Source organism: Clostridium tanneri (assembly GCF_033659955.1).
Lineage (GTDB): Bacteria > Bacillota > Clostridia > Clostridiales > Clostridiaceae > Clostridium_AM > Clostridium_AM tanneri.
The window spans coordinates 403,700-461,370 of sequence record NZ_JARUJP010000001.1 but is presented as its reverse complement, the minus strand read 5'-3'; the positions used below and the strand labels follow the sequence as shown (position 1 = coordinate 461,370).

General features: G+C 32.9%; 62 protein-coding genes and 1 pseudogene (1 of these 63 cut by a window edge). 59 read left to right on the top strand and 4 right to left on the bottom strand.

Annotated features, from left to right (window positions below; all coding sequences use genetic code 11):
- The first annotated feature begins 86 nt into the window (after nt 1-86).
- From P8V03_RS02260 to eutM, 31 genes and pseudogenes are all read left to right on the top strand, one after another.
- Complete coding sequence (locus P8V03_RS02260; RefSeq protein WP_318796608.1) at nt 87-791, top strand: alpha/beta hydrolase; 705 nt, start codon at nt 87-89, stop codon at nt 789-791.
- A gap of 161 nt (nt 792-952) precedes the next feature.
- The gene (locus P8V03_RS02255; RefSeq protein WP_318796607.1) at nt 953-1,513 is read left to right on the top strand and encodes a class I SAM-dependent methyltransferase; all 561 of its coding nucleotides are present in this window, start codon (nt 953-955) and stop codon (nt 1,511-1,513) included.
- Between the two features lie 17 nt (nt 1,514-1,530).
- Nucleotides 1,531-2,058: pseudogene (locus tag P8V03_RS19150) on the top strand (response regulator transcription factor); the annotation flags it as partial.
- Between the two features lie 15 nt (nt 2,059-2,073).
- Nucleotides 2,074-2,991, top strand: a complete 918-nt coding sequence (locus P8V03_RS19145; protein WP_346432496.1) for a HAMP domain-containing sensor histidine kinase — start codon at nt 2,074-2,076, stop codon at nt 2,989-2,991.
- A gap of 260 nt (nt 2,992-3,251) precedes the next feature.
- A complete protein-coding gene (locus P8V03_RS02245) occupies nt 3,252-4,055 on the top strand; it encodes a lipid II flippase Amj family protein (RefSeq protein WP_318796603.1) in 804 nt (267 codons plus the stop codon).
- Between the two features lie 262 nt (nt 4,056-4,317).
- Nucleotides 4,318-4,497, top strand: coding sequence for a hypothetical protein (locus P8V03_RS02240; protein ID WP_261671940.1), 180 nt, complete (start codon nt 4,318-4,320; stop codon nt 4,495-4,497).
- A gap of 161 nt (nt 4,498-4,658) precedes the next feature.
- The gene (locus P8V03_RS02235) at nt 4,659-4,940 is read left to right on the top strand and encodes a hypothetical protein (RefSeq protein ID WP_318796602.1); all 282 of its coding nucleotides are present in this window, start codon (nt 4,659-4,661) and stop codon (nt 4,938-4,940) included.
- A 145-nt stretch (nt 4,941-5,085) separates the two neighbouring features.
- A complete protein-coding gene (locus P8V03_RS02230; RefSeq protein ID WP_318796601.1) occupies nt 5,086-5,409 on the top strand; it encodes a hypothetical protein in 324 nt (107 codons plus the stop codon).
- Between the two features lie 97 nt (nt 5,410-5,506).
- A complete protein-coding gene (locus P8V03_RS02225) occupies nt 5,507-6,010 on the top strand; it encodes a CarD family transcriptional regulator (protein ID WP_318796600.1) in 504 nt (167 codons plus the stop codon).
- 40 nt (nt 6,011-6,050) lie between these two features.
- Entirely contained in the window at nt 6,051-7,097 is a 1,047-nt protein-coding gene (recA, locus tag P8V03_RS02220) for a recombinase RecA (protein ID WP_318796599.1), read from the top strand.
- Between the two features lie 271 nt (nt 7,098-7,368).
- Nucleotides 7,369-8,511 (top strand): 1-propanol dehydrogenase PduQ, encoded by a 1,143-nt coding sequence (locus P8V03_RS02215; protein ID WP_261671936.1) that lies wholly within the window; start codon nt 7,369-7,371, stop codon nt 8,509-8,511.
- 94 nt (nt 8,512-8,605) lie between these two features.
- On the top strand, nt 8,606-9,430 hold the full coding sequence (locus tag P8V03_RS02210) for a MerR family transcriptional regulator (RefSeq protein ID WP_261671935.1): 825 nt from the start codon (nt 8,606-8,608) through the stop codon (nt 9,428-9,430).
- 559 nt (nt 9,431-9,989) lie between these two features.
- Complete coding sequence (locus P8V03_RS02205; RefSeq protein ID WP_261671934.1) at nt 9,990-11,099, top strand: hypothetical protein; 1,110 nt, start codon at nt 9,990-9,992, stop codon at nt 11,097-11,099.
- 131 nt (nt 11,100-11,230) lie between these two features.
- Nucleotides 11,231-12,346 carry a hypothetical protein gene (locus tag P8V03_RS02200; RefSeq protein ID WP_261671933.1) on the top strand — a complete coding sequence of 372 codons (1,116 nt, stop codon included), beginning with the start codon at nt 11,231-11,233 and terminating at the stop codon, nt 12,344-12,346.
- A complete protein-coding gene (locus tag P8V03_RS02195) occupies nt 12,333-12,599 on the top strand; it encodes a hypothetical protein (protein WP_318796598.1) in 267 nt (88 codons plus the stop codon). The genes P8V03_RS02200 and P8V03_RS02195 overlap by 14 nt, the downstream gene beginning before the upstream one ends.
- A gap of 288 nt (nt 12,600-12,887) precedes the next feature.
- A complete protein-coding gene (locus tag P8V03_RS02190; protein WP_261671931.1) occupies nt 12,888-13,184 on the top strand; it encodes a BMC domain-containing protein in 297 nt (98 codons plus the stop codon).
- Nucleotides 13,185-13,208: 24 nt separating this feature from the next.
- The gene (locus P8V03_RS02185; protein ID WP_261671930.1) at nt 13,209-13,517 is read left to right on the top strand and encodes a BMC domain-containing protein; all 309 of its coding nucleotides are present in this window, start codon (nt 13,209-13,211) and stop codon (nt 13,515-13,517) included.
- A 36-nt stretch (nt 13,518-13,553) separates the two neighbouring features.
- Entirely contained in the window at nt 13,554-15,023 is a 1,470-nt protein-coding gene (locus tag P8V03_RS02180) for an aldehyde dehydrogenase family protein (protein ID WP_318796597.1), read from the top strand.
- A 48-nt stretch (nt 15,024-15,071) separates the two neighbouring features.
- Complete coding sequence (gene cutC / locus P8V03_RS02175; RefSeq protein WP_318796596.1) at nt 15,072-17,612, top strand: choline trimethylamine-lyase; 2,541 nt, start codon at nt 15,072-15,074, stop codon at nt 17,610-17,612.
- Between the two features lie 208 nt (nt 17,613-17,820).
- Entirely contained in the window at nt 17,821-18,774 is a 954-nt protein-coding gene (gene cutD / locus P8V03_RS02170) for a choline TMA-lyase-activating enzyme (protein ID WP_261671927.1), read from the top strand.
- Nucleotides 18,775-18,814: 40 nt separating this feature from the next.
- On the top strand, nt 18,815-19,168 hold the full coding sequence (locus P8V03_RS02165; RefSeq protein ID WP_261671926.1) for a BMC domain-containing protein: 354 nt from the start codon (nt 18,815-18,817) through the stop codon (nt 19,166-19,168).
- Entirely contained in the window at nt 19,165-19,611 is a 447-nt protein-coding gene (locus tag P8V03_RS02160) for a EutP/PduV family microcompartment system protein (protein ID WP_318796595.1), read from the top strand. The genes P8V03_RS02165 and P8V03_RS02160 overlap by 4 nt, the downstream gene beginning before the upstream one ends.
- A gap of 6 nt (nt 19,612-19,617) precedes the next feature.
- Complete coding sequence (locus P8V03_RS02155) at nt 19,618-20,319, top strand: cobalamin adenosyltransferase (RefSeq protein ID WP_318796594.1); 702 nt, start codon at nt 19,618-19,620, stop codon at nt 20,317-20,319.
- A complete protein-coding gene (gene eutJ, locus P8V03_RS02150; RefSeq protein ID WP_318796593.1) occupies nt 20,301-21,146 on the top strand; it encodes an ethanolamine utilization protein EutJ in 846 nt (281 codons plus the stop codon). The genes P8V03_RS02155 and eutJ overlap by 19 nt, the downstream gene beginning before the upstream one ends.
- Before the next feature lie 24 nt (nt 21,147-21,170).
- Entirely contained in the window at nt 21,171-21,473 is a 303-nt protein-coding gene (locus tag P8V03_RS02145) for a BMC domain-containing protein (RefSeq protein WP_261671922.1), read from the top strand.
- Nucleotides 21,470-21,733 carry a EutN/CcmL family microcompartment protein gene (locus tag P8V03_RS02140; protein ID WP_318796592.1) on the top strand — a complete coding sequence of 88 codons (264 nt, stop codon included), beginning with the start codon at nt 21,470-21,472 and terminating at the stop codon, nt 21,731-21,733. Before P8V03_RS02145 ends, P8V03_RS02140 begins: the two co-directional genes overlap by 4 nt.
- A gap of 38 nt (nt 21,734-21,771) precedes the next feature.
- Nucleotides 21,772-22,434, top strand: a complete 663-nt coding sequence (locus tag P8V03_RS02135) for a cupin domain-containing protein (RefSeq protein WP_318796591.1) — start codon at nt 21,772-21,774, stop codon at nt 22,432-22,434.
- 20 nt (nt 22,435-22,454) lie between these two features.
- Entirely contained in the window at nt 22,455-23,114 is a 660-nt protein-coding gene (locus P8V03_RS02130; protein ID WP_318796590.1) for a BMC domain-containing protein, read from the top strand.
- A 34-nt stretch (nt 23,115-23,148) separates the two neighbouring features.
- Complete coding sequence (locus P8V03_RS02125) at nt 23,149-24,741, top strand: acetaldehyde dehydrogenase (acetylating) (protein ID WP_318796589.1); 1,593 nt, start codon at nt 23,149-23,151, stop codon at nt 24,739-24,741.
- Nucleotides 24,741-25,388, top strand: coding sequence for a phosphate propanoyltransferase (locus P8V03_RS02120; protein ID WP_318796588.1), 648 nt, complete (start codon nt 24,741-24,743; stop codon nt 25,386-25,388). Before P8V03_RS02125 ends, P8V03_RS02120 begins: the two co-directional genes overlap by 1 nt.
- A 65-nt stretch (nt 25,389-25,453) precedes the next feature.
- The gene (gene eutM / locus P8V03_RS02115; protein WP_261671916.1) at nt 25,454-25,747 is read left to right on the top strand and encodes an ethanolamine utilization microcompartment protein EutM; all 294 of its coding nucleotides are present in this window, start codon (nt 25,454-25,456) and stop codon (nt 25,745-25,747) included.
- Between the two features lie 295 nt (nt 25,748-26,042).
- Here the strand turns inward: eutM and speE are convergent, their stop codons facing one another.
- Nucleotides 26,043-26,870 (bottom strand): polyamine aminopropyltransferase, encoded by an 828-nt coding sequence (gene speE / locus P8V03_RS02110; protein ID WP_261671915.1) that lies wholly within the window; start codon nt 26,868-26,870, stop codon nt 26,043-26,045.
- Between the two features lie 515 nt (nt 26,871-27,385).
- Between speE and spoIIAA the strand changes: the two genes are divergently transcribed.
- The 6 genes from spoIIAA to spoVAE all read left to right on the top strand — a co-directional run bounded on the left by spoIIAA (nt 27,386) and on the right by spoVAE (nt 30,906).
- A complete protein-coding gene (gene spoIIAA, locus P8V03_RS02105) occupies nt 27,386-27,721 on the top strand; it encodes an anti-sigma F factor antagonist (RefSeq protein WP_261671914.1) in 336 nt (111 codons plus the stop codon).
- 14 nt (nt 27,722-27,735) lie between these two features.
- The gene (gene spoIIAB, locus P8V03_RS02100; RefSeq protein ID WP_261671913.1) at nt 27,736-28,167 is read left to right on the top strand and encodes an anti-sigma F factor; all 432 of its coding nucleotides are present in this window, start codon (nt 27,736-27,738) and stop codon (nt 28,165-28,167) included.
- Nucleotides 28,168-28,176: 9 nt separating this feature from the next.
- Entirely contained in the window at nt 28,177-28,932 is a 756-nt protein-coding gene (sigF, locus tag P8V03_RS02095; RefSeq protein ID WP_261671912.1) for an RNA polymerase sporulation sigma factor SigF, read from the top strand.
- Between the two features lie 97 nt (nt 28,933-29,029).
- Entirely contained in the window at nt 29,030-29,485 is a 456-nt protein-coding gene (spoVAC, locus tag P8V03_RS02090) for a stage V sporulation protein AC (RefSeq protein WP_261671911.1), read from the top strand.
- Between the two features lie 36 nt (nt 29,486-29,521).
- Nucleotides 29,522-30,544, top strand: a complete 1,023-nt coding sequence (gene spoVAD / locus P8V03_RS02085) for a stage V sporulation protein AD (RefSeq protein WP_261671910.1) — start codon at nt 29,522-29,524, stop codon at nt 30,542-30,544.
- Nucleotides 30,545-30,546: 2 nt separating this feature from the next.
- The gene (gene spoVAE / locus P8V03_RS02080; RefSeq protein ID WP_261671909.1) at nt 30,547-30,906 is read left to right on the top strand and encodes a stage V sporulation protein AE; all 360 of its coding nucleotides are present in this window, start codon (nt 30,547-30,549) and stop codon (nt 30,904-30,906) included.
- A gap of 100 nt (nt 30,907-31,006) precedes the next feature.
- Here the strand turns inward: spoVAE and P8V03_RS02075 are convergent, their stop codons facing one another.
- Entirely contained in the window at nt 31,007-33,382 is a 2,376-nt protein-coding gene (locus P8V03_RS02075; protein WP_318796587.1) for a transglycosylase domain-containing protein, read from the bottom strand.
- A 263-nt stretch (nt 33,383-33,645) separates the two neighbouring features.
- Entirely contained in the window at nt 33,646-34,173 is a 528-nt protein-coding gene (gene hpt / locus P8V03_RS02070) for a hypoxanthine phosphoribosyltransferase (RefSeq protein ID WP_318796586.1), read from the bottom strand.
- 259 nt (nt 34,174-34,432) lie between these two features.
- Between hpt and hflX the strand changes: the two genes are divergently transcribed.
- The 8 genes from hflX (at nt 34,433) to P8V03_RS02030 (ending at nt 41,904) form a co-directional block, all read left to right on the top strand.
- Entirely contained in the window at nt 34,433-36,214 is a 1,782-nt protein-coding gene (gene hflX, locus P8V03_RS02065; RefSeq protein WP_261671906.1) for a GTPase HflX, read from the top strand.
- Nucleotides 36,215-36,517: 303 nt separating this feature from the next.
- Entirely contained in the window at nt 36,518-36,679 is a 162-nt protein-coding gene (rd, locus tag P8V03_RS02060; protein ID WP_261671905.1) for a rubredoxin, read from the top strand.
- Between the two features lie 167 nt (nt 36,680-36,846).
- Nucleotides 36,847-37,068: a hypothetical protein gene (locus P8V03_RS02055; protein WP_261671904.1), complete on the top strand. Its 222-nt coding sequence runs from the start codon at nt 36,847-36,849 to the stop codon at nt 37,066-37,068.
- Between the two features lie 117 nt (nt 37,069-37,185).
- Complete coding sequence (locus P8V03_RS02050; RefSeq protein WP_261671903.1) at nt 37,186-38,082, top strand: nucleotidyltransferase domain-containing protein; 897 nt, start codon at nt 37,186-37,188, stop codon at nt 38,080-38,082.
- A gap of 103 nt (nt 38,083-38,185) precedes the next feature.
- Nucleotides 38,186-39,592, top strand: a complete 1,407-nt coding sequence (gene pdxR, locus P8V03_RS02045) for a MocR-like pyridoxine biosynthesis transcription factor PdxR (RefSeq protein ID WP_318796585.1) — start codon at nt 38,186-38,188, stop codon at nt 39,590-39,592.
- Between the two features lie 30 nt (nt 39,593-39,622).
- Nucleotides 39,623-40,288 carry a HEAT repeat domain-containing protein gene (locus P8V03_RS02040; protein ID WP_318796584.1) on the top strand — a complete coding sequence of 222 codons (666 nt, stop codon included), beginning with the start codon at nt 39,623-39,625 and terminating at the stop codon, nt 40,286-40,288.
- A 37-nt stretch (nt 40,289-40,325) separates the two neighbouring features.
- Complete coding sequence (locus tag P8V03_RS02035) at nt 40,326-40,973, top strand: YigZ family protein (RefSeq protein ID WP_261671900.1); 648 nt, start codon at nt 40,326-40,328, stop codon at nt 40,971-40,973.
- A 190-nt stretch (nt 40,974-41,163) separates the two neighbouring features.
- Complete coding sequence (locus P8V03_RS02030; protein WP_261671899.1) at nt 41,164-41,904, top strand: YebC/PmpR family DNA-binding transcriptional regulator; 741 nt, start codon at nt 41,164-41,166, stop codon at nt 41,902-41,904.
- Between the two features lie 1,018 nt (nt 41,905-42,922).
- Here the strand turns inward: P8V03_RS02030 and P8V03_RS02025 are convergent.
- Nucleotides 42,923-44,221, bottom strand: coding sequence for a hemolysin family protein (locus P8V03_RS02025; RefSeq protein ID WP_318796583.1), 1,299 nt, complete (start codon nt 44,219-44,221; stop codon nt 42,923-42,925).
- 261 nt (nt 44,222-44,482) lie between these two features.
- On the opposite strand from P8V03_RS02025, the gene P8V03_RS02020 reads away from it, so the two are divergent.
- From P8V03_RS02020 to P8V03_RS01955, 14 genes are all read left to right on the top strand, one after another.
- Entirely contained in the window at nt 44,483-45,082 is a 600-nt protein-coding gene (locus P8V03_RS02020; protein ID WP_261671897.1) for a hypothetical protein, read from the top strand.
- A gap of 88 nt (nt 45,083-45,170) precedes the next feature.
- Nucleotides 45,171-45,767 (top strand): Holliday junction branch migration protein RuvA, encoded by a 597-nt coding sequence (ruvA, locus tag P8V03_RS02015; protein ID WP_261671896.1) that lies wholly within the window; start codon nt 45,171-45,173, stop codon nt 45,765-45,767.
- An 18-nt stretch (nt 45,768-45,785) separates the two neighbouring features.
- Nucleotides 45,786-46,823 (top strand): Holliday junction branch migration DNA helicase RuvB, encoded by a 1,038-nt coding sequence (gene ruvB, locus P8V03_RS02010; protein WP_261671895.1) that lies wholly within the window; start codon nt 45,786-45,788, stop codon nt 46,821-46,823.
- A 33-nt stretch (nt 46,824-46,856) separates the two neighbouring features.
- Nucleotides 46,857-47,882, top strand: coding sequence for a tRNA preQ1(34) S-adenosylmethionine ribosyltransferase-isomerase QueA (queA, locus tag P8V03_RS02005; protein ID WP_261671894.1), 1,026 nt, complete (start codon nt 46,857-46,859; stop codon nt 47,880-47,882).
- A gap of 65 nt (nt 47,883-47,947) precedes the next feature.
- Nucleotides 47,948-49,078 (top strand): tRNA guanosine(34) transglycosylase Tgt, encoded by a 1,131-nt coding sequence (gene tgt, locus P8V03_RS02000; protein WP_318796582.1) that lies wholly within the window; start codon nt 47,948-47,950, stop codon nt 49,076-49,078.
- A gap of 169 nt (nt 49,079-49,247) precedes the next feature.
- Nucleotides 49,248-49,568, top strand: coding sequence for a preprotein translocase subunit YajC (gene yajC / locus P8V03_RS01995; RefSeq protein ID WP_318796581.1), 321 nt, complete (start codon nt 49,248-49,250; stop codon nt 49,566-49,568).
- Nucleotides 49,569-49,627: 59 nt separating this feature from the next.
- Nucleotides 49,628-49,996 (top strand): TIGR04086 family membrane protein, encoded by a 369-nt coding sequence (locus tag P8V03_RS01990; RefSeq protein WP_318796579.1) that lies wholly within the window; start codon nt 49,628-49,630, stop codon nt 49,994-49,996.
- 104 nt (nt 49,997-50,100) lie between these two features.
- A complete protein-coding gene (gene scfA, locus P8V03_RS01985) occupies nt 50,101-50,238 on the top strand; it encodes a six-cysteine ranthipeptide SCIFF (protein ID WP_261671890.1) in 138 nt (45 codons plus the stop codon).
- Nucleotides 50,239-50,364: 126 nt separating this feature from the next.
- Nucleotides 50,365-51,735: a thioether cross-link-forming SCIFF peptide maturase gene (gene scfB, locus P8V03_RS01980; RefSeq protein ID WP_318796577.1), complete on the top strand. Its 1,371-nt coding sequence runs from the start codon at nt 50,365-50,367 to the stop codon at nt 51,733-51,735.
- Between the two features lie 156 nt (nt 51,736-51,891).
- Nucleotides 51,892-53,160, top strand: a complete 1,269-nt coding sequence (secD, locus tag P8V03_RS01975) for a protein translocase subunit SecD (protein ID WP_318796575.1) — start codon at nt 51,892-51,894, stop codon at nt 53,158-53,160.
- Between the two features lies 1 nt (nt 53,161).
- Nucleotides 53,162-54,028: a protein translocase subunit SecF gene (secF, locus tag P8V03_RS01970; protein WP_261671887.1), complete on the top strand. Its 867-nt coding sequence runs from the start codon at nt 53,162-53,164 to the stop codon at nt 54,026-54,028.
- Between the two features lie 162 nt (nt 54,029-54,190).
- Nucleotides 54,191-55,063: a DHH family phosphoesterase gene (locus P8V03_RS01965; RefSeq protein WP_318796574.1), complete on the top strand. Its 873-nt coding sequence runs from the start codon at nt 54,191-54,193 to the stop codon at nt 55,061-55,063.
- Between the two features lie 112 nt (nt 55,064-55,175).
- Entirely contained in the window at nt 55,176-55,694 is a 519-nt protein-coding gene (locus P8V03_RS01960) for an adenine phosphoribosyltransferase (protein WP_261671885.1), read from the top strand.
- Between the two features lie 112 nt (nt 55,695-55,806).
- Nucleotides 55,807-57,671, top strand: partial view of a RelA/SpoT family protein gene (locus P8V03_RS01955; protein ID WP_261671884.1) — the 5' portion only. The gene runs 313 nt beyond the window's last position; the window shows 1,865 of its 2,178 coding nt (coding positions 1-1,865); its start codon is at nt 55,807-55,809; its stop codon lies off the right edge, out of view.

Genomic DNA, 57,671 nt, shown 5'->3' with positions numbered 1-57,671 from the left:
CTGAGAAAGGAGGATTTTATTATGGGAGAGAAGAAAAATAAAGAGCATTTATGGAGGGTGTCACCTCTATAAATTATGGAGGAAATATGATTAAGGATAGATTTAATATTAGTAATATCCCTGCAGTCTTGTGGGGGGAAAAGAGTAAAAAACTTTTTATTGCAGTGCATGGAAATATGTCGAATAAGGAAGATGTTGTGATTCAAATTTTAGCTGAAGAAGCACTTCAAAAAGGTTATCAGGTATTAAGTTTTGATTTGCCAGAGCATGGTGAAAGAAAAAATGATAGTACACCTTGCAAAGTACAATTTTGCGTTAGTGATTTATCTATAATTATGAACTATGCAAAAGAACATTGGAAAGAAGTGAGTTTGTTTGCATGTAGTATGGGGGCTTATTTTAGCCTTTTAGCGTATAAAAATGATATGTTGAGAAAGGCATTATTTTTATCACCAGTAGTTAATATGGAAAGAATTATAGAAAATATGATGATATGGTTTAATGTAACACCAGAGCGTTTGAAAAAGGAAATGACTATAGAAACACCAATTGGTCAAAAGTTATATTGGGATTATTTCTGTTATGTAAAACAACATCCTATTAGTACATGGAATACAGATACAGATGTTATGTATGGAGCAAGGGATGAATTGTGTGAATTTGAAGATATTAATTATTTCGTTAAAAAGTACTGCTGTAGGTTAGAAGTCATGGACGAAGGGGAACATTACTTTCATACAGAAGAACAGTTGAATGTATTCAAGCATTGGTTACAAAAGCACATTGATTAATAAATTTAAATGCTTAGCCCAATAAAGAAGGTTTAGTACCTTCTTTTTTTATACCTAAAATAAATTTAAGAATTCTTAAGTTTTTTCAGCGGAGATTCTTAATATTTGGTATTTATACTAAAACCATTAGATAACTTGAAAAACTAGTGGGAGGTTTTAGTATGAAGCTAATAAAATTCTTAATAGAATATTTTAAATCGCCAAGAACTGTAGGGGCTGTAGCACCTAGTTCAGAAAGGCTTGCAAAGAAAATGGTCAAAGATATAGATTTTCAAAATGCCAATTGTATAATTGAGTATGGACCAGGTACAGGAGTTTTTACAGAGAAGCTTGTAGAAAGAAAAAGGCAAGATACGGTACTAATATTACTAGAATACAATAGAGAATTTTGTAAACAGCTAGAAGATATGTATAATGGGTATGATAATATTATAATAATAAATGATTCTGCTGAAAATGTAGATAAGTATTTAGTAAAATATGATATTAAAAAGGTAGATTATGTTGTCTCAGGTTTGCCTTTTGCTAGTTTGCCTAAGGATGTTTCAAATAAGATTTTAAATAAAACTAGAAGTATACTAAAGAGAAATGGACTATTTATAACATTTCAATATACTCTTATAAAGAAAGAATTTATTGCTGGTTATTTTAAAGAAATAGACATGGATAGGGTTGTAATTAATGTTCCACCAGCTTATGTTTTAAAATGTCATAATTCTTAGTAGAAAGGAGCATGTTTATGACAAGCAAAATTTTAGTAGTTGATGATGATACTGAAATAAGAAAAGTTACAGGTATATATTTAGAAAATGAAGGATATGAGGTAATAAAAGCTGAAAATGGAGAACAGGCCTTAAGTATTATAGCTGAAACTCAGATAGACCTTGTACTTTTAGATATTATGATGCCAGGTATGGACGGTATAGAGACCTGTATGAAAATTAGAGAAAATAATATAATGCCTATTATTTTTCTATCTGCAAAATCAGAAGACTTAGATAAAATTCAAGGCTTAGCCTCTGGTGCTGACGACTACATTACAAAACCCTTTAATGCTATGGAGCTAATGGCAAGAGTTAAATCTCAGCTTAGAAGATATATAAAGTACTCACCTGTTCAAAGTATAGATAAAAATATAATTGAGATTGGAAATTTAACTATAAACACTGACACAAGGCAAGTGTTTATAGGAGATAAAGAAGTCAGGCTTACCCCAAAAGAATTTGATATATTAGAACTTCTTGCAAGAGCTAACTCTATAACTGTACTAGAGTATAATATTATGGCTCTTATTACTTTTGCAACTGGAATTGCAGTTTTTTTGATTGTGTTTTTATTATTAGTAAATAACAAAATAAAATATATTAAGTACATCTCCAAGCAGGTTAATAAAATTGCAAATGAAGAACTAGGTTTGTCCCTGAAAGTTCGAGGAAATGATGAGTTAGCAGAACTTTGCAAAAATATTAATATCATGTCTAAACAATTAAAAGAAAAGTTTGATTATGAGAGAGAACTAGAAAATACTAAGAATGAATTAATAACTAATGTCTCTCACGATTTACGAACACCTTTAACTGCTATTATAGGTTATTTAGATATTTTAACAAATGAGAAATATAAAGCTAAAGAAGAAAAGGAATATTTAAATTCAGCTTATAACCTATCTATAAAATTAAAGAAACTTATCGATGAATTATTCGAATATACAAAGTTATCAAGCAGCGATATATCCTTAGAACTTGTAGAAGCAGATGTAGGTTCTATTCTTACACAAATCTTAGGGGAATATGCTCCTGTGTTTGAAACTAAGGGACTAGGAATTATAACATATATTAGTGATACTAAACTTCCTGTTAAAATAGATATTGAAAAAATCATTAGAGTTTTTGATAATGTTTTAGGTAATGCAGAAAAATATAGCAGTAAGCCTTCAGATATAATAGTTAGAGCATATAGAAATGAGGATAACATTATAATTTCTGTATCTAACAAAGGAAAAGATATTAAAAAAGATAAACTAGATAAGATGTTTGAAAAGTTTTACAGAATGGATAACTCAAGGTCAAGTAAAATTGAAGGCTCAGGGTTAGGATTAGCAATTTCTAAGAAAATAGTAGAACTTCATAATGGACACATTCGGGCAGAATCTAATGAAGATATAGTTACTATAAATATTAGGCTGCCTATTGCTAAGTAAAAATAAAAGCGACTTAGAATAAGAATTAAAACTTTCCAGCCTTTTCTTTGCATCCCATTATCCTTAATTATATGTATTAACCAATAAGCCCAAACACATAGGTGTTCTTTGACAGCTGAGTAATGTAGTGTTAAAATTATGGGTATATTTTATAAAAATGTAATTTAATTCATAACAATATTTGGTCTTGAATTAATTATAATGGTAGAAAAACATTAGATATAACCATAGTTAAACTGTAATTATAAGGTGGTAAAAAAATGACACTCCAGATTTACTTAGTATTTATATTAACTTTTATTATTTATATAATAGGAACGTTGGCTTATTCTGCTAGGATTGTGGGAGTAAAAACTGGGAGAATTGCAGTAGCTTCTGCTGTATTTAATGTTTTTGTATTGATACAAAGAACAGCGAACACTATTCAAGCGCCTTTACTAGGAAAGACAGTTGATAATAGTATAAATACAGGACAAACTAGTAGCTTGCTTTATATTTTTAGGTGGATAATTTTTTCTATTACATTGGCCACAATAGCTGGTTCAATCCTAATGCCAACATTTATAAGAGTATTTAATGAATTAGTTGTATCATTTAGTGTATATAGATCTTTACCTAAATTAATATTTCATGCATTTTCAAAGTCTGGAATTGAACAGTTTAGAAATAGTATTTCAATTCCTAAAAAAGAGAATTTATATGAATTAAGAAATTTTAGTAAGACACCTAGAAAAGTAATGCTATTAAATATGATTGCATTTTCTGTATCTAGTGTAAGTATTTTATCAGCGCTATATGCTGCGTGCTTAAGTCCCAATTTAAGAACTACCTGTAGTACTTTATCATCTGTAATAAACAGCATTTCAACGATATTTATGGTTATATTTATTGATCCATATTTATCTATGGTAACAGATGATGTAATAAGAGGAGATTGCACAGAGTTAGAATTTAATCGCTGTATAATCTTTATTGTTGTCGGACTTATTATGGGAAGTATACTAGCACAATTTATGTTAGTTCCTGCTTCTAAACTAATAGTAGTCATTGCAAAGCTACTATAATTGTTACATAACACTATAAAATCATGATGAACCACAGATTATTTTTCTGTTATAAAAAAATTTTTAGAGCACTGCACTAATCAAGTCTGAATTTTGCAGTGTTTTTAGAGATTACATTTTTAGTTACAGATATATGGAGGTAAGCGGATGGAGGAGTAACACAATTATTATGCCTATATAGTTTAGAATCACGGGGGCGGGTATTTAGTAATTTATTATGACATAAGATAAATATAGAAATAAGTAAGTTTACGGGGGATTTATGAAAAATAATATATTATTTACTATAACTATTATTTTCTTATTAATTTCAGTAATAATTATTCTTATAGGAGGATATGAGAATAATTATTTATTAATGATTATAGGAAATCTATTAGGAGTTGTTACCGGTATATTAAACTGTATTAGGCGGCTTAAGAAGTGGAATGAAGATAAATAGTCAATATAAGCTTTCGAAGGATATTACACAATTAGGATTTATTTGCTTGCGATAAATATTTATAAAAAATTCTTTAAAAGTTTTACTTACATCAATGAATTTTTATGTGCTAAAATAATATATGAACTCCTATTTTGGGTTTACTAGAAAGGGGGGGAAACATGTCCATATGCAGAGTAAGAGATGTTGTTAAACGTCCAGATTGTATTGCACTATCTAAAGTTGGAAGGTGTACCAGGTTAAATATTGGCAAATGTAAGGGAGAAGAGTGTACATTTAAGCGGACACATAAGGAGGAATTTAATTCAATTCAGCATGCATATCAGCGTTTAGCCAATCTTGATAGATCAATACAAAGTCATATTGCGAAGAAGTACTATGGTGGCTATATGCCTTGGAGCAAAGGAAATCTATTGGAAAGTATGGAGAATATAGAGTCTTAGAAAACGGAAAAAGTAAAATCTAAGATTAGTGTTTTATAGGAAATTTATACGTAAATTATACGCATGGTGATATGTAAACGTTTACAAAGATTAAGATATTATTCAGGAAATCAGATTTCTGAATAAGTTTAGGGAGGTATAATAGATGACTATGTTAAATGAAGTGGTAGAGCATATTGTGTTTGGATCTGGAGTTGTTACGGAAGCAGAGGATCATATGATATGGGTAAAGTTTCAAGATGAGATTGGAACAAAGATATTCTTATACCCAGAAGCATTTGAAAAGTTTTTAAAGGCAGAGAACCCAGCAGTAGAAAATTATACGCTGCAGAAATTACGGATAAAGCAAGATCAGATAGAACAGGAGCGTAGAGAAAAAGAACGTGAAGCTGCTGAACTACAAGAGCAAATGAGAAAAATATCAATTGCAAAAAAGGAACCGGCAAGGTCCATTAAGAAGAAATCCTAAAATTAATTATAACTGCTTTTTAAATATAACAATTGAATGGAACAACAATCTTTTTAACTTAGAGTGATAATTTTAGCAAAGGAGCAAATGAATTGAAATGTTTAATATTGGAGACTTAGTAATATATTCAGGACAGGGAATTTGCTGTATAGACGATATTTGTGAAAAGACATATTGGGATGTTACGAAAGACTACTATGTTTTACATCCTATTGAGAATAGTAAGTTAACAATAAATATACCAGTAGATAATGATAAGGTAGTAATGCTTGGGCTTATTGATAGGAATGAAGCGGAAGAAATTATAAATTCTTTTAGGCTGCCAGGTATAAGTTGGATAGAGATATACAATCAACGTACTCAAAAGTATCTTGAAATTGTAAAAAAGGGAGATCGCAAGGAAATTTCTAAGATAATTAATACCTTAATGAGAGAAAAGTATAGAGCTGAACTTAGAGGGGCTAAATTCTATAAACAGGATGACGCACTTTTAGAGTTTACTCAAAATACATTGTTTAAGGAATTGGCAATGTCATTGAATACTACTTATGAAGCAATATATGAAAAAGTTAGTAGTTTAATAGCTATAAGCGAAGTATAACAGAGGGTAGTGGAGGAATTTATGAAGGGTGTTGAAATAAATGGACATAAGCAACGATAAAATTATGGCAATAGAATCAGCTATGAATCAGATAGAAAAACAATTTGGAAAAGGTTCTATTATGAAGCTTGGTGCAGCTACAACAATGGATATAGAAGTGATTCCAACAGGGTGTCTTCCCTTAGACATAGCGCTAGGTGTTGGTGGAGTTCCAAAAGGGAGAATAGTAGAAGTATATGGGCCCGAATCTTCAGGTAAAACCACTATTGCACTGCACGTAGTGGCAGAAGCTCAAAAAAGAGGTGGCATAGCAGCGTTTGTTGATGCTGAACATGCCTTAGACCCATCTTATGCAAGAAAACTGGGAGTTAATACGGAAGACTTGGTAGTCAGCCAGCCGGATACAGGGGAACAAGGTTTAGAAATAGCAGAGGCACTTGTAAGATCTAATGCAATAGATATACTTGTTGTTGACTCTGTGGCAGCACTTGTTCCGAGAGCTGAAATTGAAGGAGAGATGGGAGATTCTCATATGGGACTTCAAGCTAGACTAATGTCTCAGGCTTTAAGAAAGCTTACTGCAGCAATTAACAAGTCAAAATGTATTGTAATATTCATAAATCAATTAAGAGAAAAAATAGGTATTATGTTTGGTAACCCCGAGACCACAACTGGTGGTCGTGCTCTCAAGTTTTATTCATCTATAAGACTTGATATAAGAAGGATTGATAGCATAAAAACAGGTGAAAATATTCTTGGAAACAGAGTAAGAATAAAAGTAACAAAAAATAAGGTTGCACCGCCTTTTAAACAGGCTGAATTTGACATAATGTACAATGAAGGAATTTCAAAAGAAGGCAGCTTAATAGATATAGCTGTTACTGAAGGCTTTGTTGAAAAAAGTGGAGCATGGTTTTCATATAAAGGTGATAGACTTGGCCAAGGAAGGGAAAATTCCAAGCTGTTCTTAAAGGAGAATACTGATTTAGCTCTTGAAATAGAAAATTTAATTAGAGAAAAATATAACATGCCATTAATAAAGGATTCAGTAAGGGACGAAGATAAAGATGAAGTACAATTTAGCTGAAATACAAGATAGTTCAAACGGATAATCAGAGTTAACGGAGCAACAAATTAATTAAAATAGTAAAGATATTAAAATTAGAATATAATTTTAAAATTATTCATGTTCTTGAAAAGGATTGTATTATTAATAGGATGTTGATATAATAAATTACGTGTAGTTTATTATAAACTTACATTGATTGTTATAATTATGGGTTAATTTTTATTTTTGAGTTAAAGAGCAACTAATTCATTCATATCTTAAAAATCTTTAAAGGTAGGAGATTATGTATATGAAGGAATTTAGTATTAATACAAAAGTTTATTTTGGAGAAAGCTCTTTGGACAGACTAAGTGAAATTAAAAATAAGAGAGTACTAATTGTATGCGATAAGTTTATGGAGACTTCAGGTATGGCTGCAAAAGTACAAGGAAAACTTGTTGATTGTGAAGTAGCTATATATAGTGATATAGTGCCTGATCCATCTGTAGAAGTTATTGCTAGTGGTATCCAAAAGTTGCAAAGTTGTAATGCTGAAATTATTATAGCTCTTGGTGGAGGCTCATCAATTGATGGAGCTAAGGCAATAAGAGAGTATGCAAAAAAGGTTACTGGAGGAGTTTCCTCTGTAAAAGAGTTCTATGCTATACCTACTACAAGTGGTACAGGTTCAGAAGTAACAGAATATGCAGTAATTACAAACAAGCAAGAAGGGCTAAAGTATGCTCTTGCAGATAAATCTCTTCTTCCAACGGTTGCTATTCTCGATCCGGAATTAGTAAAATCTGTCCCTAAGGCGATAACTGCTGATACAGGAATGGATGTAATAACCCACGCTATGGAGGCTTATGTTTCAAAGAATGCTACTGATTTTTCAGATGCTCTTGCAGAAAAAGCTTTTACCTTAGCTTTCAGGTTTTTACCACAGGCTTATACTGATGGAAGTGACTTAGTAGCAAGAGAAAAACTTCATAATGCGTCCTGCCTTGCTGGTATAGCTTTTAATGCAGCTGGACTCGGAATTACTCATAGTTTGGCTCATGCTGTAGGAGGTAAATTGCATATTCCTCATGGAAGAAGTAATGCTATTATACTTCCTTATGTAATTGAATACAATGCTAATTTAAATAAAGGTGCTTTCAATGTTGAATATGGAGTAGCAGCTAAGAAGTATCAAAGACTTGCTAAGCTATTAAAGTTGCATGCACCAAATGTAAGCATTGGAGTTAACAATCTAATTAAAAGTGTTAAAGAGCTTCAAAAGACATTAATGATTCCAACAACATTAAAGGAACAAGGCGTTGATATGGAGTTAGCCAATGCATGTACAGAAGAAATTATTGGTGCAGCTTGTAAGGATATATGTACAACGGCAAACCCTAGAGAAGCAACAAGTGAAGACTTGTTAAATATTTTAAATAAAGTTTTGGGGTAAAATATTGTATTTTAAACCACTCAATACTGAGTGGTTTTTTGTGATACAACGTTTAAAATGTAGTTTAAAATATAACTGAAAAAGGAGAGTAGCTATGGCTGGTGAGTTATATTCAATAGGGAAAGTTGAAGAAATATGTAAAATAACGAAGAAAGCACTAAGATACTACGATAGAATGAACATACTATCACCAGATAAAGTATGTAATGAAAATGGTTATAGATATTACAGTAAGAAAAATTTATTGTCTGTTCCAGTTATAAGATATTATAAACAGAGTGGTTTCAAATTGGAGGAAATGAGAGCTTTTTTAGAAGGGACAACCTATGAGTTCGTCGATAAAAGATTTAGGAAAAAGATTGATGAATTAGAAGAGCTTGATAGAGAGGTGAATTTAAAAATAAGATCAGTGAAGGACTGGCACGATCTTATAGTTGAAGCACAGATGGTGCTTGAAAATAATGTTTGCGATGTAGCTATAAAGTATATAGATAGCAAAAAATTGATATTCTTAAATCAAGATTTTCAATATGATTATATGGACTCTATAATTAATATAGAATTTAATAATTATGTAGATAGTATAAATAATGCAATAACAGGTCCTGTGATTATAAATTTTCCATCTTATAAGGACAAGATGAATGGAAAGTGCAATAAGATGAAAATAATGCAGCAGACCATTTTAAAGTGTAAAGAAGAAGAAACCCTTGAATATGGTGGTTGGATGGCAGCTTCCTGCTATCATATAGGAGCTCATGAAAATATTGATGAAACATATAAAAAGATACAAGACTGGACTGAAGAACATGGATATATATGCTCGGAAGAATGCTATGAAAGATATGTAACAGATTATTGGACTACTAAAAACACTGATAGGTTTGTAACAGAGGTTATGATTAAAATTAAGAGATAAGAGGCATAAGCGGTAAGTAATCATCTTGAATGATGATTATTTACCGCTTATGTTTTTTTGAATCATATCATGAAAATAAGCTAATTTACTCCATAGAATATGCTTACAACTGCTGAAAAAGTAAGTGTTTTTTAACAAGGTGTGAATTTGAGCTATTATGTGAGTAATCGAAAAACACTGCCCCTAGGGGAAGGTATTGCTAAAAAATATAATTTACATTGTGAAAAAAATGCTAATATTTTTACCCTGAAAAATTAAAAAACTGCCTAATAGATGATTTGTAATCGGTTAAAAAGTTTGTAATATAGCGATAAATGTAGAATTTTAAATTTTATTTGAATTTTCATGTGAAATATATATTGACCTTGCCCTAAAGGGAAGGGGATATAATTTAGGTGAATAAAAAATAACTAATAAGATATAAATGAAAAGTTGTTTAATAATTTAACGATAAAATATCCCAAATCATAACAATCTAAAAACATTCCCATTATGAAGTTTTATTTAAGAACACAATATAAAAAGTTATTAATTGTATAGGGGAAAGGGGTCCTATTTTATGGATAAGGGTTCAAAGGCTATCACCTGGGAAACGACTACTGCAAAAAATAAGTTAAAAACTAATTTTCTTAAGAAAGGTATTTCAATAGCTCTTTTTTCAGGTCTTATGTACGGATTTTACTCAGCGTTTTTAACATTGGGAATGACGAAAGGAATATGGGGCGAATGGTATGGTGCAAATACAGTAGGTTTATCGGCAATTGTTATAACATACGTATTAGGTGCTCTTGGTAGCGCTGTAAACGACACCTGTAGTGCTGTTTGGGCCATGCTTTATGCAGCTTTTAAAGGTAAACTTGGAGATTTCTTTAGATGTCTTAAAACTAAGCCTGGCACTGTAATGATATTTGCGGCTCTTATAGGAGGACCTATTTCAAGTACAGCTTATGTGGTAGCTTTACAAATGGCAGGCTCAATTGTTATTCCAATTACTGCTCTTTGTCCTGCTATTGGTGCTATTTTAGGAAGAATATTATTTAAGCAAAAATTAAACAAACGTATGATGTTTGGTATTGGTATTTGTGTTTTATCTAGTTTTATGATCGGAAGTACTAGTATTGGTGGCGATGCTCCAAAAGGAATGTTTCTTGGAATTTGTATTGCTTTTATAGCAGCTCTTGGATGGGGATTTGAAGGTTGTGTAGCAGGATATGGCACATCTATGATTGACTCAGAAATTGGTATTACAATTCGTCAAGCCACATCTGGACTTTCAAATTTATTAATATTAGTGCCTATATTTGGTTTATTACTTGGTGATGGAATTAAATTTTCAACTAATTTAACTATTCAGGCATTTACAAGTGGGCCTGCAATGATATGGTTTGCGTTAAGTGGACTTTGTGCCTTTGTTTCCTACATGAGCTGGTACAACGGTAATAGTATGTGTGGTGCTGCTCTTGGTATGGCATGTAATGGTACTTATTCCTTCTGGGGACCATTCTGCTGCTGGATAGTTCTTGGATTAATAGGTGGTATGGAAGGATGGACTTTACCTACCATAGCTTGGATTGCTGCTTTATTAATGATGATTGGTATTCTCATAATAGCCATGAATCCTATGGATTTATTTAGAAAAAAAGATGTAATAGAAAGTGAACTGGCTTAATTATGAGATTATAAATACTTAAATTCTATTGAATTTAATAAAAAAGCTTGTTACTAATTGGTGAAGCTTTTGGAAATGAGCTTTTTTATTAAAATATATGAACAAAAGATAATCGAAAGGAGATCCATTATATGAAAGAAATTTCAATGTCAGCTAATACTAAAGCAATAGCTGCAAAGAAGAAATTATCAAGTGATTTCTTCAAAAAAGGTGTGTCATTAGCTTTATTTTCAGGACTCACCTATGGGATGTATACAGCGTTATTAACCATGGGTATGACTAAGGGGGTTTGGGGTGACTGGTATGGTGCTAATACAGCAGGTTTATCAGCATTTGTGATAGCATACTTACTTGCAGCACTTGGTAATGCAATAAACGATACCTGTAGTGCTGTTTGGGCAATTTTATACTCAATAGTTAGAGGTAAATTTAGAGATTTTCTAAGATGTATCAACACTGCTCCAGGACGCATTATGATATTGGCAGCTCTTATCGGGGGGCCCGTAGCTGGTACGGCTTATGTTATAGCTCTTCAAATGGCTGGCTCAATAGTTGTTCCAATATCAGCTCTTTGTCCTGCTATTGCTGCAATACTAGGTAAAATCTTATTTAAACAGAAACTAGACAAACGTATGGCTTTTGGTATTGCGGTATGTGTATTTGCTAGTTTCCTAATTGGTAGTACAAGCTTTAACGGTACTGCTTCAACAAAAACAATTATCGGATTCTTTATAGCTATTATCGCAGCTCTTGCATGGGGATTTGAAGGTTGTGTAGCTGGATATGGTACAGCAATGATTGATTATGAAATTGGTATTTGTATTCGTCAAGTAACTTCAGGTATAGCAAATCTATTCATTTTAGTACCAGTTTTCTCAATTATGGCTGGTAAAGTTGGTCTTTCTGTTAACCTTGCAATGCAAGCATTTACAAGTGGACCTGCAATGATTTGGTTCGTACTAAGTGGTCTTTTATCAGTTGTTACATTTATGACATGGTACGCTGGAAACAGTATGTGTGGAGCAGGACTTGGTACTGCATGTAATGGTACATATTCATTCTTTGGTCCGTTATTCTGCTTATTGCTATTAGGAGTATACGGAGGCATGGATGGATGGTCATTACCTTCAGTTGCTTGGATCGGAGCTGTAATAATGATGTTTGGTATCCTTACAATATCTATGAATCCACTTGATTTATTTAGAAGAAAAGATGATATGGGAGGTTCAATGGATGAAGCCGCTTAATTATGCTATTTTAAAATATTTTACTACAGTTAACGAAGCTTCTGCTAATGATGTTATAGAAGCATTAAAAGGAGAATACGGAAGCTTTAAGGCTTTACAAAAGAAGGCTGTAATCAATGCCTTAATGACGGCAGAAGCAAATGGACTTATTGAAGAAACAAGATTTGAATTAGATAGAGATGGTGAGTTAACTGTTTACTATCATGCCCATGAAGATGGGGCTGCTACAATCAATAAATATATTAAAGATTAATTTTTAACATTGCCCATAGGGTAATGTTTGTACAAGACAAATATTCTGTGATGATGGTAGAACAAGGGCATTGTCTTTAATAATATAAGTAAATTTTCTTGGTAAATAGCCTAATTCACAGTGAAAAATATTTAAGAATTTATTGTAATAACATATTGACTCTCCCCTAAAGGGCAAGAGATATAATCAGTATAAAGTAAGTAACAGGGTTATATTAAACAAATATATATAGTACAGTTCTTTGTTTAATTAAAACATATTCGTTTAAATAGGAAGGAGGAAATATATATGAGATACTATGGAAATGAGGCTTTAGGTCTTGTAGAGACAATAGGATTAGTTCCTGCACTTGAGGCTGCAGATAAAATGCTTAAGGCAGCTAACGTTGAACTTATTTCATATGAAAATGTTGGTTCAACCCTTGTAACTATAATGGTAAAAGGTGATGTAGGTGCAGTTAAATCTGCTGTGGAAGCAGGTGCAGAGGCAGCGGCTGCTGTTGGAACATTAACAGCACACAATGTTATGCCACGTCCTATTAGAGAAGTTGGAGATATTGTTTCAGTACATGATATTGATGCATAAATATAGAAAGGAAATGATACAAGTATGGCAAGATATGAAGCTTTAGGATTAATTGAAACTTTCGGGCTAGTTTTTGTTTTAGAAGCAGCAGATGCTATGTGTAAAGCAGCGGATGTTGAACTTATAGGATATGCAAACGTTGCCTCAGGATATATATCTGTATTAGTTCAAGGTGATGTTGGTGCTTGCAAAACAGCAGTAGAAGCTGGTGTTGCAGCAGTTAAAGCAATGGAAGGTGGAAACCTTTATAGTTCAATAGTTATTCCAAGACCACATCAGGATCTTGGAAAAATAATAAAACGTTATTCTATTACAAATCTTGTAACAGAATAAAAGTATTAAATTTTTTCTGAAAAGGGAGAGAGAAAAATGAATATTATAGATAATGATTTACTCTCCATGCAAGAAGCAAGAATTCTTGTTGAAAATGCTCGTGAGGCACAAAAGAAATTAGCAACCTTCCCACAAGAAAAACTTGATGAGATAGTTGAACGTATGGTTGAAGAGATTGAAAAACATTTAAAGGAACTTGCCCAGATGTCTAATGAAGAAACTGAATATGGAAAGTGGGAAGATAAATATATCAAAAACCGCTTTGTATGCAGATATCTAAAAAATAGGCTTAAGGGAATGAGATGTGTAGGTATCATTGATGAAGATAAGCTTGGAAACACAATGGATGTTGGGGTACCAATGGGCGTTATCATAGCCTTTTGTCCATCCACTAGTCCTGTTTCTACAACTATATATAAGGCATTAATTGCAATTAAATCAGGAAATGCAATTATATTTTCTCCTCATCAAAGGGCTAAAAATGCAATTGGCAAAACAATTGATATTTTGATTAGAGCTGCGGAGGGAGTAGGACTTCCAGAAGGTGCCCTTGCATATTTACATACAGTAACTGAAAGTGGTTCGGTGGAGCTTATGAAACATAGAGATACTTCACTGATAATGAACACGGGAGTTCCAGAAATGCTCGATGCAGCCTATAAATCTGGCAAGCCAATAATTTATGGCGGTAATGGAAATGGCCCAGCCTTTATAGAGCGCACAGCGGATATAAAGCAAGCAGTTAGAGATATTATTGATAGCAAGAATTTCGATTATGGAGTTGTATCCAGTGCTGAACAATCAATTGTGGTTGATAGTTGTATTGCAGCTGAAGTAAGAGAAGAACTTCAAAAAAACGGTGCATACTTTATGACAGAAGAAGAAGCTGAAAAATTGGCAGCCACATTCTTGGATAAAGATGGGGGCAAAAATGTAGAGATAATCGGTAAACCACCAAAATTCTTAGCTAAGAATGCTGGTTTTAGTGTTCCAGAAGATACGAAGCTTCTCATCTCCAAGCAAAAGTTTGTTTCACCAAAAAATCCTTATTCAAGAGAAAAGCTCTGTCCAGTGCTAGCCTTTTATATAGAAGACGACTGGATGCACGCTTGTGAAAAATGTATAGAACTATTGCTTAGTGAGAGGCAGGGACATACACTTGTTATACATTCAAAGGATGAGGAAGTTATTCGTCAATTTGCACTAAAAAAACCTGTTGGAAGAGTGCTTGTTAATACTCCAGGAACTTTTGGAAGCATGGGTGCAACTACAAATTTATTTCCATCCATGACATTAGGCAGTGGTTCTGCAGGGGATGGAATGACTTCTGATAACGTTTCACCTATGAACTTAATATATGTACGTAAAGTTGGGTATGGAGTTCGAAATGTAGATGAACTTGTTAAAACAGTAGATCTTGAAGAAGATAAATTAAATTCAAAGGAAATAGATAACATTAAGTTATTAGAGAGTATTTTGAAAAAAGTTATGAGGGATTTAAAATAAAAATCATATTTGAAATATGAAATATATTAAAGAATGAGAGGTAATAAATTGGATATTCGTGAATTTTCAAATAAGTTTATGGAAGCTACTAAAAACATGTCTGACGAAGAACGTGCTGGTTTAATGAAGATGTTTTCTAGTGTTTCTAAAGAAATAGCAAAAGAAGAACCAGCTTGTACACAGGTTGCAGGTGATAACAATGGTCAAATTCCAGATGGAATAACAGAGCGTTTAGTTAAGTTAAAGGAAATTTACTTAAAACACGTTCCAACTATAACAACTCACCGTGCAAGAGCTATTACTAAAATAGCTAAAGAAAACCCTGGTATTCCTAAATCCGTTTTGCGTGGTAAGTGTTTCAAACATTGCTGCGAAACTGCACCACTAGTAATTCAAGATAACGAACTTATCGTTGGAGCACCAAATGGTAAGCCTCGTGCAGGGGCATTTTCTCCTGATATAGCTTGGAGATGGATGGTTGATGAAATTGATACAATAGGAAATCGTCCACAAGACCCATTTTATATCTCAGAAGAAGATAAGAAAATTATGCGTGAGGAATTATTCCCATATTGGCAAGGTAAATCCGTTGATGAATACTGTGAAGACCAGTATCGTGAAGCTGGAGTATGGGAACTTTCAGGAGAATCCTTTGTTTCAGATTGTTCCTACCACGCAGTAAATGGTGGAGGGGACTCTAACCCAGGATATGACGTTATATTAATGAAAAAAGGTATGCTTGATATAAAAAGAGAGGCAGAAGAGAAATTAGCTAATCTTAGTTATGAAAATCCAGAAGATATAGATAGAATTTATTTTTATAAATCATTAATCGATACTGCTGAAGGAGTTATGATATATGCTAAACGTATGTCAGACTATGCAGCTGAGCTTGCTGCAAAGGAAACTAACCCTAAGCGTAAAGCAGAGCTTCTAAAGATTTCTGAAGTAAATGCTAGGGTTCCAGCACATAAGCCAAGTAATTTTTGGGAAGCAATTCAAGCAGTTTGGACTATAGAATCATTACTTGTAGTTGAAGAAAATCAAACAGGTATGTCTATAGGACGTGTTGACCAATACATGTACCCATTCTATAAAGCAGATATTGAAGCTGGACGTATGACTGATTTTGAAGCATTTGAACTAGCAGGCTGTATGCTTATAAAAATGTCTGAAATGATGTGGATAACAAGTGAGGGTGGTTCTAAATTCTTTGCAGGTTATCAGCCATTCGTTAACATGTGTTTAGGTGGTGTTACTAGAGAAGGTCGTGACGCTACAAATGAATTAACTTATCTTTTAATGGATGCAGTTCGTCACGTGAAGATATACCAGCCATCATTAGCATGTCGTATACATAAAGGCTCACCTCAGAAATACCTTAAGAAGATAGTTGAAGTTATTCGTGCAGGTATGGGATTCCCAGCATGTCACTTTGACGATGTTCATATAAAGATGATGTTAGCAAAAGGTGTTTCTATAGAAGATGCAAGAGACTACTGCTTAATGGGATGCGTTGAGCCACAGAAGTCAGGAAGATTATATCAATGGACTTCTACAGGATATACTCAATGGCCTATATGTATAGAACTTGTTCTTAATCATGGGGTACCACTATGGTATGGTAAGCAAGTATGCCCGGACATGGGAGATCTAAGTAAGTTTAAAACTTATGAACAGTTCGAAGCAGCTGTTAAAGAGCAAATTAAATACATTACTAAATGGACAAGTGTTGCTACAGTAATTTCTCAACGTGTTCACAGGGATCTTGCACCAAAGCCACTTATGTCTATGATGTATGAAGGTTGTATGGATAAAGGTAAGGGAGTAGAAGCAGGCGGAGCTATGTATAACTTCGGACCTGGAGTAGTATGGAGTGGTCTTGCTACTTATACAGATTCTATGGCAGCTATAAAGAAATTAGTATTTGATGAGAAAAAATATACATTACAAGAAATGAACGAAGCTTTAAAAGCTGACTTTGTTGGATATGAACAACTAAGAAAAGATTGCTTAGAAGCACCTAAGTATGGTAACGATGATGATTACGCAGATTTAATTGCTGCAGATTTAATCAACTTTACTGAACAAGAGCATCGTAAATATAAAACATTATATTCAGTGCTTAGCCATGGTACTTTATCAATCTCAAATAACACTCCATTTGGACAACTTACTGGAGCTACAGCAAATGGACGTAAAGCATGGACACCTTTATCAGATGGTATAAGTCCAACTCAAGGAGCAGATTATAAAGGACCTACTTCAATAATTAAATCTGTTTCTAAGATGAGTTGTGAAGATATGAATATAGGTATGGTTCATAACTTTAAGCTAATAGCTGGTCTTCTTGATACACCAGAAGGTGAACAAGGAATAATTACACTACTACGTAGTGCATGTGCTCTTCAGCTTGGAGAAATGCAGTTCAACTATCTAGATAACAATACTTTACTTGAAGCACAAAAGCATCCTGAAGAGTATCGTGATTTAATAGTTCGTGTTGCTGGATATAGTGCATTCTTTGTTGAATTATGTAAGGATGTTCAAGATGAAATCATAAGCAGAACTATGCTTACACATTTCTAAGTAGAGAACTCAAATGTTAAGTAGATATCCCAAATCTTTGATTTGGTGATAGTCACTTACACAGAGTGCTGATTTGTAGTGAATCAGTTAAGCAGACGTCCAAAATCTGTGATTTTGTGATGGTCGCTTACTCATTTGACTAAAAGGAGAAGGAGTTTCATCTAAATATATTAAAAATCAGTGTGAGTAAAATTGGAGAATGAAAAATATGAGTAATGGAACTTTAGGTATAATTGAACGAAAAGCGACGATTTTTAATATACAAAAATACAATATGTATGATGGAGATGGAGTAAGGACTTTAGTATTCTTTCAGGGTTGTCCCCTTAGATGTAAGTGGTGTGCAAATCCTGAGGGAATGATTAAAAAGAATAGAGTTATGTTTAAAAGTGATTTATGTGTTGATTGCGGGGCTTGCGCTTCTGTTTGCCCTGCTTCAATACACACTATCAGCAGTAAAACTTCGAAGCATGAGGTTAATCATGATGTTGATTGTATTGGATGCGGTAAGTGTAAAAGCGCCTGCCTTAAATCCGCTATATCAATAGTTGGAGAAGTAAAAACCATCTCTGAACTTTTAGAAATCGTAGAAGAAGATAGAACTTTTTATGAAGTTTCTGGTGGGGGAGTTACATTAGGTGGCGGCGAAGTTTTAATGCAGCCTGAAGCCGCAAGTAGTCTTTTAATGGCGTGCAAGCAAGCAGGGATAAATACTGCAATTGAAACTTGTGGTTACGCAAAATTAGAATCAGTACTTAAGGTGGCGGAGTTCACAGATTTATTCCTATTTGACATTAAGCATATTGATTCAGACAAACACTTTCAGTGGACTGGTGTTAGAAACGAACAAATTCTAGAGAATCTTAAAGAATTGCTTCGCCGCAAATATAATGTAAAAATTCGTATGCCTTTACTTAAAGGGGTAAATGACCAGAAAGAAGATATTGAAAAGGTAATGGAGCTTTTGAAGCCATATAAAGATTATAGAAACTTTAAAGGAATTGATTTACTTCCATATCATAAAATGGGTGTAAATAAATATAAGCAATTGGGAATGGAATATCCTATAAAAAATGACCCGAGTTTGACTAATGAAGATCTAAATAAAATAGAAGAATGGATTAGAAAATACGATTTATCTGCAAAAGTAATTCGTCATTAAATAATTTTCAAATAGATGATTAAGATGGAAGGTAAGGTTTATGGGAGATTTTTCTAATAAGGATATACAGCGTATTATACAAGAATCAGTTCCAGGAAAACAAATTACTATAGCTCACGTTATTGCATCGCCAATGCATGATATATATGAACGTCTTGGAATTGATGAAAGAGGAGCAATAGGTATTTTAACTCTTTCTCCATATGAAACTGCTATTATTGCAGCAGATATTGCTACAAAGGCTGCTGATGTTGAAATTGGATTCCTTGATCGTTTTACAGGATCTGTGGTAGTAAATGGTGATGTTCAAAGTGTTGAGACGGCACTTTGTGCGGTAAACGATACGCTTAAAGATATGCTTGGATTTACTCCTGCTCCCATTACAAGAACATGAGAAAAAAACGCATAATGGTAATTGGTCCTTCAAGGTGCGGTAAAACTACATTAGTTAATGCATTAAACGATTACGATGGCCCATTAAGGCGAACGCCAGATTTGATCTATGGTAAGAATACCATTGATGTTCCAGGCTCCTACATAGAGAATGCATGGATGTATAAACATGTAATTGCAGCAGCTCAGGATGCATCCTGTGTGCTTGTATTGGTTGATCAGTCTAATTGTGCTGAAATATACTCCCATGGATTTGCAAGATCCTTTAGATGTCCGGTAATTGGAGTCATAACAAAATGTGATTTAATGGCTGAAAATGAAGAGAAGTGTTTGCGACAGCTAAAGAACATAGGAGTATTGGAGCCATATTTTCATATTAGTTTTAAAGTGGGAACAGGGATTGACGCCTTAAAAAAGTATTTATTTGAAAAAGGTAAGGAGTAAAGGTCAATGATCAAATTTATTACCGAAGAGTATTTAAGAGATTTATATAGAAAAGAACCTTTTAATACCTACAAATTACAACAAGGACAGCGTCTTACACCTGGAGCAGCCCAATATTTGTCTGATAAAAGGATAAAAATGATTAATGGTGATTCAAAGACCAATGAAAAAAATCAGGTAAAGGCTATAAAACAGGCAGAGACCGCAAAGCAAGAGGAAAAGATCAATTTGAATTTAAATTCGAATTTGAAAAAGAAGCTTTGTTGTAAATTGAAATCTATAGAGGCAACATTTCTTGTTACCAGCAGTGAAATATTAAGAGAAGACATTATTTTAGCACAAAATATTATAAGTTTGGGTAGAAAAATATCAAACATAAGAAATGTTGTGGAAGGCAAAGGTACACTTGAACCTATTTACTGCAGAGAGTGTACTGGCATGAATTCATTAAATTTCACAACTGAGCTTCAGGATTGTTTCGAAATAACAGAATTTCATATGCAGCTTAATAAAAGCAGTGCAATATTAAAAATCCATGTACTTCGTTGTGCTTTAAGAGAGTTACACTTTGAAATAATTGATACTTATGAAAATGATGACGACGACCTAAAAGATAGAATTATAAATAATATTAATTCAATAATTAATTCGCTGTCTCAATTGATTTGTTCAGCAGTAGGAGGAAAACAATGTCAGAGAAAAATCTAACTTTTCAATATTGTGATGAGATGGTTCAAAAGTTTGAAGAAGTCATAGAAAAACCAGTTGTTAATAACTCTTCTGTTTACTATACAGGTGTAGACTTAGGTACTGCATGTGTAGTACTAGCGGTTTTAGATGAAAATTATGAGCCTGTTGCTGGCAGCTACAGGTATGCAGATGTAGTTCGTGATGGTATGGTTGTTGACTATATTGGAGCAGTAAAGATTGTTAGAGAACTTAAACAGGAAATCGAGGAAAAACTAAATACTGAGCTTCTTTATGCCGCTGCTGCAATCCCACCTGGAACTGACGCTTTAGATTCTGGGGCAATTAAAAACGTAGTCCAAGCCGCAGGATTTGAACTTACATGCCTTTTAGATGAGCCTACTGCTGCTAATGCTGTGCTTAAAATTGAAAATGGTGCAGTTGTAGATGTTGGCGGTGGAACCACAGGAATATCAATTCTAAAGGATGGAAAGGTTATTCACGTTGTTGATGAACCTACAGGCGGTACTCATTTTTCATTAGTTATTTCAGGTGCATATGGAATGCCTTTTAAAGAGGCTGATAAATTCAAAAGGGATAACAAGAATCATAAAGAAATTTTACCGGTACTAAAGCCGGTAGTTGAAAAGGTAGCATCAATTATCAATTATAATATCAAGAATCATGATGTGAAGGAAATTTCTTTAGTAGGTGGTACTTGTTGTTTAACAGGAATAGAAGAAATTATTGCAAAACAAACAGGCGTTTATACACATAAACCTAAAAATCCTATGTTTGTCACACCACTTGGTATAGCATTAAGCTGCACTCAAGATATTATAGAGTAATGAGAATAAGGAGAGGGTTTAAAAGTGGATTTTAGAATCATAAAATCACCTTCCCAAAGTACTAAAGATATTCTAAGAAGACGAATGGGTGGAAACTGTAAAACAGATATAGATAGTAGTGATGCAATAGGACTTGTTCAAGGTAAACTTATTGATATGATTTATGCTGCAGATATTGCTGAAAAAGCTGTTGGAGTTACCGTTGAAGACATTAGAGGAACATGTCCTCAACATATGGTGTTACTAGGTATTTTTGGTGACACAGCATCAGTTGAATCTGCATTGAGTGAAATTAAATTAAAAATGAAAGAGGTAAAGGCAATATGATAGCAGCAAAACTTATTGATAACGTATGGGCAACTAGAAAATCAGAAGCACTTAACGGGCTTAAATTTATGCTTGCAGAGGAAATTGGTGGAATAGATGCAGGAAGAAGATTTATTGTTGTAGATAACATCAGTGCAGGTATTGGTGATAGGGTTATAGTTAGTACCGGTTCATCTGCTAGAAGAATGCTAGGGGATGACAATATTCCTGTAGATGCAGTTGTTATTGGAATAATTGATGAAGATTGTAATTTTGGTTAAAACACAAATTTCAATGTTATTTGAAAGGAAGTGATAAAGTGAAAAAATTAATATGTGCAAAGGATATTGAAGCATTAATACTAAGTGGAGAAAAGGTATTTTGTATAGATGGTAGTGAAATTATTACACCATCAGCACAAGATCTTGCAAAAAATAATGGAATAATATTTAGTACAAAGGCCCCTGAACCTAAGGTGCAGCAGGCAGCAGCTAAAAAACCATTAAATGTAGAAGATATGGATTGCGATCAGATGCTTAACTTCTTTAGAGCAATGATGGACAAAGGCCTTCTACAGCAAATGCTTGAATGCTTAAAAACAAAAAGTCTTCCATTTGAAGCTGATAGTGATCCTAGTGGACTTAAGGTTGTTAGAGGAAGTTCAGTAAAAATGGATGTATTTGATACTGGCAATCCAAATAACAAAGTTTACTTCCAAGAGTTAGTAAGTAAAGAAGAATCAAAAATGAGTGCAGGATTCTTAGTTATTGAAGATTCAAAGTTTGATTGGGAGTTGACCTACGAAGAGATTGACTATGTCATTGAGGGAACTTTAACAGTTGAAATCAATGGAAAAACATATACAGCTCATGCTGGTGATGTATTATTTGTACCATCAGGTTCTAAAGTAGTTTGGGGATCACCAGACAAGGCTAGGATATTCTATACAACATATCCAGCAAATTGGGCGGATCTTTTATAGAAGACTAGGAGGATAAACCTATGCAGGCGCTTGGTTTAATAGAAACAAAAGGATTACTTGCAGCTATTGAAGCAGCCGATACAATGGTTAAATCAGCAGATGTGAGTATTATTGAAAAAACTTATGTAGGTGGCGGCCTTGTTACAGTTTCAATTACAGGTGATGTAGGTGCAGTAAAGGCATCTATAGAAGCTGGAGTAGCAGCTGTCACAAAACTTGATGAAGAATTTTTAGTTTCACAGCATGTAATTCCACGTCCTCATGAGGAATTGAAATGCATAATTGGGCCTAACAATCTCGAAGATGAGCAAGTCTCTGATGAAGAGACGGCTAATGAAGATAAGGTGGATAATATAGAAGATACAGAAAAAGCAGAAGTTGTGGAAGAAGAAAAAGATATAGAAGAAACTGAAGAGACTGTTGAAAAAAATCAAGACTCTTTAGACTCAAGTAAGATACATAAGGTGAACTTAGAGAATCTGCGCAAAGATGATGTAGATAAGTTAGTAGAGAAAAGTGGTATTGAGAAAACCATTTCTATGTTATCTAAGTTAAAGGTTGTTAAGCTTAGAAATCTAGCTCGTGAATACAAAGATTTCGTAATCACAGGCAGAGCAATTTCAAAGGCAGATAAAAATTTATTAATTGCTAAATTTAAGCTATATTATGAGAAGAAATAGCTATTGTTAAGGCTAAGAAGGGAAGTATGAAACAATGGAAAACTTTGATAAAGATTTGCGCTCAATACAAGAAGCTAGAAATCTTGCCAGACTTGGAAAAGTAGCAGCTAATAAAATTGCTGACTATACTGAAGAGCAAATCGATAATATTTTACGTAATATGGTTAGAGTTGCAGAAGAGAATGCTGTTTGTTTAGCAGAGATGGCTGTTGAAGAAACAGGTTTTGGTAAAGTAGAAGATAAAACTTTCAAAAATCACTTAGCATCTACTATATTATATAACTCAATAAAAGATATGAAGACTATAGATGTAATTAAAGAAGATCCTATAAATAAGCTTATAGAGATTGCTGAGCCAGTTGGTTTGGTTATGGGGATAGTACCTTCAACAAATCCAACATCTACAGCTATTTTCAAAGCTATGATATCAATTAAATCTCGTAATGCTATAGTGTTCTCACCTCATCCATCTGCTGCAAAATGTACAACTAAAGCAGTTCAATTAATGCATGATGCTGCTGTTGCAGCTGGTGCCCCAGAGAATGTTATAAGTGCAGTAAGCATTCCAACAATTGGAGCTACAAATGAATTAATGAAATGCAAGGAAGTATCTATAATAATAGCTACAGGTGGTCCAGGAATGGTTAAAGCTGCCTACAGCTCAGGAAAACCAGCTCTTGGTGTTGGTGCAGGAAACTCTCCAGCATATATCGAAAGAACTGCTGATGTAGAAAAAGCTGTTAAAAATATTATGGCAAGTAAGACTTTCGATTATGGTACGATTTGTGCCTCAGAACAATCAATAATCTGTGAAGAATGTAATCAGGATAAAGTTGTTGAAGAGTTCAAAAAACAAGGCGGATATTTTATGACAGCAGAAGAAACTGATAAAGTTTGCAAGCTGTTATTTAAAAATGGACACGCTATGAATGCTAAGTTTGTTGGAAGAAGTCCACAGGTTATTGCTAGTGCTGCAGGAATTACAATTCCAGAGGGAACAAAAGTACTTATAGGAAGACAAAATGGAGTAGGCGAAGGTAATCCGTTATCCTTTGAAAAACTTACAACAGTTCTTGGATTCTATACAGTAAAGGATTGGCATGAAGCATGTGAATTAAGTATTGAATTACTTCAAAATGGAATTGGTCATACAATGAGCATTCATACTGAAGACAGAGATATAGTTATGAAATTTGCTAAAAAGCCAGCTTCACGTATCCTTGTTAATACTGGTGGAACTCAAGGTGGAACAGGTGCAAGCACAGGACTTAATCCTTCATTCACTTTAGGATGTGGTACATGGGGAGGAAGTTCAGTATCTGAGAACGTTACTCCAGAGCACCTTGTAAACATTAAGAGAGTTGCTTATGGAATAAAGGATTGTACAACATTAGCAGCTGATGACAAAACTTTTAACTATGTGAAAACTACTGAAAGCTGTCATGAACTTGAAAACGCATTTATGAATATGAGTCCAGCTCAAATTGCAGCCGCTGCAGCAGCTTTAAACAAAACTAATGAGTGTACTGCAACTACTAACACTTGCGCTAGCAATGAAGGTGAAAAAAATGAAGGGCTTTTAGATTTAGTTAACCAAATAGTTGCTGCTATTAAGGGGGCAAACTAATGGACAACTTTGAATCAGTATTAAAACTTTTGTTAGAGACAGTTGAATCTAATGGAAAAAAAGCTGTAGAAGAAAATTTATCTGAGATTCCAGTAGGTATTTCTAATAGACATGTACATCTTTCACAAAAGGATTTAGAATGTTTATTTGGTAAAGACCATGAACTTGTGAAGTTTAAAGATTTATCTCAACCTGGACAATATGCTTGCAAAGAAGTTGTAACAATTTGCGGACCAAAGGGTGCCATTGAGAAGGTTAGAATTCTTGGACCTGTAAGAAGCAAGACTCAAGTTGAAGTGTTAGCTGGAGACTGCATTAAGCTTGGAGCAGTACCACATATAAGACTATCAGGAGAATTAAGCAGAACACCTGGAATCACATTAGTTGGACCAAAAGGTTCTGTTCAAATTGAAGAAGGATTAGTGGTTGCTCAAAGACACATTCACATGACACCTGAAGATGCTAAAAATTTAGGGGTTTGTGATGGAGATGTAGTATCAATAAAATTTGATGACCTAAGAGGCGGAGTATATAGCAATGTAGCTATTAGAGCTAACGATGCTTCAAAGCTTGAATGTCATCTTGATATTGAAGAAGCTAATGCAATGGGCATGAACTCAAACTCAAAAATAACAATAGTAAAATAAAAGTTTGTAAATAAAAATTAAAATATAAAAATATAAAAATAAAGGATATTTAGGAGGATTTTAAAATGGTAAAATATGATGCATTAGGAATGATAGAAACTAAAGGATTAGTAGGAGCAGTAGAGGCAGCTGACGCTATGGTTAAGGCAGCAAACGTATATTTAATAGGTAAAGAATATGTTGGAGGCGGACTTGTAACTGTTATGGTTAGAGGAGATGTTGGAGCTGTTAAAGCTGCTACAGATGCTGGAGCTGCTGCTGCACAACGTGTTGGAGAATTAATATCAGTTCACGTTATTCCACGTCCACATTCAGAGGTTGAAGTAATTCTTCCATCAAATAAAGAAGCTGTAAAATAAGATTTTCAGTTAGACTATATAATATACAAACGTCGCTAAATATGGTTTAGCGGCGTTTTTATTGCGTTAAGAATACTATTATTTAGCTAGCTTGGGCTTCCAGATTTGGCATAAAAAATACCTTCCTTTCTTTTGTTCAAGCAAGTGCTGTCAGTTTTTAGACAACAAAAAGACACCTGTGATGTTTTGTACCGTAATTAGATTTACGTGCAAAGCACCACATGTGTCGTTTACTTGAATTTATTATTTAATTTTTTATGTAACTCTATATTTAAGAGAGACTCTTAAATATCAACTATTTTATTAAATCTTCAACAAACTTAGGAAGTATAAAACAACCATGGTGAAGTTCTTTAGTATAGTATTTTGTGTCTATATCTATAGTGTTAGATAAGTCCACAGTTTTTGGATCATGCTTCTTTGAACCTACAGTAAAGCTCCAGAAACCACTTGGATAAGTAGGAATTCCAGCCATAAATAATCTAGTTACAGGGAAGATAGCATTTGCATCATCATAAACCTTCTTTACAACTTCAGGTAAATAGAAAGGAGTTTCAGTTTGAGCTATAAATATTCCTTCCTCTGTTAAACATTCAAATATCTCTTTATAGAAACTACCGCCAAATAAACCTTCAGCAGCTCCAAAAGGATCCGTTGAGTCTACTATAATTACGTCAAACTCATTCTTGTGTTCATGAACATATTTTATACCATCACCTATAAATACTTCACATCTAGGGTCATCTAAGGCACAGCTTATTTCTGGTAAGAATCTCTTACACTCTTTGACAACCTCGCCATCTATTTCACATAAAACTGCCTTTTCTACAGAAGGATGTTTAAGAACTTCTCTTATAGCTCCACCATCTCCGCCACCAACAACAAGTACCTTCTTAGGATTTGGATGGGTAAATAGAGGAATGTGTGCTATCATTTCATGATAAACATATTCATCTTTAATTGTAGTTTGAACTATACCGTCTAAAACCAACATCCTTCCTAAAGCATATGTATCAACTATAGCTAAATCTTGAAATTCGGTTTTTTTAGTAACTAATGTTTCCTTTATTTTGTATGTCATAGCAGCATCAGCTATCTGACCTTCTTTTAACCACATATCCATAATGCATACCTCCTATTGAAAACTTTATAATGATATTATATCTTTAATCAAACAAATAATATTATAACAATGATTTTAGTAAATGACAATTAAAAGGTAAGGATTGTTGATAACACTATATTTTAGGAAGGAATTTTAATAATTATTGTTGAATTGTAGAAAAAAATAATTTTATAGTATAAAATTATGCAAATTGGTAAAAATAGAAGATAAAAATATTTATGAAAAAGAAGGAAAAATATTACAAAAATAGAATAATAGTTAAATGTACTATTATATTCTTTTAGTTTTTATAATATACACAAAAATTTATTAAGAGAAGGGGGGTAAGACCGTCTGGCTCGGACTATGCAGAAACTATCTGCATACCCTGTAATTTAATATATATTAGTTAATTACAGGCACTTTTGGTTTAGCCAAGAGCCAAAAGTGGTAAATTAATGTTAAGGGAATAGCTTTAACGCTAAGACTATAGGGCACAGAATAAATGTAGTTTTAGTAGAGCGAATGATAGCATGTATGTAGAATTTGAAAACAGAGATGAAAAACTTATAGCCTACATAGTAGGAGAATTAGATCATCATAGTGCTGAAGAGGTTAGAAATAAAATTGATGATAGGTTAGATAGAGAAAATATAAGTAAGTTAATAATGGACTTTTCTGGTGTAACTTTCATGGATAGTTCAGGTATAGGTGTAGTGATTGGAAGATACAAAAAATTGAGCTTGAAGAAAGGAACTATATGTATTACTAATGTAAGAGATTCTGTAAAAAGAATCTTTGAACTATCAGGTATGTTTAAAATAATTAAGCTTTATGACAGCACTGAAGAAGCAGCTCAGATTATTTAGTGGGGGGATTAGAAATGTACGAGAATATGATGAAAGTAGAGTTTCTCAGCAGATCAGAAAATGAAAGTTTTGCAAGAGTAGCAGTAGCAGCTTTTGCATCACAGCTAGACCCAACTGTAGAGGAGTTAGCAGATATTAAAACTGCAGTTTCAGAAGCAGTTACGAACTCTATTATTCATGGATATGAAAATAGTAAAGAAGCTATAGTTAAAATTGAGGCTTATATCAAAGATAGAGAGCTTACAATAGTGGTAGAGGACCAAGGTGTTGGAATAGATAATGTTGAGCTTGCTATGCAGCCATTATATACATCAAGGCCAGACCTAGAAAGGTCAGGAATGGGTTTCACTGTAATGGAGACTTTTATGGATACTTTAAAAGTGGAATCTGAGAAAAATAAAGGGACAAGATTGATAATGAAAAAAGCATTTAAATCTTTAAGTTAGGTGAATAGTATGAGTGAAGAAGCTGTAAAAAAATCCAGGTACGACTATGAAGATAACCTAGAGCTCATTAAGTACGCTAGAAATGGAGACAAAAGTGCCTTAAATAAGTTAATAGAAGTTAACTTGCCTCTTGTTTCTACAATAAGCAAGAAATTTTTAAACAGAGGATATGAGTACGAGGACATATTCCAAATAGGATGCATGGGATTAGTTAAAGCAGTAAATAACTTTGATGAAAAGTATAATGTAAAATTTTCTACATATGCTGTTCCTATGATACTTGGAGAAATAAAAAGATTTATAAGAGATGACGGCATGATTAAAGTAAGTAGGAGCGTAAAAAATACTGCTAAAAAGCTTCATTATGATAAAGAAGCTTTAACTAAGCAGCTTAATAGGGATCCTACAATTCAGGAACTGTCAGAGTTTTCTGGAGTAAATACTGAAGATATAGTTTTTGCAACAGAATCTGCCAATAGTCTTCAATATCTACATGATACCATACATCAAGATGATGGAGCTCCGGTACTGCTTATAGATAAGTTAAGTGAAAATCCACAGGAAGACAGCGATATGATAGATAGAATAGCATTAAAGGAAGCTTTAAAAAGTTTAGATGTTAAGTCAAGGCAAATAATTATGCTTAGGTACTTTAAGGACAAAACCCAAATTCAGGTGGCAAAGATGCTGGGGATAAGTCAGGTACAAGTTTCAAGAATTGAAAAAAAAGTATTAAAAATTATGAGAGAAACCTTAAGTGGATAGGATACATTAACAGTGTATCCTATTTTTATTTTTGTTTAAAAATAAAAATACTGCACACAATAAAATAACTATATTTATTATAAAGGATGTGTTTTGTGTGCCAATAAAGGAAGCTAAAGTTAGAGAAAAATTTAAAAAGATATCTGCACAAACTCAGCCTAAACCTAATTTACTGAAAAACTGCATAAGTGCTTTTATCGTTGGAGGATTAATCTGTGATATAGGACAGTTCTTTAATAACTTTTTACTAAATAGAGGAATACCAAAGGATGATTTAGGAGCATACGTTTCAATAATAATGGTTTTTATAGGAGCACTTCTAACAGGCATAGGAGTATATGACAAAATAGCAACCCATGCAGGAGCTGGCACTGTAGTTCCTATAACTGGGTTTGCCAATTCTATAGTTTCACCAGCTATGGAGTTTAAAAAAGAAGGCTACATTTTTGGTGTAGCAGCTAAGATGTTTACTATAGCAGGACCAGTGCTAGTTTATGGTATAGGGTCATCGGTTATAGTAGGTATTGCTTATTTTATCATAACAAGAATATGAACCTTAATTGTCAGTTGACGAAAGGGGAGGATTTAGTTGAATAAAAAAATAGGTAAGCATACTGTGAAAATAGAAAGTAAGCCTAGAATAATTGCTGCTACAAGTATAGTAGGTCCCAAGGAAGGAGAAGGGAATTTAAAAAGCTATTTTGATACAATACTACAAGATGATTTAAATGGAAAAGAAAGCTTTGAAAAAGCAGAAAGCGATATGCTATATAATGCAGTAGTGCAAAGCATAAAGAAAGCAAAAATAAAGGAAGAACAAATAGATTTCTTGCTAGCAGGAGATTTATTGAACCAGCTCACATCTTCAAGTTTTGCAGCTAGAGGTATGAATATACCCTTTTTAGGTCTGTATGGAGCATGTTCCACAATGACAGAATCCTTAGGAGTGGCGGCTATGCTTATGGATGGTAACTTTGCTAATTATGTTGTTGCGGCAACCTCGTCTCACTTTGCAGCAGCAGAAAGACAATTTAGGTTTCCGCTGGAGTTTGGAAATCAAAGACCGCCTACAGCTCAGTGGACAGTAACTGGAGCAGGGTCTATGGTTTTAGGTAAGGAGGGAAACTATCCTTATATTACCCATGTAACTATAGGCAAGGTAAAGGATTATGGAATAAATGACCCTAATAATATGGGAGCAGCTATGGCGCCAGCAGCAGTTTCTACTATATATCAACACTTTAATGATACAAAAAGGTCGCCAAAGTATTATGACCTTATAGTAACTGGAGACTTAGGCAAGTATGGTAAGGAAATAACAATTAGTCTATTAAAGGAATATGGATACAACATAAAGGATAACTATATAGATTGTGGAGAAGAGATATTTGACAGCGAAAGACAGGGAACTAATGCTGGAGGAAGTGGCTGTGGATGCTCTGCAGTAGTTTATAGTGGATATATATATAAAAATATGTTAAGTGGAAAGTTTAAAAGGGTACTATTAGTTTCTACCGGTGCACTTTTAAGTACTACATCTTCGCTACAGGGAGAGAGTATACCTGGTATTGCCCATGCAGTATCTGTAGAATATGGAAAGATGGAGGACTAACAATGAAGAGCTATCTAATGGCATTTATAGTGGGAGGAACAATATGTGTAATTGCTCAAATACTTATGGATAAAACTAAATTAACACCAGCGAGAATATTAGTAAGTTTTGTGACAATAGGAGTAATTTTAGGGGCTCTAAATATATATGATTTTGTTATAAAACTAGGTGGGGCAGGTGCAACAATACCTCTGCCTGGGTTTGGATATTCCTTGGCTAAAGCTACAATAAAAGAAGTTGATAGCAAAGGAATTTTAGGAGCTTTTACAGGTGGTATAAAGGGAACTGCAGGGGGAATAACAGCAGCAATAGTATTTGGATATATAATGGCTCTTTTATTTAATCCTAAGACTAAGGACTAAATAAAAAAGGCATACTCTAAATAAGAATATACCTTTAAGTTAAACAAAATCTTAAAATTTCTTACTGAAAGACTTAGCTTAGCTAAGTCTTTCAGTAAGGTTATGGATTTTTTGTTGTAGACTTTTTGGGATTTGTACCTTTATTGTTAACTGGAACACTTTCCTCATCCTCATTATTTTGCGGAGAGTTTGGTTTTGTGTTATTTTCACCAGGTTTATCCGTTCCACCATTTGTATCTGTATTATCTATATCTTCATCAGGGTTTTCCTCTGTACCATTATCGTAATTAGTTTGATTATTTTTATCTTTAGAAGGCTTTAAAAACTGATTATCCCAAATTGAATTTTTATAGCCTGAAGAGTGGGATAAATTACAGTAATCAGAAGGAATGGAACCCTCTAAAAACAGTTCATTAGATACCTTGTTGCCTGTAGGATCACTATAGCAGGCAGAGGTAGGTAATTTACCAGAATCTAAACAAACTGCTGCACTTACTACACCTTGAGGCATTGTAATATCCTTTGCTACTAAGTTTGCATGAACAGGCTGCATTATAGCTGCCCATACACCTGCAGCCATATTACTGTTAGCACCACTAACTATAGTATTATCATCATTACCAATCCACACTGATGCAGAATAATATGGTGTGAGACCAGTAAACCATAAATCTTTACTTTCACCAGAGGTACCAGTTTTTCCTCTTACTGGCATATTGCCAAAGTTGGCTCTAGGACCTGTACCACCAGGACTAACAGGACCTTTTAATATATCATACATTATATAGGCACTTTCAGCAGAGAGAACCTGTTTAGTTTCTTTTTTATTTTCTAAAAGAGTTTTTCCGGTTCTATCTACAACCTTACGATAGAATTTAGGGTAGGTATACACACCATTATTTCCAAAAACGCCGTAAGCCGCTGCCATTGTATAAGGATTTGTTCCATAAGTCATCTGCCCTAAAGCTAAAGCAGATATACTTGATTTATCAGAAGGATCTAACTTTAGTCCAAACTTTTCTGCATATTCAGCACCGGTTCTTAAACCAATTTGATTCTCTATGTTTACTGCAGGCACGTTTAAGGAATGCATTATAGCCGTCCTTAGGGTAACATTACTGCCGTATTGGCCAAAAGCTAGAGTGTCATTTTTAGGGCTAAAGCCGTACATTTTAACTAGATTATCTGGCCATGGAGAGTCATCTACTGAAGTAGCTGCAGACATCTGCTTAGAATCTATAGCTGCACCATATACTGTTAATGGTTTAATAGTAGATCCTGGACGCCTTAAGAAGTTGTCTGACGCAGCTCTATTATAAGATAAAGCATTTTGATCTCCTCTTCCTCCAACAATTGCTTTAACATCTCCAGTATGATAATCAATTATTACAGCAGAAGCCTGTGGCTGCATTATGCCATTTTTGTCTCTTCTTGAGTTAAGGCCAAAGGTACTATCTGCATCAAGCAATGCTTGAGTGTTATCTTGAATACTTTTATCCATAGTTGTATAAATTTTTAGTCCACCGTACATAACAAGATGTTGAATTTCTGTATCAGTATAATGATATTCAGCTTTTAAGTCCTTTTTAACTTCCTCTATGGCAGGTCTTGAAAACCATTCATAGTTAAGTTTATTCTTAGGTGCAGAATAGGGTTGAAATACTAGTTTTCCGCTTTCCAAGTCAGATAACGCCTGATTATACTGATCACTGGAGATATATCCATTCTCATTCATTTTCATTAGTACATTTTTAGTTCTATTCAAGTAAAGAGAGGGATTTTTCTTAGCTGATGGTGAATAAGGATAGTATACAGAAGGATTTTGAGTTACTCCTGCAATAAAAGCACATTGTATTAAGTTTAAATCCTTAGCTGGTTTTGCAAAGTATTGCTGTGAAGCTGTCTCAACTCCATAGATACTGCCGCCTAAAGATATGGTATTCATATAAGCTTCCAGTATTTGCTCTTTAGTTAATTGCTTTTCCAGATTAACAGCTAAATAGCCTTCCTGAATTTTTCTTTTCCAAGATACTTCAGAAGATAAAATTGTATTTTTAAGAAGCTGTTGAGTTATAGTAGAAGCACCTTGTAAAGAGGATTTGCCCTTTATTTTGCTTTTTACATTCACATATGCTGAGCCTATAATTCTTTTAAAGTCTATACCACCATGTTTGTAAAACCTCTCATCTTCAATGCTGACAAAGGCATTTTTTAGGTCCTCAGGCATATCTTTAAATGAAATTATATTTCGCTGCTCAGTTACAAGCATTTTATCCATGAATTCATCCTTGTCGTTATATAAAACTGATGGCTCGTTCAAAGTTAAAACTTGATTTACGTCTAGAGGTGGAGCATTTTTTATTATAGCTAAAACTGCCCCAGCAGAGGCTACAATAGATAATATAAATAAACTGAATATAGTAATCAGCGTAATTTTTAAAGCTTTATAAGGAGCTTTTTTGCGCTTTTTAACCATAATAGTCCTCCTTGTTTTTTATTTAGGAAAATTACCGATTTTAAATTATTATAACATAAACTAAGAAATTAATGAAATACATAAAAATTATGAGTAAATAAGGGTAGAACTACTTAATATAGATATTAGTAGTGAATTTTTCTTAGGTAATAGCAGAAGAGGTGTCAAAAGAGATACCAACCTAAATATTGGTAAGGTAGACTTTAGAGTTTTTAATAAAAAAATCTGTGATCAAATTAATGAACACAGAATTTATATTTTTATTATTTTTCTTCCCAGTTGAAAACATAAGGGATATTTCTGTAGTAGTCACCATAGTTTAATCCATAACCTACAACAAATACATCAGGAATTTGGAAACAGCAGAAATCAGGTTTAATGTCTGTTTTTCTTCTTTCAGGCTTATCTAATAGAACACAACATTTTACACTAGCAGCTCCAAGTGATTTTACGTGGTTCATTACAAAATTCATTGTAATTCCAGTGTCCACTATGTCGTCTACAATAAGAACATCGTATCCAGTAATATCATCAGGTATGTCATTTACAACTTTTACAGTTCCAGAAGATTCTTCTGAGTGGCCATAGCTTGAAGTTGTCATGAATCCGATTTTTACAGGAACATCTATATCTCTAACTAAATCTGCTGCAAATATAAAGCTTCCTCTTAAGAGTGACAGCACATATAAATTCTTTCCTTCATATGCATTACTAATTTCTTTACCTAACTCTTTTATTCTTTCAGCAATTTTTTCCTTGCTTAATAATACGTTTCTTGATTTATCCTCCATAATAAGCCTCCAACCATACATATTTACAATAATAGTTTTATAGTATAAAATTATATGAAAGTTGTCAAGTATAGAAAGTTTTTGGTAAAATATGTAGTATACTCTACATATTTTGGTTTTTTTTAACTTCAAACATTTTAAATTTATAGTTTAAGTTTTTACATAAGAACATAAAATTATTACAGGTTGGTAAGGATAAAACTAAGTATAAGTGAGAGAATTTAGAAAGCTTGATTAATAAAAGAATGGAGATGATTCTATGATATATGGAAATACAGAGGGAGTAAAAAATTTCATATTAGATAAACTAGAACAAATTTATGAAATGAAAATTCCTAAGGATAGCATTTGTAATGAAGAACTTATAGATATAATTGCTGAGGCAACTTCCTATTTAAATAGAGAAGTTAGTGTTGCAGTTACTAGAAAAGGAGCAGTAGTTGCAGTAGCCATAGGTGATAGCAGTACTGTTGAAATGCCTGAAATCGATGTAAAGGAAAAGAAGCTATGTGGAGTTAGAATAATACATACCCATCCAAATGGAAACTCAAGGCTTTCAGCAATAGATATTTCTGCCTTAATAAAGTTGAAATTGGATTGCATAGCGGCAGTTGCTGTAGAAGATAACAAAGTTATAGATATGTCCATAGGCTTTTGCGGCATAGAAGATGACTTACTTGTTGGAGAAAGTACAGAGCCAATAACTATTGAGCAAGCTCTTCACTATAATATATTAGATAGAATAAATCACATAGAAAGCTTAATGAAAAATAATGATATTATTGATGATGATAGTGAAAGGGCAGTGTTAGTTGGAGTAGAAAGCGAAGAAAGCTTAGAGGAGCTGGCAGAACTGGCTAGGGCCTGTAACGTTAAGGTAGTTCACGCAGTTTTACAAAAGAGATCCACCTTAGATACTGCTTTTTATGTAGGAAGAGGCAAGGTAGAAGAAATAGCACTTTTAAGACAGTCCTGTAATGCTAATGTTGTTATTTTTGATGATGAGCTTTCTGCATCTCAAGTAAGAAACTTAGAAGAAAATCTAGGAGCAAAGGTTATAGATAGAACTACATTAATATTAGAGATATTTGCAACTAGAGCAAGAAGTAGAGAATCGAAAATACAGGTAGAGCTTGCACAACTTAAATATAGACTTCCAAGATTATCAGGTTTAGGTACTGTTCTTTCAAGAACTGGTGGGGGAATTGGAACAAGAGGTCCTGGAGAAAAGAAGCTGGAAGTAGATAAAAGACATATAAGAGAAAAGATATATGATTTAACAAGAGAGTTAAAGAAAATAAGACAGGTTAGAGAAACCCAAAGGGGAAGAAGAACTAATATACCAAAGGTTTCACTAGTAGGGTACACCAATGCTGGTAAGTCTACTCTTAGAAATAAACTATGTGAGATTGCTATGCCTAAGGAAAACTCTGAAAAGGAGAAGGTATTTGAGGCAGATATGCTTTTTGCAACCTTAGATATAACCACAAGGGCAATAGCACTGCCAGACAGCAGAGTAATTACTATAACTGATACCGTTGGGTTTATAAAAAAGCTTCCTCATGACTTAGTAGAAGCTTTTAAATCTACATTAGAAGAAGTGCTTTATTCAGACTTGCTTTTACATGTAGTTGACGTTTCATCAGATACTGCAGAAGAACAAATAGATGCAGTTAACAATGTACTGTCACAGCTTGGTGCAAAGGATAAGCCTACTATACTAGTACTAAATAAAATAGATAGAGCCTCTGAAGAAAGAATAAAAGAAATTGAAGAAGAATATGCAGGAATACAGATTATTAAAATCTCTGCTAGAGAGGGAATTAATTTAGATTCTTTATTAGAGGTTATAGGAAATGCTCTTCCTTATACTTTAAAAGAGGTAGAGTATATTATACCTTATAGTGATCAGTCTATGGTAGCATTTTTGCATAGAAACGGAAAGGTTAAAGAAGAAGAGTACAGAGATGAAGGAACTTATATCCGAGCTATGGTAGAGGATGAAGTATTTAATAAGTGTGAAAGTTATATGATTAAATAAGCTATTTTAATAAGAGCATGACTGCTGAAAGACGATGTAGAAAGCATAATAGTAGTTGAATTTAACTAGTCGGTTATGGGCTTATTTCAAAAGTATATCAAAAACACCCTGGTAATAATACTAGGGTGTTTTTGGTAGTTGTAACAACTAATGCCTCCTGGTAAATGAATTGGAGAAATTATAAACTTTTCTTTTAGTTACTAATAAAATTAATATTTATTTTTAAGTAATAATTATTGTTGACTGGTTTAGAAATTTATAGTAAAATAATTATAGAAAGTTAAATATCACGGAGGTAATATTATGGATAGTTATATTTGTAAAGTTTGTGGATATATTTATGACCCAGAGGTAGGAGATCCTGATGCAGGGGTTAACCCAGGAACAGCCTTTGAAGATCTTCCAAAGGATTGGCTATGCCCACTTTGCGGAGTTGGAACAGAAGAATTCGAGAAGGTAGAATAGAATAATATATGTAAGGGATGTACTAGAAACTAATTAGTACATCCTTTTTTATATGGAAAAATAATTATGAGTAACTTAAATATATATATTTATTATTGGAAAAATAATATTAAGCATATAAATAAATTTTACATACTTAAAGTCTATTAGGAAAGGATGAATAAATTATGGGAAAAATATGTCCTGTATGTAATAAAATAAATGATATAAGATCAGACTGTGAAGAATGTGGAGGAACTATGGAAAACCTAGGGAGAGTACAGGATTTTTCAGACCCTTATGGACCTCAGCAGCCCTTGAATGATGCTGAGGACTACTGTGCTCATTTATATAAGTGTAATAATTGTGACAATAGAAAAAGAATTGAGGTTTCAAAAGTAAATATTTAAAATTTGAAAGAAAAAATTCATTAGTGCAGTTTTACTATTGTAATTGTGGTAAAATGTATTATATAATATAAAAAATTAAATGTTCATTCAATTTAAAAAAGGGGGAAAAATAATAATATGGAGAGGACTATCTTGCAATATCAAAAAGCTTTCAATAGTATAATTGAAAGACTGAAATCTAATGATTCAGTTCTAGCAGTTATGGTATTCGGCAGTATGGTTACAGGGGATTTGTGGGACGAATCGGATATAGACCTTTTTGTCATATTGGACAAAAAAAATCCGGATATAGAAAATATCTATACTGAGGAGAAAAATGTCCCGGTTCATATCAAACTTATGGGTAAAAATAAGTTTTTGCAATTACATGAAGAGGATTTAAGAGGGGGATTCATTCATAGAATATTTGCATCATCAAGACTTGTTTTTTCAAAGGATAGCCAGGTAACTGCTAGATACGACAACGGAAGATACTATCCTGATCTAGATAGAGAAAGATGGAATATGGTTTATCTTGGCAAGGTGCTAAAGAACATAGGTTTATGTAAAAAGTATTTATATAATAACGGAATATATACAGCCTACACAGCTGCAGTTAAAGCTACCCAGGAGTATTCAAAATTATATGTTAACTCTTCTGGATATATGATAAGTAAAGATGCTATGACAATGGCAATGAATTTAAACGATAGCTTTAGAAAGATTGTAGATGATTTGTTTTTCAACAAAATAGAAATGGAAAAGGCTATAAACAACACTCTTGACTATTTACAAACAAATGTAGATGGTTCAATAAGGAATTTAACTAACATTTTAATAGATTATATGAGAGAAAAAGACAGTTTCTTAAGTGCAGAGGATATAAAAAACGATAAGTTATTTTATAATTATGAAATAAATATGGAAGATGTATTAAATAAGCTTTGGGAGAAAAACGTAATAAAAAGAGAAACCAGAGATTATAGATCAGAAGATGGTAAAGTTCTTTTTAAAGAAAATGTTTATTTTATTTAAAAATTCATAAGTATAATTGTGGTTGGCGAACTTAAATTTTGGTACACTAAATTTAGGTTCGTTTATTTTTTAGTTAAATAAGTTATTTGGAGAGTTAATTAAAATGGATAAATACTATGTAGATTTCAAAGAAGGAGAAATACCTAAATATATTACTATTGCAAAACACATAAAGAAACTAATTGATGGAAATAAGTTAGAAGATGGAGAGAAGTTGCCATCTATAAGAAGCCTTGCAATACTACTAGAAGTGAATAATGTAACCATAGTTAATGCTTATAAGAAACTTCAAGGGGATGGTTATGCATTCCAGAAGATGGGCAGTGGAACCTATGCTAAGAGAAAGGATATAAATAAGAGTTTCAAAAAGGAATACTCTGAGGTTTTAAAAAAAATAGCTGGTGAAAGATTAAAGGAATATATAGATTTTACAGGAGAGACTCCTTTTAGCAACTTTTTTCCTGTGGCATCCTTTAAAGATGTACTTAATGAGGTGCTAGATAGAGACGGTGCAGAGGCTCTTGTATATCAAGAGGCATTAGGATATGAGGGACTAAGAAAAAGTATCAGTGAGGTTTTTTGGCAGGATAGAGTCCATAGTGATGATATTTTAATAGTTTCTGGAGCACAGCAGGGAATTGATATAATATCAAAGGCATTAATAAATAACAACGACACTGTGGTTGTTGAAAAACCTACCTATAGCGGTGCGTTATCTGTTTTCAAATGGAGAAGAGCAGATATACTTGAGCTGCCCATAGAGAAAGATGGCGTTGATGTAGAGAAGTTTGAAAAACTACTTAAAAAAAATAAAATTAAGTGTTTCTATACTATGAGCTATTTTCAAAACCCTACAGGAATGACCTACAGTATTGAAAAAAAGGAAAAAATATTGAGACTAGCAGAAATTTATGATTTTTATATTATAGAAGACGATTATCTTTCAGAATTAATTTATGATGAAAGTATAGAGTATAAAAGCTTTAAAAGTCTTGATAAAAATGATAGGGTAATATATATAAAAAGTTTTTCAAAAATATTTCTACCAGGAATAAGAATAGGATATTTAATAGCACCTTTAAAGTTTAAAGAAAGTATTCAAAACTCTAAGGTAAACACAGATATATCTACTTCAAGTCTTATGCAGAGAGCACTGGATTTGTATATAAAAGAAGGCCGTTGGAAGGAATATATAAATAATCTAAAGCTTGTATATAAGGAACGATATATACTCATGGAGAAATACTTAAGAAAGTATTTAGGAGACAAGGTCAGTTTTATAAGTCCAGGTGGTGGACTGCATTTTTATTTAAAAATAAATAATTCTAATGAGGTTGATTCAATAGAGTTGTTTAGAAAGGCTAAGGAAAAAAAGGTTCTTATTACCCCAGGAACTTTATTTTACAAAGTACCTTCTGATGGAAGAGAATATTTTAGAATTGGATTTTCTCAAGCAGATGAAAATTCTATGGAAAAAGGGGTAAAAATAATAGGTAATATACTAGAGTAAAGGATGGTGAGTGTTCTGAATCCAGGGGGAATGCTCAATATAGAATGGAGCGAAATTGACAACTATACAGAAGAGGATATAACATATTTTTTATTTATAGAAGGAAAGTCTATTGATAGTTTATGTAAGATAAGAAATTTAAACAGAGAAACTATTCAAAAGCATATATTAGATGGAAAAATTAAATATGGTATTTTAGCTAAGAGCAGTAATGAGAAGGAACTTTTTGAAAGTATATCTAGGTCAGGAAAGCTGGATAAGGTTGAAGTACTTAAGTGTTTAGATGAAAGTAGCAAGAAGAAGCTTATTAATTATATTAGGACTAACTATGGAGACATGAAGACTAAGGAAAAGGAAAATGCAGTATGGATACTAGGAGAAGTTGGAGACAAAGAGGTATTAAATGTTTTAATTAAAGCCTGTGTTCATAACCATGTTAATGTAAGACGGATGGCTGTATCCGCTGCAGGTAAAATTGGGGATTCAGCAATGGAGCCTATAGCTTTAAAGGCACTAGAAGACATCAATCCCCAAGTAGTTATGTACGCTATAAAAACCTTAATAAAATTAAGAAGCAAAAAGGCTGAAGAAAAGATAAAGGAGATTTGCCGTAAAACAGAAAAAGAATATATTAAAAAAGCAGCAGAAGAATATTTTGATATAATTGGAAATGAAGAGATGAAAATAGGTAACTGACTTTAATTCTTCATTTCATAGAAGGGTGTGATATTAAGTGGGTTATTTTACTATAAAAGATGAAGCAAAAGCTGAATTTGAAGAGAAAAAATCTGTTTTTATTGGTCATGTAAAAAGAGTTTATACAGAAGATGAAGCTAAAGACTTTATAAACAAGATAAAAAGTGAGCATAGAGAAGCAAGACATAATGTTTATGCTTATGTTATTGGAGAAAATAGAGGCATTCAAAGGTATAGCGATGATGGAGAGCCGCAGGGTACAGGTGGAATCCCAGTTTTAGAAGTTATAAAAAAGAATGAAATAACAGACGTAGTTGCGGTAGTTACTAGATACTTTGGCGGTGTTTTACTAGGAAAAGGTGGACTTGTAAGGGCGTACTCTAAAGGAGCAGCTATGGCCGTTAGTGAAGGTGGCATAGTTGAAAAGGTTAAGGGATCAATAGTAGATATTATATTAGATTATGATATGCTGGGCAAAGTGCAATACTTATTTGAGCAAAACCTATGGCATATAGAGAATATTGATTATACAGATAAGGTTAAGCTTACAATGTACTGTCCGCTGGATATACTTGAGGAAGTACAAAAGGGAGTAGTAGAAACTACCAATGGTAAGTGTGAAATTATTATAGGAGATGAAGATTACTATTTCAAATTGGAAAACCGACTATTTAAAGAAAACTAGAATAAGAGAAAATTTATTATACTAATATTTGAATTGTAAAGCCCTTATATGATATAATAATTAACGTGTTTTGCCCAGTATATTGAATTTGGGTGTTAAATTTGCATATAAAAATTATTTTAAATAATATTATACGAGTGTTAATAAGCAGCAATATAATATACAAACCATAAGTTAGGGGGAAGTACATATGTCAGGACATTCAAAGTGGCATAATATACAAGCTAAAAAAGGTAAAATGGATGCTAAAAAGGGTAAAATCTTTACTAAAATAGGTAAGGAATTAGCTATAGCATCTAAAAATGGTGGTTCAAATCCAGATACAAATGCTAAGCTAAGAGATGTTATTGCAAAGGCAAAGGCTAATAATATGCCTCAAGATACAGTAACAAGAGCAATCAAAAAAGGTGCAGGAGAAATGGAAGGAGTAAACTACGAAGAAATAGTTTACGAGGGCTATGGTCCAAGTGGAGTTGCAGTTATAGTAAAAACTTTAACTGACAACAAAAATAGAACAGCAGGTAATGTAAGAGCAGCTTTCACAAAGCAAGGTGGAAACATGGGCTCAACTGGCTGCGTATCTTTCATGTTCCAAACTAAAGGACAGATTGTTATTGAAAGACAAGATAACATGGATGAAGATGAAATCATGATGTTAGCTTTAGATGCTGGTGCAGAGGATTTCGATGCTCAAGAAGAAGTGTTTGAAATAACTACTACTCCAGAAGATTTTGGTACAGTTAGAGAAGCTTTAGAAGGAGCAGGACTTGAATTCCTATCAGCTGAAGTAACAATGATACCAGATACTATGTCTGCAGTAGATATGGAAACAGCAGTGAAGATTCAAAAGCTTATTGATAAGCTTGAGGATGACGATGACGTTCAAGACGTTTATCACAACGCTGAATTCCCAGAAGGATTTGAAGAATAAAGGGTTTACAGATGTTTTAAAACATCAAAAAACTTTAATGTTTATCATAACTAAAGATAAACATTGGTATTTTAGTAATTAATGATTATGACAAACCATTTTTCATGTGAATGTATATAAAAATTCATGTGAGGAGTGGTTTATTTTATATATTTTACATAAAAAAATTGTAATGGACAGAATACTGAAAGTATAATGGTGGTATGGTTTTTTATGAAGGAAAGTTGAGGAAAAAACTCATGTATAAACATTGTTCCGAAACAAATAATAACTAATAAAGAATGAATAAATTTATTTGTCACATATTTTTTTAATATCTTGTCTATAAATTTATCTAATTTTAAATAGAATACCAATAAAGCAATTACTATATTTATAGTTATTATAAAATATAAATATGATAAATTGATTAAGTTTAAATTATTAGTGATATGCACTGAGGATATTATTAGCAGAAAATATATAGATACTAATTGTGTTTTACCTAATATGTTAAAAAAGACATGTTTTTCTTCGTTATTCATATCCATAAAACGATTACCAAAAGCCATCCATAAAAAAATAAGTATATATAAATATTTATTTGGAGTACCTAAAATAAAATTCATATAAAAATCAAATCCTCTCTTTTCTATAATTCAAAACTCCCATCTTGATCATTTATCTGTGAAAGATTTAATATTAAAGAAATATTAGTTTATAAGCCTAAATTGACTTACAGATAGATTGTACCATTTAATACCATAAATTAAAATATAAGTTTCAAAAAGCTATATACTAATTTAACTTTTTTAGGAGATAAACTACAAATTAAAGCTCAGTTAAATTTAAAATAAAACTAAAACAAACAATAAAATTGCACTGGCTTAATAGCCAGTGCAATTTTGGAACTAAAGTCAGTATTAAAAGAGTTTGTGTTAGAAATATATATCCGTAAGTTAAGGTCGTATAAATATTTTAAAATAATTTTTAATAATTTGCACCTACTTAGCTATTAATCAATAACCAAAGATATGTTTTAGCTTTGCTCTGGTGACTTTTTAATTAGTACTTTGTTTATTCTTTTCTTATCACATTTTAATATGATAAATTCATAACCCTCATAGTGGATTTTGTCGTTAATTTGTGGATAGGACTTTAATTGTGAATATATCCATCCTCCTATGGTGTCAATATTTTCTGATTCAATAGTAGGTTCTAGCAGGTCATTTATATCCTCAATAAGAACCTTTCCATCTACAATGTAATTACCTTCTTTATTTCTTATAATTTCTTCACTTTCTTCATCAAACTCATCTTGAATTTCACCGACTATCTCTTCTAAGATATCCTCAATTGTTAGCAATCCAGCTGTTCCACCATACTCATCAACAATTATTGCCATTTGTACTTTTTCTCTCTGAAACACTTTAAATAACTCGCTTATTGACAGTGATTCCGGAACAAATTTAGCCTCACGAATAATATCTTTTATGTTCTCAGTATTACCTTCGATTTTTTGTTTATATAGGTCCTTGATGTGTATAAAACCAATAACATTATCCTTGCTTTCTCTGCATACTGGGTACCTAGTTAATTGTTCCTCTAATGTATAGGCTATTATCTCATCAAAGGAATCCTCAATAAAAACACAGGCCATATCAGTACGAGGTATCATTATGTCTTTTACCGTTGTTTCTGAAAAATCAAATATATTATCTACAAAAGTCAGTTCCGTTTTATCAATTAAGCCATGCTTATAACTATCTTCAACTAATAACTTTATTTCCTCATCTGTATGAGCTGCTTCATGTTCATCCACAATTGATAGACCAAATAATTTTAAAATAGCATTGGTACTGTGATTAAAAGCCCACATTACAGGATAAGTTAGTTTGTAAAATAGGATTAGAGGTTGAGCTGTATACATAGATATTTTTTCTGCACTTATAATAGCCAAAGACTTAGGTACTAACTCTCCAAGTACAATGTGAAAAGCTGTTATTATTGTGAAGGCTATTATAAAGGATATTGAATGCATAGTTACTTCCGATAAGTTGAATAGTTTAAATAATGGTTCAAGAGATTTAGCAATTGCAGGTTCTCCTACCCATCCTAAACCTAGGGATGCTAAAGTTATTCCTAGCTGGCAGGCAGATAAGTATGAATTTAGATCATTAACAACCTTTAAGGTATGTTTTGCACTTTTATTTCCTTCAAGTACTAAAGTTTCTATTCTAGATTTTCGTACTTTAACTACTGAAAACTCTGCCGCAACGAAAAAACCGTTCATAAATACAAGTAATAATACAATAGTAAGATTTATTACAGTAATCATTTATTAATAATTCCCTCCTAAGTTAATATATATCTTTTACTAATTAATACTAAATTAAACAGTAAAAATTATTATATCATATGTTAGTATCAATGTTATAATTAAATTAGTCTTAATAGTGTAAATTATTTGCATAGGAAACTTCTTCTTTTCTTATATTTTTCTCAAAATAAACTTCTTATATTAATAGTTAAATTTTTTACACATGGGAATGTATAATATTACAGGTATCTGTCCATAATATCTCTGAGGAGGGATATTATGGATAAAAGAAAAATACGAACTGTTTTATTAGTCTTTTTAACTATTACAATTTTTGGTTTAAGCTATTATATATGCATAAGTAAATTAAAAAATACAAACCTAAAGAAGGATAGATATCAGGTTGAGAATAACAAAGGAAGAGACGCTCTAACTGTAAACTCCAGTGCAGAGGGAATAATATCAACTGGTTCTAATGTGATTTTCAAAACAAAATATGCAAAAAGCAATGAAATTATAATTGATAAAGAGGAAAAAGCTAGAGATATATCTGCGAAAAATAAATCTCAAATAGAAGAGACTTATAAGGATGAAGGTTATAAAGTTCAAAGCATGACTCCATCTGAGGTTATAATGATGAGAGAAGTAGACAAATATGCTCCTAATAAATACGTTCTTGGCATAAAAGATCAATGTATTGCTATATATAAAACAGATAAAGATGGAAATATGTTTATTGAAAATGATAAAAGAGATATAACTGATATAAGGATTGATAAGCTTAAACAAGCAGATATCCAACTTTTAACCCGTGGAGATAACTATTTTCAATGTGATACAAGAGAAGAAGCAGAATCACGCCTTGAAGACTATGAATAATAGCCTTCAGGGCGCTTTTACTTTACTTGAATTAAATTCATCAAAATGGTAAAGTAATATGTGATATTTATAATTTTGGAGGAAAACTATGTATGAATATATAAAGGGAAACTACATTGGTATGAATAAGGATTACATAGTAGTTGAAAATAATGGCATAGGCTATAAAATATATACTTCCGGTAGTACTTTAGCTAAAACTCCTAAAGCAGGAGAAGAGATTTTTCTTTATTTGCAGCAAATTGTAAGAGAAGACTTTATAGGCTTATACGGCTTTTTAACTAAAGAAGAACTTAATATGTTTAACCTGCTGCTGACTATAAGTGGAGTAGGAGCAAAGGCATCCTTGTCACTTTTATCTATAAGCAATGTGAATAACTTAAAATATGCAATACTATCTGGAGATGAAAAGACAATTACTAGGGCACCGGGAATAGGTAAGAAGATGGCCCAAAGAATTATTTTGGAGCTAAAAGATAAGATACAGCCAGATGAACTTATAGGTGAAGCTGGTGAAGGGGCTATAAATATAGAACAGAATACAGAAAATATATCAGAAGCATTAGAAGCTCTTATGGCCTTAGGATATACGGAGAAAGAAGGACAAAAGGCTCTAGCTTCTGTAGATAAAGGGGAGTCTGTAGAAAATATTATTAAAAAAGCATTAAAGATTTTAATGAGTTAAAAATAGGTGGTGGTGGTTATGGAAGAAAGAATAGTAACGGCTTCAAATTTAGATGAGGATAGAGATAATGAATATAGCTTGAGACCTCAAAGATTAAAGGAATATATTGGACAAAAAAAGGTTAAGGATAAGCTTAAGATTTTTATAGAAGCGGCTAAAAAAAGAAAAGAAGCATTAGATCATGTACTCCTCTATGGACCACCAGGTCTAGGTAAAACTACCTTAGCAAATATCATAGCTATGGAAATGGGAGGAACTTTAAAGGTTACTTCAGGACCAGCTATAGAAAGAGCAGGAGATTTAGCAGCAATTTTAACAAGTCTTAATGATTATGATGTCTTATTTATAGATGAAATTCATAGATTAAATAGGAATGTTGAAGAAATACTGTACCCTGCTATGGAGGATTATGCTCTAGACATTGTTATTGGAAAAGGAGCTTCTGCGAAATCTATAAGACTGGACCTTCCTAAATTTACTCTTATAGGAGCAACTACAAGAGTAGGTCTTTTAACATCACCTTTGAGGGACAGATTTGGTGTATTATGTCCTATGGAATTTTATGAAAATGATGAGCTTAAAGAGATCATAGTAAGATCTGCTAGGATATTAAATACAGAAATAGATGAAGAGGCTGCTTATGAAATAGGAAAGAGATCAAGAGGAACACCAAGAATAGCTAACAGACTCTTAAAAAGAGTGAGAGACTATTCAGATGTTAGAGGAACGGGAATAATAGACTTGGAAACAACAAAGGCAGCTTTAGAACTTTTAGATGTAGATAAAGAAGGTTTTGACAGTATAGATAATAAAATATTAACAGCAATAATAGATAGCTTTAATGGAGGGCCTGTTGGACTTGAAACTCTTGCGTACTTTATTGGAGAAGAACTGGATACTATTCAAGATGTCTATGAACCCTACTTGTTACAAAAGGGCTTTATAATAAGGACACCAAGAGGAAGAGTGGCATCAGATAGTGCTTATGTGCACCTAAATAGAGTAAAAAAGCCAGATAGAGTATCAGGTAATCAATCCTCTATATTTGATAAATAATTAGCTTACAAAAGAAAGAGAGTGTGGAATATTTTGAAGGTTACAGACTTTGATTTTTACTTACCAGAAGAGTTGATTGCTCAACATCCATTAGAGCAAAGGGATGAAGCAAGATTAATGCTTTTAGATAAGGAAACAGGTGAAATTGAACATAAGATTTTTAAAGATATAGTGGATTATCTGCAGCCTGGGGACTGTCTTGTACTTAACGATACAAGAGTACTTCCAGCAAGACTTATAGGCGGAAAAGAAGGCACTGGCGGGAAAATGGAGTTCTTACTTTTAAAAAGAACAGATAAGGATACCTGGGAGACCCTAGTTAAACCAGGTAAGAGAGCCCAGATAGGTAGTAGATTTGTATTTGGAAACGAAGAGCTTAAAGCAGAAGTTGTAGGTATGGGAGAAGAAGGAAGTAGAATAGTTAAATTTGAATATGAAGGTATATTTGAAGAAGTTTTAGACAGATTAGGGCAAATGCCGCTGCCTCCATATATAACAGAAAAGCTTGATGATAAGGAAATGTACCAAACTGTTTACTCTAAAGAACAGGGATCAGCAGCAGCACCTACAGCTGGCCTTCATTTTACCAAGGAACTTTTAGAGCAGATAAAAGAAAAGGGTGTAAATATAGCCTTTTTAACCCTCCATGTTGGACTTGGAACTTTTAGACCTGTAAAGGTAGAAAATATACTAGAGCACAATATGCATTCAGAATACTATTGTATGTCAAAGGCTACTGCTGATATAATAAATAGAACAAAGGAAAGTGGAAAAAATGTGATAGCAGTGGGAACTACTTCCTGTAGGACCTTAGAAACTATAGGTGATGAAAACGGAAGGGTAAGAGAACAGTCAGGATGGACAGATATATTTATATACCCGGGATACAAATATAAAATCGTAGATAAACTAATTACAAATTTCCATCTTCCACAGTCAACTTTAATAATGCTTGTAAGTGCTTTAGCTGGAAGAGAAAATGTAATGAAGGCCTATGACTTAGCGGTAAAGGAAAGATATAGATTTTTTAGCTTTGGAGATGCTATGTTTATAAAGTAAGATTAAATTCTAAAAAGTTAGTTACTAATAGATTATATAAGGCTAGTTGAAAAAGGAGTGTTTAGATGTACAAATTACTTAAGAAAAGTGGAAAGGCTAGAAGAGGAGAATTTACCACTCCTCATGGTGTAGTTCAGACTCCAGTATTTATGAATGTAGGAACATTAGCAGCCATAAAGGGAGCTGTGTCTAGCATGGATTTAAAGGAAATAGGATGTCAGGTTGAACTTTCTAATACCTACCATCTTCATTTAAGACCTGGTGATGAAGTAGTGAGAAAAATGGGTGGATTACATAAATTTATGAACTGGGATAGACCTATTTTAACAGATTCCGGTGGTTTCCAAGTGTTTTCATTATCAAAGATGAGAAAGATTAAAGAAGAAGGAGTATACTTTAACTCTCATATTGATGGAAAGAAGATATTTATGGGACCGGAAGAAAGCATGAGAATACAAAGCAATTTAGCTTCTACAATAGCTATGGCCTTTGATGAATGCATACCAAACCCTTCACCTAGAGAGTATGTTATAAAATCTGTAGAAAGAACCACTAGATGGCTTCATAGATGCAAAGAGGAAATGGATAGATTAAATTCTCTACCAGATACTATAAATAAAAAGCAAATGCTTTTTGGAATAAATCAAGGTGGAGTATATGAGGATATAAGAATAGAACATGCTAAAACTATAACTAAATTAGACCTAGACGGCTATGCTATCGGAGGTTTAGCAGTTGGAGAAACCCATGAGGAAATGTACAGAATAATAGATGCAGTTGCTCCCCATCTTCCAGAGGATAAGCCAATTTATCTTATGGGTGTAGGTCTCCCAAGTAATATACTTGAAGCTGTAGATAGAGGAGTAGACTTTTTTGATTGTGTTCTTCCAGCGAGAAATGGAAGGCATGGACATGTATTTACTAAAGATGGTAAAATAAACTTAATGAATGCAAAATTTGAGTTGGATGGTAGTCCAATAGATGAAGGCTGTCAGTGTCCTACATGTAAGAATTATTCAAGAGCTTATATAAGACACTTATTTAAGGCCAAGGAAATGCTTGCGATGAGACTTTGCGTACTACACAATCTTTACTTCTACAATAATCTTATGAAGGAAATAAGAGATGCTATTGACGGAGATTATTTTAAAGAATATAAGAAAGAGAAGCTGGAGCAATGGGGTGGAAGAGCGTAGCTTAGACAATACTCCCACTAAGGAATTGTTGCAATTAATAAATATGGTAGATAATTGACAGAGGACAATTGATGTTAAGTGAAATTTTATAAAAGAGAACCTTATCTATCTATTGTCCATTGTTAACTTATTATAAATGGATAAGACAGAAATAAAGGAGGTGAATAGGATGAAACTATTAATTCAATTATCACCAATATTATTCATGATGCTCTTCTTTTACTTAATAATATTTATACCAGAAAATAAAAGAAAAAAGAAATACAGAGCAATGTTAGACAACCTTAAAGTAAATGATGAAATTATGACTAAAGGCGGTATGGTAGGTAAGATAGTAAATACTCAGGACAGATTTATCATAGTGCAAACTGGACCAGACAGAGTTAAAATAAAGCTTGATAAAACTGGAGTGTTAAATTTATTAGCTGAAGTTGAGCCTCTTGAGAAGAAACCAGAAGAAAAAAAGGTTGAAACTAAAAAGGAAGCCTAAATTTTAATCATAAAACACCTTCTCTCTACATAGATACTATTAGATGGGAGGTGTTTTTTATGGAAAAAAACAACAGCTACCTTCCTGCGGCGGAAGGGGTACTTAGGGGTTTTATCATAACAGTGGTATTACTTTTGATTTTTGCAGTTATAATGACCTTTATTGATGTTAGTGAAAGTGTAAGCTCAATGTTTTATCTTATCACAACTCTTTTAAGCATAATGTACGGAGCTATTTATGCAGTTAGAAAAATCAAAAGAAGAGGTTGGTTTATAGGAATTCTTGTCACACTGTTGTACTTATCTATACTTTATATAGTTTCGGTAATATCAGGAAACTCAGCAGTTATAGGCACAGACAGAATGCTCAGGTTTTTCCTTGCTGTGTTTGTAGGGGCATTGTCAGGAATTATAGGAATAAATTTGTAAAATAGCAGTAAGCATCTAAGGAAATTGTCCATTATTAAAACTTTATTTTATCCTTAGTTTATGTTATAATCAAACGGAAAACTTTAAAAATGGAGGAATTTTATATGAAACATATAAGAACAATAAACAGAACTAACTTAAAGGACAGCTTAAAGAAGCCAGGATGCAAAGAGTGTGCTAACTCATGTCAATCAGCATGCAAAACTTCTTGTACAGTGGCTAACTTAGCTTGCGAAAATTAATATACATTAAAGCAGTAACATAATGTTACTGCTTTAACTTTAAGTAGACATTTATAGCTTTGTGTTTAGAGTATAATTAATTAAAATAATTTATAAATAGGTACATTTAACAAGGAGGAAATTAAAGTGGCAGATATACATAAGTTTAAACAAGGTGAAGATTATTACATAATTGATATAAATTCAGGATCAGTACATGTAGTGGATGAATTGGTGTACGATCTTTTAGATGATGAAAAGTTAAGAGGTTTAGATGAACTTTTAGCTGAATTTAAGGACAAGTATTCAGAAGAAATAATAAGGGAAGCTTACGGTGAAGTTGAAGAGCTAGTTACAGAGGGAATACTATACTCAAAGGATCTATATGAAGGAATAGCTTTAGCTTCTGATAATGGAGAATCCTTTGTAAAAGCATTGTGTCTAAATATAGTGCATGACTGTAACTTAAGATGTAAATATTGCTTTGCAGATGAAGGAGAGTACAAAGGCTGTAGAAAAATGATGTCTGCAGAAGTAGGAAAAAAATCTATAGATTTTGTTATAGAAAAATCCGGTCCTAGAAAAAATATTGAGATAGATTTATTTGGTGGAGAACCATTAATGGCCTTTAATACTATAAAGGAAATCGTAGAATATGGGAAAGAAAAGGAAAAAATGCATAATAAAAACATAAGATTTACGATGACAACTAATGCAACTCTATTAAACGATGAGATAATGGACTATCTAGATAAAAATATGGGAAATATAGTTTTAAGCATAGATGGAAGAAAAGAAATAAATGACAAAGTAAGGGTAAGGGTAGACGGAAGCGGAAGCTTTGATGCTATATTGCCTAAAATAAAGAAGATGGTAGAAGTGAGGGACAAGTCAAAACAGTACTATGCTAGAGGAACCTTTACAAGAGAAAATACCGATTTCTTTGAGGATGTAAAGTTTTTAGCAGAAGAGGGTTTTGATGAAATATCTGTAGAACCAGTAGTTCTTCCAGAAGAACATCCTCTTTCATTAAGAGAGGAAGACCTTCCAACTATATATGAGCAATATGATAAGCTTTATGAGGAAATGGTTAAACGTCATAAAGAGGGAAGAGAGTTTAAATTCTATCATTTCAATATAGATCTTCAGGGCGGACCTTGTGTATATAAGAGAATATCAGGCTGCGGAGCTGGACATGAATATGTAGCTATAACTCCAGATGGAGATATATACCCATGTCATCAATTTGTAGGAAATGAAGATTTTAAAGTTGGAAGCATATATGACAATAAAGAATTAAATAAAGATATAGAAAATAAGTTCAAGAAAGCCCACATATATAACAAGCCAGAGTGTAAAAAATGCTGGGCAAGATTTTACTGCAGTGGAGGATGTCAAGCAAATAACTACAACTTTAATGGTGACATGAATATACCATATTCATTAGGATGTAAGATGCAGAAAAAGAGAATAGAGTGTGCAATTGCATTAAAATCAAAAGTTATGGAAGAAAAGTAGTAGTATTTACAAAATCCATATATAGTTTACAAAGTACTTAAATCTTATAAATATTGACTAATCTTTTTTATTGACGGGATTTTTTTAAAGTAATATAATGGCTTATGTATATGTTTGTAAATATAAGGAACTGATTATACACAAAGGAGGATGAAAATGAAGAATAGGACAAAAAGTACCGTACTATTTATACTATGTGTACTTGTAATAGGTTTTCTAGCTTATTCTGGTGTCTATGGAGTCACTGCTGGAGGATATAGATTAAAACCCTTTAGTGAAGTTATAAATAGAGGACTTGATCTTCAGGGGGGAGTTTCTGTTCTAGAAGAAATTCAGGCTGATAAAGTTGACCAAGAGACTATGAGCAAGGTAACAGAATTATTGTCTATGAGAGTTAACAAGCTGGGAGTAAGTGAAACTGTTGTTACAAGAGAAGGACAAAAGAGAATAAGAATAGAAATACCAGGAAAGTATGATGCTAAAGAAGTTATCGATGGTGTTGCTAAAACTGGTGAGCTTAAGTTTGTAGGTCCAGATAAGCAGACTATTCTTACTGGTAAAGATGTTAAAAAGGCTACAGCATATGTAGATTCACAGGATGGAAAACCAACAATAAGTCTTGAGCTAAATGATGCTGGAACTAGAAAGTTTGCAGATGCAACTCAAAAGTTTATAGGTCAGCCTATAACTATTACCATGGATGAGGATGAGCTTACAAGCCCAACGGTTCAAGCTCATATAACTAATGGTAAAGCTGTAATTACAGGAAGCAAGAGTCTTGACGAAGCTAAGAGACAGGCTAATATAATTAACTCTGGTGCACTACCTGTTACTGTTAAACCAGTAGAAGTTAAGACAATAGGAGCATCACTAGGTGCAAACGCACTTCCATTAAGTATTTTAGCTGGTAAAGTTGGTATAGCAATAGTAATGATATTTATGATTCTTTACTATAGAATACCAGGAGTTATTGCAAGTATAGCATTGGTACTATATATATACATAGTGCTTTTAGCCTTTGCAAGTGTAAATGTTACTTTAACTCTATCAGGTATAGCAGGTTTCCTTCTTACAGTAGGTATGGCGGTAGATGCCAGCATACTTATATTTGAAAGAATGAAGGAAGAACTTAAAAGTGGAAAATCTATTAAGGCAGCAATAGATTCAGGTTTCCATAGAGCTATGTCTTCTGTACTTGATGCTAATATAACTACAATCATTGCCGGTGTTGTACTTTACGGACTTGGTTCAGGTTCTGTTAAAGGTTTCGCATTGACACTGATTATAGGTGTTGCTTTAAGTATGTTTACCGCTATAACAGTGACAAGATGGTTAATAAAACTTGCTGCTGGCATGGGATGGTTTAAGCATAAATGGTCCATAGGAACCTTCGGAGTACATGATTTCAGAAGGGGGGTAAAATAGTATGCTTAAAATCATAGAAAAAACTAAGATATGGTTTACTATTTCTGCAATTATAATAGTAGTAGGACTTGGCTTCATGGCTACTAGAGGCTTGGAATACGGTTTGGATTTCAAAGGTGGTACAGTAGTTCAATTTAACATTGGTAAAGACTTTAATAAAGCAGATATTGATGCCATAGTTAAAAAGTATGATAAAGATTTTCAGTCTAATAAGGTAAATAACACTTTTATTGAGATAAAGAGTGCTAATTTAACTAGTGACAATATAAGCAGCATCGAAAAAGATGTTAAAGCAAAGTTTAAAGAGAGCAGTTTAACAAATCAAGAAAATATCGGTGCTGCAATTGGTAAGGAAACAAGAAATAAGGCTATTCAAGCAGTTTTATTAGCAACTGTTGCAATGCTGATATATATAGGCATAAGATTCGAGTTTAAATTTGGAATGGCAGCGATTTTATCAATTGTGCATGACATATTTGTAATGTTAGCAGTATATTCTATCTTTAGAATACCTATAGATTCAAGTTTCATAGCAGCTATACTAACAGTTATAGGTTATTCTATAAACGATACTATAGTTGTTTTTGACAGAATAAGAGAAAACCAAAAATATGCTAGAAGAATGAGTGTAACAGAGCTTGCAAATGCCAGCATAACTCAAACTGTGGCTAGATCTATAAATACAGTTTTAACTGTTGTAATTACATTATTTGCAGTTTATGCTTATGTGCCTTCAATAAGAAACTTCTCAGAACCACTTTTAATAGGTATAATATCAGGATGCTATTCATCAATATTTATAGCAACTCCTTTCTGGGTAATGCTAAAAAAACATGGAGGCAAAAAGAAATTACAGCCTGCAAAGTAGTAAACTCTTTAAAATACTAGTTTAATATGATAAAATAAAAAATCTAGAGTATATGAAACTCTAGATTTTTTATTGCTATCAAATCCTTCTATAAAGTATTTGTAAAAAACGACAATATCATTTATAATATATATGCTTTCGATAAATTTGGAGGATTTTATTATGGAGAGACAAAACACTAAAATACATCATTCAGAGTTTACACATATGCAAGACCCCTTTCGCTTAAAGGGAATGAAAGAGGCCTTAACTAGAATAATAAAGGCAGTAAATGAAAGAGAAAAGATAGTAATTTATGGATACTATGATTTAGATGGTATAGCATCAGTATCTTTATTGCTGCTGGTTTTAAAGTATTTAAATGCAGATGTAGAGTATTTTGTTTCTGATGATATAGATGAAAAGTTTGGCATAAACTCAGATGTGGTAAGAAATCATATAAAGTTTTTAGGTGCAAAGCTAATGATAACTGTAGGCTGCGGAGTGAATTCTGTTTCTCAGGTAGAACTGTGCAAGGAGTTAGGCATAGATGTTATTATAACAGATAACCATAAATGCAAAAAAGAATTGCCAGATACCGTTATAATAAATCCAAATCAAAAAGGCTGCAGCTATCCCTGTAAGGTTTTAACAGCAGGAGGAATTGCTTTTAAGCTGGCACAGGCTATATCTATGTATTATCAGATGAAATGTATAAGTAAATATTTGGATTTAGCCATGCTTGGAACCTTATCAAAGGGTTTTAATATAACTGGTGAAAATAAACTCATAGTTAATCAAGGAATTCATCATTTGAATTATACCAATAACTATGGATTTAAGGCTTTGTTAAAGGTGCATAAAATCTCAAGTATAAATAAGGAAAGTATATACAGATTAGCACATAATATTATACCTTCAGTGAAGAATAGAAGGTGTGTAGATAACGCTAGAATAGCGGTAGAACTTTTTACTACCACTAATATGGACAGGGCTGAACAGATAGCTAAATATTTAAAGAACGAAATAAGAGGAAATGAGCTGTGTGTTCTTTAAAAATGTGTTTTAAAACTTGAATATATGTCAATAATTAATATATAATAAGATGGTATAAAATTTGAGATATTTCTCGAGTTTTCGCCTAACAATAATTGAGGGGGAATACTAAGTGGATTTAAAGGAAAAGATAAGAATAATAGATGGATTTCCAAAGGAAGGAATAAGCTTTAAAGATATTTCTACTATATTACAGGATAAGGATGCATTCAAATATACAATAGACAAGATAGTAGAACATCTTAAAGATAAAAACATAGATATGGTAGTAGGTCCAGAAGCTAGAGGTTTTCTATTTGGAGTACCAGTAGCCTATGCTATAGGAGCTGGATTTGTTCCAGTAAGAAAAAAGGGTAAGCTTCCATATGAAACTATAAGCATAAACTATGATTTAGAATATGGTAGTGATGAATTAGAAATACATAAAGATGCAATTAAACCAGGTCAAAGAGTTGCTGTTATAGATGATCTACTAGCAACAGGTGGAACTATAAGTACAGTTGCTAAGCTGGTTGAGCAAGTTGGAGGAGAAGTTGTAACTCTAGACTTTGTAATAGAATTAAAGGATTTAAAGGGAAGAGATAAGTTAGAAAACTATGAAGTAATGTCTTTAGTGGAGTATGACATTTAATTATATATATAAATAATTTAAAATTGCAAGTTTCTACAGTATATAATATAATAGTAATAAAAAATAATGGCTGGTTTTGGTAACCAGCCATTGATTTTAAGGGAGTAGTAGTATGCTGGAAAAGATAATGGAGAAAATAGATAAAAATTGTAGTAATGTAGATAAAGAGATGGTAAAAAAAGCATATAACCTTGCCTATGAAGCACATAAGGATCAAAGGAGAGAGTCCGGTGAACCTTATATAGCTCACCCCGTAGAGGTGGCGTGTATATTAGCAGAGATGGGCATGGACACCAGTACAATTACAGCAGGACTACTCCATGATGTAATAGAAGATACAGAGTATAGCTTTGAAGACCTAAGCAGAGAATTTAGTGTAGAAATTGCTAATCTTGTAGATGGTGTAACTAAGCTTGGTAAGATAAAATATAAAACAAAAGAAGAGCAGCAGGCAGATAATGTGAGAAAAATGCTCCTTGCTATGGCAAAGGATATAAGAGTTATATTAATAAAGCTAGCAGATAGATTACACAATATGAGAACATTAAAATATATGCCTGTAGAAAAGCAAAAAGAAAAGGCTAAAGAAACCTTTGATATATATGCTCCCCTTGCCCATAGATTAGGTATGTCAAAAATTAAGTGGGAGTTAGAAGATTTAGCTTTCAGATATATGAATGCAAATGAATACTACTTTATAGTTAGAAAAATAGCGGAAAAACGAGTTGAGAGAGAAAATTATATAGAAGAAATAGTAAACCAATTAGAGAATAACCTTAATAAGGCGGCTATCCCATGTGATATAGAAGGAAGACCTAAGCACTTCTACAGCATATATAGAAAAATGGTGAAAAAAAATAGGACTATCGATCAAATATTCGATTTAACTGCTATAAGAATATTGGTTGATAGTGTAAAAGATTGTTATGCAGTATTGGGAATAGTTCATACTATATTTAAACCTATACCTGGCAGATTTAAAGACTATATTGCGATGCCGAAGCCTAATATGTATCAATCTCTACATACCACAGTAATTGGACCACAGGGAAAACCTTTTGAGATACAAATTAGAACCTTTGAAATGCACAAAACTGCTGAGTATGGAATAGCAGCTCACTGGAAATACAAAGAAGGTGTCGACAACGCAGAAGATATAGATAAAAAGCTCACCTGGCTTAGAGAAATTTTAGAATGGCAGGGCGAAACTTCCGATGCAGAAGAATTTATGGAAGGTTTTAAGATAGATTTATTCTCAGATGAAGTATTTGTATTTACTCCAAAGGGAACTGTAATTAACTTACCTAATGAGGCCACACCTATAGATTTTGCATATAAAATACACACTGATATTGGAAATAGGTGTGTAGGTGCAAAGGTAAATGGCAAGATGGTTCCGTTAGATTATCAATTGAAAACTGGTGAAATTGTTGAGATATTGTCCTCTAGTACACCAAAGGGTCCTAGTATTGATTGGCTAAATTTAGTGAAGAGTAATCAGGCAAAAAGCAAAATAAGAGCTTGGTTTAAGAAAGCCAAACGTGAGGAAAATATTATTAAAGGAAAAGAGCTACTTGAAAGGGAAGCTAAGAAGCAGGGGTATAACTTTGGAGAAATAGGAAAAGGGGATATACTAGACAGTATATTAAAAAGATATAATATGAATTCTGCTGACGATTTATATGCAGCAGTAGGTGTAGGTGCTGTAGTTCCCTCAACTATAGTGATTAAGATAAAGGAAATGTTCTATAAAACAGAAAAAAGCGAAAGTAATGATTGGAGAGTCATTCAAGAGCAATTAAATAGGGGAGCTGCTAAGCCTAATAAAGTGAAACAAAAATCTCCAGGGGTAATTGTAAAAGGTGAGACCAATGTACTTGTAAGGTTTGCAAAATGCTGCAATCCTGTTCCAGGGGATGAGATAATAGGCTATATTACAAAAGGAAGAGGAGTTTCTATACATAGAGAGGACTGTAA

Excerpts from the sequence above, each read along its gene's own strand:
- P8V03_RS02260 (WP_318796608.1), top strand. The coding sequence starts at position 87 with ATGATTAAGGATAGATTTAATATTAGTAATATCCCTGCAGTCTTGTGG.
- P8V03_RS02255 (WP_318796607.1), top strand. The coding sequence starts at position 953 with ATGAAGCTAATAAAATTCTTAATAGAATATTTTAAATCGCCAAGAACT.
- P8V03_RS19145 (WP_346432496.1), top strand. The coding sequence starts at position 2,074 with ATGGCTCTTATTACTTTTGCAACTGGAATTGCAGTTTTTTTGATTGTG.
- P8V03_RS02245 (WP_318796603.1), top strand. The coding sequence starts at position 3,252 with ATGACACTCCAGATTTACTTAGTATTTATATTAACTTTTATTATTTAT.
- P8V03_RS02240 (WP_261671940.1), top strand. The coding sequence starts at position 4,318 with ATGAAAAATAATATATTATTTACTATAACTATTATTTTCTTATTAATT.
- P8V03_RS02235 (WP_318796602.1), top strand. The coding sequence starts at position 4,659 with ATGTCCATATGCAGAGTAAGAGATGTTGTTAAACGTCCAGATTGTATT.
- P8V03_RS02230 (WP_318796601.1), top strand. The coding sequence starts at position 5,086 with ATGACTATGTTAAATGAAGTGGTAGAGCATATTGTGTTTGGATCTGGA.
- P8V03_RS02225 (WP_318796600.1), top strand. The coding sequence starts at position 5,507 with ATGTTTAATATTGGAGACTTAGTAATATATTCAGGACAGGGAATTTGC.
- recA (WP_318796599.1), top strand. The coding sequence starts at position 6,051 with ATGGACATAAGCAACGATAAAATTATGGCAATAGAATCAGCTATGAAT.
- P8V03_RS02215 (WP_261671936.1), top strand. The coding sequence starts at position 7,369 with ATGAAGGAATTTAGTATTAATACAAAAGTTTATTTTGGAGAAAGCTCT.
- P8V03_RS02210 (WP_261671935.1), top strand. The coding sequence starts at position 8,606 with ATGGCTGGTGAGTTATATTCAATAGGGAAAGTTGAAGAAATATGTAAA.
- P8V03_RS02205 (WP_261671934.1), top strand. The coding sequence starts at position 9,990 with ATGGATAAGGGTTCAAAGGCTATCACCTGGGAAACGACTACTGCAAAA.
- P8V03_RS02200 (WP_261671933.1), top strand. The coding sequence starts at position 11,231 with ATGAAAGAAATTTCAATGTCAGCTAATACTAAAGCAATAGCTGCAAAG.
- P8V03_RS02195 (WP_318796598.1), top strand. The coding sequence starts at position 12,333 with ATGAAGCCGCTTAATTATGCTATTTTAAAATATTTTACTACAGTTAAC.
- P8V03_RS02190 (WP_261671931.1), top strand. The coding sequence starts at position 12,888 with ATGAGATACTATGGAAATGAGGCTTTAGGTCTTGTAGAGACAATAGGA.
- P8V03_RS02185 (WP_261671930.1), top strand. The coding sequence starts at position 13,209 with ATGGCAAGATATGAAGCTTTAGGATTAATTGAAACTTTCGGGCTAGTT.
- P8V03_RS02180 (WP_318796597.1), top strand. The coding sequence starts at position 13,554 with ATGAATATTATAGATAATGATTTACTCTCCATGCAAGAAGCAAGAATT.
- cutD (WP_261671927.1), top strand. The coding sequence starts at position 17,821 with ATGAGTAATGGAACTTTAGGTATAATTGAACGAAAAGCGACGATTTTT.
- P8V03_RS02165 (WP_261671926.1), top strand. The coding sequence starts at position 18,815 with ATGGGAGATTTTTCTAATAAGGATATACAGCGTATTATACAAGAATCA.
- P8V03_RS02160 (WP_318796595.1), top strand. The coding sequence starts at position 19,165 with ATGAGAAAAAAACGCATAATGGTAATTGGTCCTTCAAGGTGCGGTAAA.
- P8V03_RS02155 (WP_318796594.1), top strand. The coding sequence starts at position 19,618 with ATGATCAAATTTATTACCGAAGAGTATTTAAGAGATTTATATAGAAAA.
- eutJ (WP_318796593.1), top strand. The coding sequence starts at position 20,301 with ATGTCAGAGAAAAATCTAACTTTTCAATATTGTGATGAGATGGTTCAA.
- P8V03_RS02140 (WP_318796592.1), top strand. The coding sequence starts at position 21,470 with ATGATAGCAGCAAAACTTATTGATAACGTATGGGCAACTAGAAAATCA.
- P8V03_RS02130 (WP_318796590.1), top strand. The coding sequence starts at position 22,455 with ATGCAGGCGCTTGGTTTAATAGAAACAAAAGGATTACTTGCAGCTATT.
- P8V03_RS02125 (WP_318796589.1), top strand. The coding sequence starts at position 23,149 with ATGGAAAACTTTGATAAAGATTTGCGCTCAATACAAGAAGCTAGAAAT.
- P8V03_RS02120 (WP_318796588.1), top strand. The coding sequence starts at position 24,741 with ATGGACAACTTTGAATCAGTATTAAAACTTTTGTTAGAGACAGTTGAA.
- eutM (WP_261671916.1), top strand. The coding sequence starts at position 25,454 with ATGGTAAAATATGATGCATTAGGAATGATAGAAACTAAAGGATTAGTA.
- speE (WP_261671915.1), bottom strand. The coding sequence starts at position 26,870 with ATGGATATGTGGTTAAAAGAAGGTCAGATAGCTGATGCTGCTATGACA.
- spoIIAA (WP_261671914.1), top strand. The coding sequence starts at position 27,386 with ATGTATGTAGAATTTGAAAACAGAGATGAAAAACTTATAGCCTACATA.
- spoIIAB (WP_261671913.1), top strand. The coding sequence starts at position 27,736 with ATGTACGAGAATATGATGAAAGTAGAGTTTCTCAGCAGATCAGAAAAT.
- sigF (WP_261671912.1), top strand. The coding sequence starts at position 28,177 with ATGAGTGAAGAAGCTGTAAAAAAATCCAGGTACGACTATGAAGATAAC.
- spoVAE (WP_261671909.1), top strand. The coding sequence starts at position 30,547 with ATGAAGAGCTATCTAATGGCATTTATAGTGGGAGGAACAATATGTGTA.
- P8V03_RS02075 (WP_318796587.1), bottom strand. The coding sequence starts at position 33,382 with ATGGTTAAAAAGCGCAAAAAAGCTCCTTATAAAGCTTTAAAAATTACG.
- hpt (WP_318796586.1), bottom strand. The coding sequence starts at position 34,173 with ATGGAGGATAAATCAAGAAACGTATTATTAAGCAAGGAAAAAATTGCT.
- hflX (WP_261671906.1), top strand. The coding sequence starts at position 34,433 with ATGATATATGGAAATACAGAGGGAGTAAAAAATTTCATATTAGATAAA.
- rd (WP_261671905.1), top strand. The coding sequence starts at position 36,518 with ATGGATAGTTATATTTGTAAAGTTTGTGGATATATTTATGACCCAGAG.
- P8V03_RS02055 (WP_261671904.1), top strand. The coding sequence starts at position 36,847 with ATGGGAAAAATATGTCCTGTATGTAATAAAATAAATGATATAAGATCA.
- P8V03_RS02050 (WP_261671903.1), top strand. The coding sequence starts at position 37,186 with ATGGAGAGGACTATCTTGCAATATCAAAAAGCTTTCAATAGTATAATT.
- pdxR (WP_318796585.1), top strand. The coding sequence starts at position 38,186 with ATGGATAAATACTATGTAGATTTCAAAGAAGGAGAAATACCTAAATAT.
- P8V03_RS02040 (WP_318796584.1), top strand. The coding sequence starts at position 39,623 with ATGCTCAATATAGAATGGAGCGAAATTGACAACTATACAGAAGAGGAT.
- P8V03_RS02030 (WP_261671899.1), top strand. The coding sequence starts at position 41,164 with ATGTCAGGACATTCAAAGTGGCATAATATACAAGCTAAAAAAGGTAAA.
- P8V03_RS02025 (WP_318796583.1), bottom strand. The coding sequence starts at position 44,221 with ATGATTACTGTAATAAATCTTACTATTGTATTATTACTTGTATTTATG.
- P8V03_RS02020 (WP_261671897.1), top strand. The coding sequence starts at position 44,483 with ATGGATAAAAGAAAAATACGAACTGTTTTATTAGTCTTTTTAACTATT.
- ruvA (WP_261671896.1), top strand. The coding sequence starts at position 45,171 with ATGTATGAATATATAAAGGGAAACTACATTGGTATGAATAAGGATTAC.
- ruvB (WP_261671895.1), top strand. The coding sequence starts at position 45,786 with ATGGAAGAAAGAATAGTAACGGCTTCAAATTTAGATGAGGATAGAGAT.
- tgt (WP_318796582.1), top strand. The coding sequence starts at position 47,948 with ATGTACAAATTACTTAAGAAAAGTGGAAAGGCTAGAAGAGGAGAATTT.
- yajC (WP_318796581.1), top strand. The coding sequence starts at position 49,248 with ATGAAACTATTAATTCAATTATCACCAATATTATTCATGATGCTCTTC.
- P8V03_RS01990 (WP_318796579.1), top strand. The coding sequence starts at position 49,628 with ATGGAAAAAAACAACAGCTACCTTCCTGCGGCGGAAGGGGTACTTAGG.
- scfA (WP_261671890.1), top strand. The coding sequence starts at position 50,101 with ATGAAACATATAAGAACAATAAACAGAACTAACTTAAAGGACAGCTTA.
- secD (WP_318796575.1), top strand. The coding sequence starts at position 51,892 with ATGAAGAATAGGACAAAAAGTACCGTACTATTTATACTATGTGTACTT.
- secF (WP_261671887.1), top strand. The coding sequence starts at position 53,162 with ATGCTTAAAATCATAGAAAAAACTAAGATATGGTTTACTATTTCTGCA.
- P8V03_RS01965 (WP_318796574.1), top strand. The coding sequence starts at position 54,191 with ATGGAGAGACAAAACACTAAAATACATCATTCAGAGTTTACACATATG.